The following is a 57,671-nucleotide window of genomic DNA, read 5'->3' as shown; positions in this document are numbered from 1 at the left end:
ACGAACTGGTAAATGGTGGTCAATTCAAAACTTTCCGGGACTTAAACCGGACTTAATGTCAGTAGGAAAGTCATTGGCATCAGGTTTGCCATTGAGTGCAGTTATCGGGAAGCAAAAAATCATTGATTCATTGGCAGCCCCAGCAAATGTCTATACAACTGCTGGCAATCCAGTTACGACAGCTGCTTCCTTGGCTACTTTGGATGTAATTGAAGATGGGCATTTATTACAACGAAGTCATGACCTAGGTATCAAAGCGCAGAAGTTTTTTGAAGAAATGCAGCAGCAATATGATTTTGTTGGCGATGTCAGAATGTATGGATTAGATGGTGGAATTGATATTATTAATCCAACTACTAAAAAGGCTGATACACAAATCGCAACTAAATTGATTTATCGGATGTTTGAACTAGGCGTCGTAATGATTACCGTTAGAGGGAATATTTTGCGCTTTCAACCACCATTGGTTATTACTGAAACAGAGTTACAAAAAGCATTTGAAGTAATTAAAAAGGCAATGCAAGATGAAGCTGATGGTAAAATTGCATTTAATGCTAAAATTGGTTGGAGTGCAGATTAGTTTCAAATAGTTTGTCTTGTGATAACCTAATAAATAACGAAAATAATTGGAGGTCTATTTATGGCTGATTCAAAATTAACTAAACAAGATTTTGATGCAATGCGTGAACAATATGCGAAATATCCACGCGCAAAAGTAATTCAAAGATCCATTATGCAAAATGGAATCAATAATACTGCAAAAGATAATACCGTTCCTGCAAAATTAAATCGTAGTTTTTCTGTTGAAATTGATACGGGTAAAGTATCCAATCAAAAACGCTCCGGTCGTTGTTGGTTATTTGCTTTACTAAATACGCTAAGACATGATTTTGCTAAACGTTATGATGTAAAAGATTTTGAATTATCACAAAGTTACCTATTCTTCTGGGATAAGATTGAACGTGCTAATATTTTCTTCGATAACATTATTGCGACTGCTGGCAAACCGGTTGATGATCGTGAAGTCCGTACCTATTTAGCTGGACCTGGTAGTGATGGTGGTGAATGGGCAATGGCTGTGGCTTTAGTGCAAAAATATGGAGTAATGCCTACCTATGCTTTTCCTGAAAGTAAAGTGACTGATGATACGTCTGATTTAAATGATGTATTGGACCTTACCATGCGTCGTGATGCTAAAATTTTGCGTGACATGGTTAATGGGGATGCATCTGATGATGAAATCAATGCTAAACGCGATGAATTATTGCGTGAAGTCTTTAAAATCGCAGGTTATGCTTGTGGTGTTCCACGTGAAACATTTAACTTAGAATACCGTGATGACAAGAAAAAATATCATTTAGATCAAGATATTACACCTAAAGAATTCTTTGATAAATATTTTGAAATTGATCTTGATGATTATGTTGTAATTGAAAATGCACCTAATAAGAAATTTAAACAAAATTATATTAATCCGGCATCTGATAATGTTGTAGGTGGCCGTCATGTGGGCTTCTTAAACATGCCAATGGATGTTTTGAAAAAGACCGCTATTAATCAATTAAAAGATGGTGAAACGGTTTGGTTTGCCAATACAGTTACTACGCAATCAGATCGTAAGGCTGGTATTTTAGACGCTGATTTATATCATTATGATCAATTGTTTGATATTGATATGGATATGACTAAAGGGCAAAAATATGAATATTTAGATAGTATTTCCAATCATGCGATGACCTTAACGGGAGTTGATTTGGTAGATAATAAACCTACTAAATGGAAAGTTGAAAACTCATGGGGTGAAAAAGTCGGTGAAAAAGGTTACTTTGTAATGGCTGATAATTGGATGGATGCCTATGTTGATGAAGTAATTGTAAACAAAAAATACTTAACTGATGAACAACGTCAATTGCTAGACCAACAACCAATCGTATTAAAACCTTGGGAATAATGATAGGAGTGTATCTAAATGAATGATTCAAAATTAAGTATTGAGTACTTAAATGACTTAAGAAAAGATTATGATAGTAATCCTGAAAATAAAATGTTAGAACGAGCAGTTACGCAAAATGGTATTAATAATGTTGCTCGTGATCCTGAAACTAAAATTAGAATGAATCCAGTTTTTTCAGTGGAAGCAGACACCGGAAAAGTATCTAATCAAAAACAATCTGGTCGTTGCTGGATGTTTGCGTTATTAAATACTTTAAAGCATGAATTTGGTAAAAAATACGGGGTTAAAGATTTTGAAATGTCTCAAAATTATTTATTTTTCTGGGACAAAATTGAACGTGCTAATATTTTCTATGACAATATTATTGCGACTGCTGGTAAACCGGTTGATGATCGTACCGTTGAGTTTTATTTAGCTGGACCTGGTACTGATGGAGGTCAATGGGCAATGGCAGTTTCATTAGTACAAAAATACGGGGTAATGCCAAAAAGTGCCTTCCCAGAATCTTCAGTTTCTGAGAACACTGGTGATTTAAATACAGTTTTAAATTATAAATTACGTCAAGATGCCATGAAATTAAGAAATATGGTTAATGATGATGTTAGCGATGAAGATATTAAAGCGGCTCGTAGCCAAATGCTATCAGAAGTTTACCGGATTACTGCTTATTCATTGGGTGTTCCACGTGAAACATTTGATTTTGAATACCGTGATGATAAGAAGAAGTACCATATTGATCGTGATTTAACACCGAAAGCATTCTTTGATAAATATTTCTCAGATATTGATTTAGATGATTATGTAGTGCTAAGTAATTCACCGGATAAAGATTATGAAAAAGTTTATAGCATGAGTGCTCAAGATAATGTTGTTGGTGGCCGTAACATTGAATTCTTAAACTTGCCAATGGAAGATTTAAAGAATGCATCAATTGCCCAATTGAAAGATGGTCAAGCAGTTTGGATTTCTAATGATATTGCTCAACAATCAGAAAGAAAAGCAGGGTATTTAGATTCTAATTTATATCGCTATGCCGACTTATTTAACATTGATTTATCAATGAGTAAAAAGGATCGCTTTGCATATCATGATGCTGAGGTTTCCCATGCAACGGCCTTAACTGGTGTTGATTTAGTCGATGATAAACCACGTCGTTGGAAGATGGAAAACTCTTGGGGTGCTAAGAATGGTTTTGATGGTTACTACACCATGGATGATAGTTGGATGAATGATTATGTCTATGAAGTTGTGGTTAATAAAAAATATCTATCAGATAAACAAAAAGCAATGTTGAATCAAGCTCCAATTGAATTGAAGCCTTGGGATTCATTGGAATAATTATATATAAAAAATAAGCTACCAAAAATGGTAGCTTATTTTTTATATATAATTTTGGTTTACTTGAATATTTTATTATGACTGTTATAATGGTATTTAATTAATGACTGGTTGACTTTTTTAGATTTTTTTACAAAAATAGTTTACATGAAAGGAGAGCTATATGGATATAACTCAAACGTCTTTAGAAAATATAGTTAAACTTAAAAATGCATTTGATCAAGATGTAAATAAGGATTTGAATGCTATAAAAAATAATAATTTTGACATAGGAACTTATAATTCTAGGTATTTTTTAGAATGGGATTTTCATTTTGACGATATTTCTAAGGTTTCAAATGATATCGGATTTTTACCTATTAATTTAAATAGAGGAATATGGAATTTAATAGCAACTATAAACCCTGAAACTAGAGAGTTATTTTTGTTTATGAAAGAAAAAAATATTAATTCTATTTTGAAAAATAATAAAAAAGAAAATCATTACTTAAATATCCTGTTACAAAAAAATGAACAATTATCAGTTCCATTACTTAATGATACTGATTTTACTGACAAAATTAGAAATATTATGGGCGATTATAGTAAAAAATTTGATAAAGTTTTAATATTTTCTAAACATAATTTGGGTTTTATGAATGAATCAACTCTTCAATACTACTCTTCTGAAGGAATTTTAATAAAATCAGAAAACATTCCATCAATTATTCCTGATAATACTAGTAATACTATTAAATTAACTAAAAATTCTGAAAACCACTTTGAAGTTAAAGCAAAAATTCATATTAAGAAAGACATCAAAAAGAAGGACTAACTAATTATGAGTGATTTTAATGGCCAAAGACTGAAAGAAGCACGTTATTTTAATTCTTTAACTATAACTGAGCTTGCAAATAAACTGAATGTAACAAAACAAATGGTATCTAAATATGAAAATAATAAGTCTAGACCCAGTAACTTAGTACTATTTAATTTAGTTAAAGTTCTAAAGTTTCCTAACGAATTTTTTTTCCAAAAAGATTCTTTTTCAGAAAACAGTTCTGGGACTTTTTACAGGTCTAAATTAACATCTACTCAAAAACAAAAATTACCATCACACATGATAGTAAAAAGTATATCTGTATACGCTGATTATTTAAGTAAGTACGTTGATTTTCCTAAATTAGACAGAATAAATGTTGATATAAATAATGATTATATTGATTATGAACATTTTAGTTTTATGTTAAGAAAACATTGGAAATTAAATCAGAATCCTATAAATAATTTTATGGATTTATTAGAAACACATGGATTTATTAATGCGGTTCTACCCAAAAGTATGGATAAAGTCGATGCATTTAGTAATTATGAAAATATTAATGATTATATATATTATATAATTGTTACTAAAAAATATACTTCATTTTATAGACAACAATTTTCTTTGGCTCATGAATTGGGTCATTGGTTACTTCATTCTGATGATACTGATCCTGAATCATTAGATAATGAAGAATATAGGGATAAAGAAAAACAAGCAAATAAATTTGCTTCTGCTTTTCTGCTTCCTAGGAATGGTTTTATAAATTCTGTTAAAGATCTAAAATATATAAATCTTGACAGTATTATAAGATTAAAAGCTTATTGGAATGTTTCCATGGCAGCAATAATTTATAGAATGTACTCATTGAATTTAATTAATACGAAAGACTATTTAAAGCTACAAAGATCAATGAGTTACAAAGGTTATAGAAAAATAGAACCTTTAGATAATGATAAACCTATTTCTAGTCCTACTTCTTTAAAATATGCTACTGAGTTACTTGTAGACAACAATATTTTAAATCCTATTCAAATACCATATGAGATAAAACAATTTTATAATTTTAGTCTTTTGCCATCTTTGTGGGAAAGATTAATTAATTTAAAAAAAGGATATTTAAGCAATGAAAGCAAAAATGTAATAACTATAAATGACAAATATAAAGGATGATTTAAAGATATGCTTATTTCGGATTTTTTAAATATAAAATCTTCTAATATTCCATTTATGAATATTTCACCTGAATGTGATAATAAATATTTTATTGATCCATCTAATTTGAAGAAACACAATATACCTAATTTTAATAATAAGTTATGTTTACAAAAAATAGAAAATTTTTTACAAACAATTCTTGGTTTATATAAAAGCGGAAATTTTAAGAAATTAAATGATATAATAAATAATATTCATGAATTAAATTCTACGCATATTGGTTATGGCTCTAAAAATATTACATCTATGGGTAGAGGACCATCATTTGATTCATTAAAAGAATCTTTAAATAATGTTAATGATATATATACAAAACTATCAAATAAAAAATTAATAGACATAGTTTCAATATTTTCACCTAATTTTGGTAAAGATTCTATTTCTGATCTTATAACTAATATTATTTATGAAGAATTAAGCAATTATACTCTAAAAATAGCAAAATTATATAATAAAGAAAAATATATTCATAATTTTAAAATTAAAACATGGAATGTTCAAAAACAAGATTGGATTATAAAAAATAATGGTACAAAATTTGTATTAAATGGATATGATACTATTTTAATTCCTAAAGATTTAATATCTAAAAGTAAAACTTATTTATTGTCAGCAAGTGGATTTGTATATTCCGTTTTAGGTTTAATTAAGCAAAAAAGAACTAATACAAACAAAACAAAAAACAAATTGACTAAAAATGATGCTTACAAACTAGTTAGACAACAACATAATAATGTAGATAATAAACAAATAGCTTTCAAAGAATCTATGAAAAACCCTTCTTTAATGGATAAATATATAAACTAAAAATACTTGCATTTCTCATAATATCGTTATATGATATTCAATAATCAAACAAGACGTTGAACAGGAATTCTAATTATCAGATATTTCACAGGAAGCTTAGGGTTGTGAGACTAAGTAGTATCTTAATTAGATCGTACCTGAGAGTCATTTTTTGAAATGAGTAGAAAAAATCGTTAGCTGCGTTAATGGCTGAAGTTTTATAACTTCTCGAGTTAGTATTTGTGAAAATACTAAAAATTGAGGTGGCACCACGATTTATTCGTCCTCTTGGAATTAATTTCCAAGAGGACTTTTTTTATCCAATTAAATATTTAAAAACATCGACAGAAATTTTATTAAACTTATTATTTACAGAGAATTTAGCAATTGATGAGAGCTAAAGATAACATTTAATAAATCGTATCTGTAAGCTTAACTTTGAAATGAGTAAAAGTTACGTTCGCAACGTTACTGCAGAAGTTACTATAACTTCGTGAGTTAGTGTCTGTGAAGATACTAAAAATTGAGGTGGCACCGCGAGCAATCGTCCTCTTGGATTAATTTCCAAGAGGACTTTTTTTATCTAGAAAAGAAGGGAGCAGTTTCACATGAAACATTTTAAGTTTATTGCAATTATGTTTATATTTTTCATTGGATTATTAGGAATATTTAGCACAACTAATGCTAATGCGGCAAACACTAATGATCACTATTTAGCCAACATCAAAAAGAAGGGTACTTTAGTAATGGGGACCTCCCCTGATTATCCACCTTATGAATTTTTAGGTAATAAAGATGGTCAAAATGAAATTGAAGGTGCCGATGTTCAATTAGGACAAAAAATAGCTAAGGACATGGGAGTTAAATTACAAGTTAAATCCATGGGATTTGATTCATTACTAGTCGGATTACAAACAAATAAAGTGGATATGGTAATTGCTGGTTTAAACAAAACTCCACAGAGAGCTAAGAGTGTTAGTTTTTCAAACAGCTATTATAAATCTGGTACTGGATTAATTATCAATAAAGACGATAAAAATAAAATAAAAGATTATCATGATTTGAAGGGTAAAGCAGTTGGAGCACAAGTTGGTTCGGTTCAATATGATTCAGTGAAAAAATTAGCTGGTGTTTCAACTAAGGGGATGGAAAATGCTAATGATTTAATTATGGCATTGAAATCCAATAAAATTTCTGCAGTTGCGATGGATCAATCAGTTGCGCAAGCCTATGCTAATCATAATAGTGGAATTGTGACAATTCCATCAGGACTTCACTCAGGTGATTCAGATAATAATATTGCCTTTTCAAAAGGGGCTAATTCATTAGTTCAATCAGCAAATAAGACAATTTCTAATATAAAAAAAGGTAATCAATACACTAATAAGTTTATTCCAACAGCAATCAATGAAATGCCTAATAATAAAAATCAATCAACTGCTAATTCAATGTGGCAATATAAAGATTTCTTTATTTCAGGAATTGAAAATACTATTTTAATCTCAGTTATTTCAGTTATTTTTGGTATTATTCTTGGTGTTATTTTTGCACTAATGAGATTAAGTCATAATTGGTTATTACATGTGGTTGCGGTTTGCTACATCGAATTTATTCGTGGGACCCCTCAATTAGTTCAAATTATGTTTGTATACTTTGGTTTAGGAGCCATCGTTAATGTACCAGCATTAACAGCTGGAATTGTTGCAATTTCAATTAATTCTGGTGCTTATGTAGCTGAAATTATTAGAAGTGGAATTACTTCAATTTCAGTTGGTCAAAATGAAGCGGCACTTTCATTAGGGCTATCTAGTAAACAATCAATGAGATATATAGTTTTACCGCAAGCTTTCAAAAATATTTGGCCAGCACTTGGTAATGAATTAGTTACTTTAATTAAAGACAGTTCATTAGCATCTACCATTGGAGTTGGCGAATTAATGTATCAAATGAGAGCGGTTCAAGCAGACACTTATAAAGGAGTTGCACCAATCGCAATTATTATGGTGATCTACTTTATCATCACATTTGCTATCTCTAGAATGATGAAATACTTTGAAGGGAAGTTTAACCATGGAACCAATGATTAAGATTGAAAATTTAACTAAAAAATTTAAAAATAATGTTATTTTTGAAAATTTAAATGCTGAAGTTAACAAAGGTGATGTTATTTCATTGCTAGGGCCTTCAGGTGCTGGGAAAAGTACTTTTCTACGTTGTATTAATATGTTAGGAGAACCTACCAGCGGTAAAATTTTATTGAATGGCAAAGACTTAGTATCTAGTTCTTCTAAAGAATTAATTCAATTAAGAACTAAGATTGGGATGGTTTTCCAAGGCTTTAATCTATTTGAAAATAAAAGTGTTTTAGATAATATTACTTTAGCACCAATCAAGGTTAAAGGGATGAGCAAAGAAGCTGCTGAAAATAAAGCTTATGAATTACTAAAAACAGTTGGCTTAGACAGTAAAGCTGATGTATTTCCAGCTAGCTTATCTGGTGGTCAAGCACAACGTGTGGCTATTGTTAGAGCTTTAGCGATGGACCCAGAAGTTATTTTATTTGATGAACCGACATCTGCATTGGATCCTGAAAAAGTTGGGGAAGTATTGAATGTTATGAAAGAACTTGCTAACCAAGATATGACGATGATTATTGTTACTCATGAAATGGAATTTGCGAAGAATGTTTCTGATCAAATTTGGTTTATGGATGAAGGTAAGTTACAAGAAAAACAAACTCCAGATGGTTTTTTCAATCATCCAGAAACAAAACAAGCCAAAAGATTTTTAAGTAAAATGATATAAGAAAAAAGGACTAAACATTATGTTTAGTCCTTTTTATATACAATATTTTATAACTTTTATTATATATTATTAATATACTTCAAATCTTTAGCAATTTAATGTATTTATTATCATTAATATGTTACCTGGTATTCTTTAGTTCACTTGTATGAAAATTACATATGTTTTAATTTTAAATAAATATCAAAGGAGGAATTTTATGAGTAAAGGAAAAAATATATTAACCATTTTGGGTTTGTTTTTTGGAGTATTTGTAACAGGAGCAGATTCTTTTATTATTTCACCAATATTACCAGAAATATCAAGCAGCTTTGATGAATCTATTAGTTTAACTGCATATGGTGTAACAATATATGCACTGTGTTTTGCGATTGGAGCACCTATTTTTGGACCATTAGGTGATAGATATGATAAAAAGAAATTATTAATCATAGGAATTTTAATATTTCTTTTAGGTACACTTTTTTGTGGATTTTCTAAAAATTTAAATGAGTTTTACATTTGTCGAGCAATTGCTGGTATTGGGGCTTCATTATTTGTTCCAAATGTTTGGGCATTTATTGGATCAAATTTTAAAGGTAATAAACTAAATAAAGTTATGGGAATTGTTATGTCTGCCTTATCTCTTTCAATTGCGTTCGGAGTTCCTTTAGGAACAATGCTTTCACAGCTAGAAAATTGGCATATGGCTTTTTGGGGTTCATCCTTATTAACAATATATTCATTTATTTTAATTTTATTAGTCCCTAAACAAAAAAAGCCATTAAATAATGATAGAATTTCATATCTGAAATCATTTAAAAATGTTTTTTTTACTCACAATGCAATCCCGGCATTAATGATTACTTTAACTTGGATGACAGGATTTTACAGCTTTTATACGTTTCTAGGAACTTATATTCAAAATAATTTTAATTTTAATGTGGCTATTACTGGATATATATTTATTTCATATGGCCTTTCTAACTTTGTAACTAGCTTTTTTGGTGGCAAGATAATGGATATATTAGGTAAAAAACGGTCAATAAATATTAATGCTTTTTTATCAATAATTTTCATTATATGTTTAAATATTTTTAAGAATAATATTGTTATGTTTGTAATAATGTTAATATTTTTGGCATTTGCTCAAGGAATAGGTGTTACATCACTAAACTCTTATATCGTTAATGTTGTTCCCTCAAACCGTTCAACTTTGATGTCTTTTAACAGTTCATTTCTTTATTTGGGACTTACTTTAGGCTCAGGAGCAGGTGGAATTGTCTATGAATTGTTTGGATTTTTAGGGATATGTTTATTATCATCAATAGGATTAATAATATCACTTATAGTTACCAACTCATTAAAATGAATTTTAGATTTTTTATCTAATTATTTTTTACCGTTTTTATATAATGTTCTCCCCATTTGTCCATTTCTTTAATTATAGGAACTAAAGTATTTCCTAATTCTGACAATGAGTAGATAATAGCTACTTTATCTTTATTTTTAACTATAACATTTTTATTTACTATGTCATCTTTAATTAATTTCTTTAACTGAATAGCTAACATTCTTTTAGAACAGTTGATAATACTGCGATTTAGTTCATTGAAGTGCAGATTCTTATTCATTAATCTGCATATAATTATTGACTTCCATTTTCCATTGAAGATTTCTATTGTTGTATCTAATGGACAAATTTCTTTATGTTTATAGCTACTTCTTAAAGCTTCATTCATAATTATTTTCATCTCTGTTTCTTTTTAATTACTACTTTTATAATATTTATATTGAAAAAAATCAAATTATAGCAAGCCAAAAAGTTTTAATCATCTTCACCTTTCTTTTCATAATGACGTTTTAACATTTTAGTTACTAATGAAAGTAAGTTTAAGAAAATTACGGCTAATAAGAAAGTCATTGTGACAGAAACTAATATAATGACGTCGTTTTCTCGGTATTTATGAAAACTTAGTTGTGGAAAATATTTGCGGTAACTCATTGTTGCAAGGCCAAATATTATCGGGATAATAAATGTTGCTATAGTTTTAGAATAACTTAGTCGATACAAAGTTTTGTTAACGATATTGCTTAGCAAAAAGATAGCAATAGGTAGATTTGATGAAATTAAAAAGAAAAGGATAACCTTTCTATCAGTAAAATTTTCATAAGAAGCAAATGATGCAATACTAAAAACAATGCCAAATAATACTAAACCAGTTGCAAAAATAAACCATAGTCGTAAATAATTATCTAGTTCAATTTTTCTATCTTGGCGTTTTTTATATGCTTGAATATCTTCTCGAATATCTTGATATAATTTAAAATTTAAGTAATCCTCAGCAACATATAAGGTCTGACTCTCATTTAATTCTTTATTTTTATACATTTTAAATAAATAATCTTGAAATTTCATTAATTCTAGGTCATCTATTTTTTCAATGCTATGACTTTTAAAATATTTGCTAATATATGGTTGAACTAACTGTTTGGCTTTAAATTCATCGTAGTTAATAATTTGCACCTCCTTATTTAATAATATATCAAAACAATTTATATTTACCAATTTAATGCTTTTTTGATTATTCACGTTTTATTATGTACAATAGATTTATAATTATGTAGTTATTGATGAATTCAAGGAGGCAGTTTTATTGTCTAAAAGATTTAAATTAGTTGAAGAATCATTTACAGGAGTTTCCATTTATATCGATCAACGTACAGGTGTTGAATATGGTGGATATGGTAGCACTCTAACCCCATTGCGTAACTCTGATGGTTCATTATTTGTTGATCAATCTGAAATTGATGATGATTATACACATGAATCTAAGTAGTTTATTTTAATTTAATGGGAGTGTTTAACTTATATGTATTTGTGGATTCATTTAATTTTTGCAATACTTTTAATAGTTTTAATATCGTTATCAGTATTTAAGAAAAAAGGCTTTATGCCTTATATGATGATTAGTCGAGTAACTTATTTAGTTTTTATTGTTACAGGCATAATTTTATTTTTTAAAGCATATGATCGAGACCCATTATTTGCAATTCTAAAAGTTTTAGCAGCGTTGATGTTCATTGCGCTTTTGGAAATGACTTTTGCTGAAAAAACAAAAGATCGTCTTACTAAGGGAATGATAATAAGTTTATATTGTGCACTAATTTTGCTATTTATTATTGGCTTTATTACTGCTGGTGGTCGTCCATTCGTTTAAAAATATTAAAAAATAAGAGCATCCAATTATTGGATGCTCTTTTAATTTATTCAAAATCTTGTAATGCTAATTCAGCATATGTTAGACGTGCGAAAGTGTCATCAGTTGATAAACCAGCATGAGTAAACATATTGGCGAATAAAACAAATTTAGGTGTTTCTCTATATTCACCACATAATTCAATTAGTCTTCTTAATTGATTAGTACGGTTTTCTAAATCATCAATGTGATTTAATTCAAGATCATTTTTAGCAGCATCATAAATAATTTTATATGCTTCAGTGTTTGTTAGTAAATCAAGTTTTTTAACTTGCTTCATGAAATCATCAAATTGTTCGTTAGATAGTTGTTCTCTAATAAAATCTAAGTCAACAATTTCATCACTATAATCTTGTGCCCATTCCATTAAAATAGGTCTTAGTTTTATGTCTGACATCTTTTTAAAATCCTCTCCTAAATCAAATAGCAATCATTAATTTATTATACAACATAATGATTCTTTTAGTTTTATTTTGAAGTGTCATAATATTAACTATTTATACCCTATAAATAGTATAAGGAATATTATCTCATATTTATTGATTAAAATGCAAAAGTAATAAATTCTTTTTAAATTTAATTAATTATTAAAAAGATTTGACAAAAATGAGAAAAGTATTAGAATTTTAATTGTTGGCAAATAAATATATCAAAAACGTTGAAATAGAAAGAGTAATTTTAACATGATTTTTTAGAGAGATTTCGTTTGGTGCAAGAAATCATTGATGGTTAAAATGAAAATCATCTATTAGTTGCTAGGCAAACTAAGTAGTCTAAGCTGGGAATTCCCATTATTGAATCTGCAAATCAACAGGTTTGTTTGAGTGATATCGTTTTGCCTATTTAAAATGCAATTAAGACGGTATAACAAAAGGTGGTACCGCGCATAAGCGTCCTTTATTTCGTGTATTCGAAATTAGGGCGCTTTTTTTATACATAAATTTAAGGGAGATGATTTTTATGAAACATGACATTGATACTGCGAATCGTAAGTAATGATTGTAATTATAAAAACAGACTTCCAATGAGAAAAAAGAACTTTTAAATTATTTTTCTTCATTGAAGTCCGAAAAGTCTATTGGGGGAACTTTAATTATGAAGAAAAAGAGTTTATCAGTATTAGCATTAACAGCATTGTCCACATTAGGTTTAGCTGCTTGTGGAAATAAAGCTAGTTCTTCATCATCTAAGAATGTTGTTAATATGTCAGAACCATCAAATTTATTAACATTAGATCAATCTAAGCTAGTTGATCAAGTTAGTGATGTCACTTTAAATAACTCTAATCAAGGATTATTAGTCATGACAAAAGACAGTAAAGTAGTTCCAGGAGTTGCCAAAAGCTATCAAGTTTCTAAAGACGGGAGAACATATACCTTTAACTTAAGACATTCCAAGTGGAGCAATGGCACTCCAGTGACAGCAAAAGATTTTGTTTATGGTTTTCAAAGAAGTGTGAATCCTAAGACAGCTGCTGCTTATCAATATTTATTTGATGATGTACATAATGCGCAAGCCGTTGATAAAGGAAAAATGCCGGTTTCTAGTTTAGGAGTGAAAGCAGAAGGTAATTATAAATTTGTAGTTCATTTAGATAAGCCGGAAACTTACTTTAAATATGTTGCAACCATGCCACCTACTTACCCACAAAGTGAAAATGAAGTAAATAAATATGGTAGTGGTTATGCTACTAACAGTGATAAGCAATTATATAATGGAGCATTTCAAGTTAAAGACTGGAATGGAACTAATGATAATTGGAAATTAGTTAAGAACCCATATTATTGGGATAAGAATAATACCAAATTATCAACTATGAACTTCAGTGTTGCTAAAGATCCACAAACTGCTTTAGATCAATATCAAAGTGGTAATTTAGATGAAATGCAATTGAGTGGTAAAAGCCAAGTATCCAGTTTTAAAGGCAATTCTGAATATCATGCTAGAAAAGAAGCTGGTACTTATTACTTAGAAATGAATCAAAAGAAAGTACCTGCTTTGAGGAATGTGAATGTTAGAAAAGCACTATCATTAGCAATCAATCGCAAAGAATTAACCAATAATGTTTTAGGTAATGGTTCGGTTCCCGCTGAAGGATTTGTGGCTTCAGATATGGCTAAATATAAAGGTAATGATTTTGCTGATGATGCTTATGTTTCATCAGCGGTTCAAAGTAATTTGAATCAAGCTAAAAAACTATTTGCTAAAGGAATGAAAGAAGTTGGTCAAAGTAAACTAAATCTTTCATTATTATCAGATGATAGTTCAGATGCTAAATCAATGACGGAATTCTTACAAAATGAATTACAAAAGTTACCGGGATTAAAAGTTAATGATGTTAATGTACCAGCCAAGGTTGCTACTACTAGAACCGAAAAAGGTGACTTTGATGTTACGGTTGATGCTTGGATTGCTGATTTTCCTGATCCAGTTAGTTTTATGAGCTTGATGACTACTAATAATGGCTATAATCATGGTGGTTGGAGTAACAAACAATATGATAATTTGATGCATCAAGCAACTAATAGTGATGCTAATAACTACAATAAACGTTGGTCAGACATGGTAAAAGCTCAAAAATTAATGTTAAATGACCAAGCAATTGTTCCTTTATACCAACTAGTTAGCCCCCAAGTTTTAAAAAATCGTGTTCAAGGCGTTAACTATTATCCAAGTGGTGGTAACTATGATTTTAGATATGTACACACAAATAACTAAGTGAGGCTTCTTATATGAATAATCGAGTTGAACAATTCCAACAATTAATGCAACAAAACAATGTTAATAACTTTATTATTACTAATCAATTTAATTTAATTTATTTAGCTAATTTTCATGGATTAGCTGGAGATGGTTGTATGGTTGTTTCCAATCAACATCCAGTTTTAATTACTGATTCTAGATATGAATTAGAAATGAAAGAAAAATTACCTGAAAATGTCGATTTGAAGATTACCCGTGATTATTACTCAACTGCTGCTCAAATTTTACAAGATAATAATGAAAATGTGGGATTTGAAAGTTCGATTAATTTTAAAACTTATAAAAAGTTAAACCAATTACTTCCCAATCGTTTGGTTGCAAAGGATGGCCTAATTGAAAATCTAAGGGATCGTAAAGATCGAGAAGAATTATCTATCTTAACTAAATCTACTAAGTTGGTTAGTGAAGCATATCAAGCCTTATTAGATTATGTTCATATTGGATTAACTGAAAAAGAAGTTTCGTTATGGCTATATAATTGGATGCTAAATCATGGTGCACAAAAGCCCAGTTTCGACACGATTGTCGCAAGTGGCTATCGATCAGCATTACCACATGGTGATGCTACTGATAAGAAATTAGAACAGGGTGATTTAGTAACTGTTGATTTTGGCTTTTACTATGATGATTATACTTCTGATATGACGAGAACTTTTGCTTTAGGTGATCCAGGTAATGAATTGAAAAGAGCATATCAAGTTGTTTTAGATGCCCAAAGTAAGATGATTCATGCAATGCATGATGGTGCAGATTGCAAACGAGTAGATGCAGCTGCTCGTGACTATATTACAGAACAAGGATTTGGTAAATACTTTGGCCATGGGAGTGGTCATAGTATTGGCTTGGATATTCATGAAACACCAATTCTTAATCCTAGTTGTAGCAATAAAATTTTTGAAAGTTATGTAATGACAGCTGAACCAGGAATTTATTTACCGGATAAGGGTGGTATTAGAATCGAAGATGATGTTTTAGTGCAAAAGAATGGACAAAAAGTTTTAACTACTGCACCTAAAGAATTGATTATTTTGTAAATTAACATTCATTAAAGGAGATGATTTTTATGAAGCATGACATTATTGGCATTCAAAATGCGAATCGTAATTATTTATAAGTTTCATAAAAATAGACTGCCAATGAAGATATTCGAATGATAAATGATTTCTTCATTGGACAGTCGCTACATAAAAGTAGGGGGATTATAAAATGAAGAAATCAGTATTGTCAGTTGTGGCCCTAACTGCCTTATCAAGTTTAGGGTTAGCTGCTTGTGGAAATCAAGCTAGTGGTAGTAATTTATCAAATGGTGCTAAAACAAAATCACTTAATTGGATGGAAAAAGGGAATCTTAGAACTTTAGATCCATCAACTATTGTTGAATCAACTAGTGCTGAAACATTAGCAAATGCAGATCAAGGATTATTAGTAAATCCTAAGAGTAATGAGTTAGATAGCGGAGTCGCTAAAAGTTATAAAGTTTCCAAAGATGGTAAAACTTATACATTTAAATTAAGACATTCTAAATGGAGCAATGGTGACCCTGTGACTGCTAAAGATTTTGTTTATGGCTTTCAAAGAAGTGCTGATCCGAAAACTGCATCTCAAGATTCATACATCTTGGATCACGTTGCTAACTACAGTGCTGTAAGTAAGGGAAAGACACCAGTGTCATCATTAGGTGTTTCATCGCCAGATGATTATACTTTTGTTGTTCATTTGAGCAAGCCTCAAACTTATTTTAAGTACTTAACCGCTGGTTCTGTTATGTATCCACAAAATAAAAAAGTAGTTGAAAAATATGGTAAAGGTTACGGAGCCAAATCCAGCAATCAAGTTTACAATGGACCTTATACCATTGAAGGTTGGAATGGAACCAATGATAGTTGGCATTTAAAGAAGAATGTTAATTACTGGGATGCAAAAAATGTGAAATTAAATAAAGTTAATTTTCATGTTGTTAAAGATGGCCAAACTGGGATGAATGAATATCAAACCGGAATGTTAGATCAATTAAGCTTAAATACAAAGCAACAAGTAAACAATTATAATAATTCACCTGAATTGCATAAATTAAACACTGCTGATTCTGATTATGTGGAATTAAATCAACAAAAAGTACCAGCCTTTAAGAATCTTAAGTTAAGACAAGCACTTTCCTATGCTTTAGATCGCAATCAATTAGTTAATGATGTTTTAGGTGATGGTTCCAAACCATTAAAGAGTTTTGTTGCTGGAGGATTGGCATCATATAAAGGAAACGATTTTTCGAATGTTGCGCAAGTCAAAAATTCTAGTGAATACAATCTAAATAAAGCAAAAGAGTTATGGAAGCAAGGATTAAAAGAAGTGGGTAAGAGTAACTTAGATTTTAAATTAACTGCTGACGATAGTGATACTGCTAAATCAGTTGGTGAATATATGCAAAGTCAATGGGAAAAATTACCTGGCTTAAAAGTAACCAATGTTAGTTTGCCCAGTCAGCAAAGAGTTTCTAGGTTACTTTCGCAAAACTTTGATATGTGTCTAACTGGATGGAATCCTGGAATCCCAGATCCATCAGCTACTTTAGATACTAGAGAATCTACCAATTCAATGAACTTTAGTAAATGGAAGAACAATAAATTTGATGCATTAATGAATGATGCTGAAAATACCCATTCTAATGATGAAGGCAGACGTTGGGATGATATGGTTAAAGCTGGTAAATTAGCAGATAAGGATGTTTCAGCTGTTAATTTATATCAAAATGCTCGTCCTACATTGTTAAAAACTAACGTACATGGATTAAGATACAATTCTACTGGTGACAGTTGGGACTTTGCTAAAGCATATGTAAGTGATAAATAAGTATTCTAGTCTGTCCTTCTTATAACATTAATTATTAAACTAATGTTAAAATAATATTGTTAGTTATTTTAAATTATAGATTGGAGCAATTAACATGCTGGATAATGTAATTTCAAAAGTAAAAAACATGATGAATAAAGATGAAGACAGTGAACAAACTGATGTTGATAAAGATGCAGTTAAAGCAGTTAGACAAAATAGAGCAATGACACAATATCGTCATCTTCAAGGCCATAATGAATTAAGATATGGTGAAAGAATGCATGATGATGTATATAGTGAACTCAATAAGAATAGAAGATATGGGATTATGATCAACCGTAATCGACCAAAGAGCATTAAACAGATCATTAGTTCACATAATAATTAGTTAAAAATAGCCCCACTTATTTTATTAATTAAGTGGGGCTATTTTTAACTAGAATCATTTTGATATAAATCTAAAAAAATAATTTATTGTATAAAAATTCTTAGTACATATAATTAAGAAATAAAAGACAATTATATGTTTAATTACATTTATAGTAAACTTTCTAAGTATAATTAAATTATATATATGGCTGTCTAAAAAAGGGAGAATGAATGTTCTTTTTAGATGTATTTATAATATCATTCTTAATTGTGATCGTTACAATTCCAATAACTAGACTTATAGCAATAAAAATAGGATTCATGGACTATCCGAGAGGAAGAAAAAAGCATAATAAACCTAAACCAATGTTGGCTAGTTTAAACATATATTTTTCAATAATAATATGTTTATTAATATTTTTTCATAACTCGAGCAGAACACTAACTTTTATTTTACTCTCAGGAATGATAGTTATAATAGGACTATTTGATGATTATAAAAAGACAAAGCATGATGATTTGTCTGCATTAACTAAAGGTAGCCTGCAAGTAATAGTAGCCGTATTGACATATTTTTCAGGAACTAAATTTAGTTTAATCATATTGCCTTTTAATATTGGAATAATTCATTTCAATCCATTGTTTAGTTTTTTATTTACAGTGATTTGGATTTTTGGCATTATAACTGTTATAAATTTTAGTGATGGTATTGATGGTTTAGCATCTACCATATCTACAATTTCTTCGATGACCTTTTTTATAATAATGATTATTAAAGGTAATTATTATATAGCTTATTTATGTATTATACTATCTGGTTGTTGTTTGAGTTATTTCTTTTATAATAAATATCCATCTAAAATATTTATGGGTGATAGTGGATCTGCTTTAATTGGATATACATTGGCTGTAATATCACTCGACGGATTATTGAAACAAGCAACATTTACAACTATATTATTACCTGTGATTTGTTTAGCCTTACCAATATTTGATAATATCTTGGTAATTTTTGAAAGGCTGAAAGAAAAACAGCCATTTTATATTGGGGATAGAAAGCAGCTACATTACAGATTAATTGACTATGGATTTTCAGTTAAAAAAACATGGTTACTGCTAACATCTTTATCAATAGTATTATCGCTAATTACAATCTTAATAACTATTTTGTAGAAACATTATAAGAGTAATTTATCTGTATTAATTATGGAGAATCTGCTCTTATTTTTGCTTACCTGAAAATGGTTCCATTCATTGGACTCATAATTTTTAAATGTTTAGGGATGTAAGCTTTAATTTCATTTTATATATTATAGATATTATCTATTTTTAATATCTTTTGAAAATAAGTAAGTAAAAATTTGTATGTAAAATAATTTGATCAAGATGTTTTTTATGCAATTTAGCAGGGTCTGTTATTTAAGTATGAAATTTGTTTATTCATTTATACAAAATTATCATGTCAAACCTTTTAAATTAATTTAAAACTTTAATTTGTCATATAAAAGAGACAATGAACTATGGATAGTAACTTGAAAGCAGTTATTGAATTAATGTAATATTAAAAATATTTGATTTTGTAATACTTATCAGCAATAGATAATATCTTATTGTAAAAATTGTATAAAAAATTATTTTTCAGTGTTTATTTATATTAATATATATTTTTTTTAGTGACAATTTCGTTCAAGATGTTTTATAATCATTGAAACACTCTCAAAAATGCTTATTTATTAAATTTAAATGTTTTATAGATTTATAAAACATTTTTAATTAATTAAATTGCTAGGGGGGGGCTTTTTATTTATAAAACTAAGAAAATTATATCCAATAATTTTTTAAAATTAATTTCCAAAAAACAACTTATTGAGATAACTAATAATGAAATAATCTACAAATCTAATGTTTCCAAATCAACATTTTATAATAATTTTAATGATAAATTGGATATAATACAATTTATATTTGAAGAAATTGATAAAGATATATTTATTCAATTTAAAAATATTGATTATGATATAGATGATTTAATTAATTATTTTTCTAACATTATTATTCCTATAATATATGAAAAAAGAGAACTTATTAAAGTTTTATATACTAGTTCTTTAAATGGATATTGGATTAATTTTTTAGAAAGAAGATATTCTGCAATTATTTATAAAAAAAAGTATTACAATTTAAAAAAAAGAATTTTTATCAAGTATATTATTTCAATAATAGAAGTATGGATTACAGATGATATACCTGATGTTCCCATAGAATTTAAAAAAGATTTTTTAAATTATTTAAATAGAAATATAATAGATATACAAAAGGAATCTAAATAATTTAGTGTTTTATAAAATTTTTAAATTTATATTAAATCCTCCTTTGTTGAAAAGATTTCTTTAGTTCTTTCATTATTGATATTTAACTTATTTGGATATTTTATAATATATAACATCACAAAATGATTAAATTATTATTACGCTTTTTTACATCATTGTACTAATGGTTCAATTTATAAACGTATAAGTAACAAAAAGCCCCTTTTTTATACCATATGTATAAAAAAGGGGCTTTTTGTTATTTGTCAATAGTTAATATAATATTATATATGTTAAAAATATTAATACAAAGGAGAGTAATTATGTTTAAAATCAGCAAAAAAATTATATTAAGTTTTTTAACTATTGCGACATTAGGTATAGGATTATCATCCATAGCTAATGCATCCCATGTTGGTGGAGGTAACTGGACACATGGTATAGGAAGTAAGTATGTTTGGTCAAACTATTCACATAATCATCGTTATCACAGTTCTGCAGTTTCTGGACAGTATTATGCAAGTAGTGGTAAAACTGTTCCTAGATATACGGCGAAAGCTTCTGCTCCTAAATCATGGTGGGGAAATAAGGCATATTATAATTATTGGTAGGATTATATAAATGAAAAAATTAGTTTATTCAAGAAATATAATATATATTATTTTAATTATATTTTCATGTTTTATGCCATTTCTAACTGCATATTTCATGTCTCATGATAGTTCTTATTTTTCTTCAAATACTAATTTTTCTATTAATTATAACGGCTCTAATCTATCAACTAAGCAAATAAATGATCGGTTGTTAGATTATTCAAAGAAAAATAATATAGCCATTGCTAAAAGGATATACAAAGAAAAAAATAATCGTTTTGAATCTAAGACGGTTATTTTTGGTAATATGCACTATATTAAGGGCCTTAATAAAGAAAAATTAAGATATACTAATGATAATAGTAACTTGTTAACAGGTTACGCTGTATTTAATGATGATAATCCCCAAAAATTATTTAATTACATGAACTCTATAGGATTACAAATTAATACTTGGAATCCTACAAGTATTAATTCTATTATTAACGATACAATTAGCATTATTAACAATTTTTACTTTAATTACTTGATACTTTTTCTAGTAATTATAATAATTTTATTAAATATATTTATACTTTTAAAAAAAAGAAAATATAATTATATAAAAAAGTTATTTAAAGGTTACAGTAATACAACCAGTTATATTGATCAACTATTTAATGAAACAAAACATCTGTTTATATCATCTATTATTATCGAAATATTACTCTATATTATAGTTAAAATTATTTCACCGGATTTAATAAGGTTAGCATTGATTGCATCAATATTATTGAACATATTGATAATGGTGACAATAATATTTTCAACAATCTTATTAATAGCGATATTTAATAAATTTTCTATTATAGAAATATTGAAGGGGAAAGGAAATTATAATTATATTTCTATAATATCTTTAGTAACAATAGGATTTATATTTTTTGAATTCGCTAATATAATAAAATCAAACATTGATAGTAATATTCAAATTACAAATCTATCAAAAGCAAATGATAGTTGGAATAAACTAAAAGCTTATAATCTCTTAGATTTTAATAATGTAAATCCAAGTGATAAGAGTCAGAAAATATTAAGTAATAGAATATTAAATAAATTTCCTGAACATAAATTATTATTGAGTATGGATTACAATTATTATCCTTCTGATAAACCACCATTAAATGCTTTAATGGTAAATGAAAATTATTTTAACTATCAAAGTATTAAATATAGTAATGGGCAACGAATTACTCCAGGCTCATTAAAACATTGTCCGATAACATTATTAACCTATAAAAAACTAACCAATAATTATATTAAAGCTAACTATGCAACAGCTCTAAATACTGCTTTAAAAAACATAAGGGTTATTAATATTCCTAAACAAAAGTATTACAAATATTTAACAATGGATGAAAATCAAGATCAATCATTTTCAACTCCAAATCAAGTAGTAGTGTTGAATTTACATGAGGCCAAAAAAATTAGTCCTATAGTAGAACAAAATATACTTGCATGGGCATCTCAAAGACAACTAATGTTTAAATCTAAGAACATTAATAATATCCTTAATTCTTTCTTAAATATTAAGAATATTGAAAGCACAAATATATTCAGAGCTAAGATTCAACATACGATTTATTTTAATCATTATATGTTAATGTTTAACTTGATATTATCAATTTTAGTTGTGCTTGTTTGTTGTTACTTTACAATATATATATTATTCTCATCAAAAAGAAAAAAATTATTCTTGATGAAAATAAATGGAAAAACATTTCTAAGAAGATATATATCAATTTATATTTCATTAATTGTTTCAATAACTCCGGGAATAGTATATTTGTTTATGAATAGTAATAATTTAGCATATGTTATTACAATAATAATTGTTTTGATTTTCACTTTACAAATCTGGATGAATGAACAAAATAATTATTCTATTTTGAAAGGAAAATTATAATGGACTTGACTTTAAATAACATATATAAAAAATATAAAGAAAAAGTAATTTTCGAAGATTTAAATTATAAATTTACATCCGGAAAAATATATGCATTAAAAGGGCCTTCAGGATCGGGAAAGTCTACAATTCTGAACATTATAGCTAGATTTGATAATAAATATAATGGAAAAATAATGTATAATAATAAAAACATTAAAAATATTAAGCAAAGTAAATATTTTGCTAATATAATGGGGTATCTTTTCCAAAATTATGCTTTATTGGATAATGATACCGTATCTGATAATCTTTCTATAGCGTTTCCATTAAAAAAAAAGAAAAATCACAATGATATAATGGTCAATGCATTAGAAAAAGTCAATTTAGATAAAAACTTTTTAAAAAGAAAGATTTATGAATTATCTGGTGGTGAACAGCAAAGGGTAGCGATAGCTAGGATGATTATTAAGAATCCTAATATACTATTAATAGATGAGCCCACTGCAGCGCTAGATATTAATAATTCTAAAGATATTTTAAAAAATATTATATATCCCATGAAAAAATTAAATAAAATAATTATTATAGCAACACATGATCCAATTGTATTTAATTTATCAGATGTTATCGTAAATATTGAAGGAATATCAAATAAAATATAAATTATTAGCCGCCTTACAAAAAGTTAAAAATAAAAACTAACTTTTGTAAGGCGGTTTTTGTAACAAATTTAAAAATAAAATGAATGACCTCGATTGAATATTCAAATCATTCCATAAATCATCCATTTAGTTTCATATAAATAAATAACTTTTGTAAATCACTCCAGTTTGAGTAGCTTTTTCATTTTTTATTACATATTGCAACAAAAAGTTGCGTGACTTTTCATGTATTTCAATATAATCTTGTTTATATTAAAGGAGTGATTATATGAAAATAGGTGAAAAAATTAAAATTGGTAGGAACAATATGAATCTTACTCAACAAGAATTAGCTGATAAATTGCATGTTACTAGGCAAGCATTATCTAAATGGGAGAATAATCAAAATTATCCAAACTTGGATGTTCTATTCAGTATTAGTAAAATTCTACATATTTCATTGGACGATTTATTAGATGAAGATGATCATGGAACCGTAAAGAATATTAGCAATGATGTGAGAAAAAAGAGAAGGTATGTAAAATATTTTATTGCTATTGGGATATTCTTATTAATGATTGGTTTATCATCAAGCATTTTTATATATGGCAGAATTAATCAGGTAGATCGAATCGATGTATTGAATCCATTTCTAAAAACGGAATATGGATATGCAGTTCTTCCAACTAAAACTAAAAGTGGGAAAATGGATGCACTTGTGAACTCAGATCCATTTAATAGTGGCGATTGGCTAAAATTTTCGACAGGTTTATATGACAAGAAACATCATTGGGCTTTAGTTAAGCATAAAGGATCATTCGTTTTTAACGCACGTCCAATTGCTAAAAATCATATACCAATAAATATAAGGGACATTATTGGTGATAGATATACTAAATATGAAAATTATGTTAATTCTGGTCCTAGAAGCAGTACATTTTTTAATAATTTCTAAAAAAGACTACTCATTTGAGTAGTCTTTTTACTATACATATTTTCGATTGATTACGGCACAATCAGCATCAACTGGCATATCTTCTTTAGAAAGAACAAATACCTCGCCAGCGAAGCCGATGGTTGTAATTGCTAAATCATTATAAAGTTTGTCATATTTATCTTCATTAATAAATAATGTATCAATTTGACCTGAAGTAGCATCATAAATAATTTCTTTTAAATCATCTGAAACAGCATTTTTAGCCTTAGCTTTACCGTAATTAAATTTATTATTTTTAATACCAGCCTTATAAAATTGTTGGTTAACCTTATCAATAATGTCATTTAGATTATTTTCATTAACATCATTTTCATAAATGATATCTTTTAACAACTTTGGTTGCTTAGCAATATCAGCATATAATTTATGATTTTGCTCATTAGCAATTAATACAGTTGGTAGATAATCATCATCTTTGAACATATCAGTAATGTATTCATCTACCAGTTGATAAAATTTATTTTGATCATTATCTATTAACACAGAAATAGGTTTATTTACCAGATTAATTGCATCAATCTTGCCATTATCAACACGGTATAATCTAAAACTATTTTTTTCTAAAATTAATAAACGATAATGTAATTCAGATTCTAGTTCTTTTATTAAAGGAATAATGTCCATAGTGTCAGCCATTACAACTTTAGTATCAGTGTTCTTAGTTAATGTAAATGAATGAATAGCCTTAACACTTACAAATAATACAAATCCAGTTCCATTATCAACATGCTTAGCACGATCAAAATTAAATTTTTTAAGCTTACGTTCATACTTAGACCATAAACTTTCATTATATTTGTTAATAAACTTTGTTTTTATATTTTGAATTAAATTTAAATATTCATTTTTGTTACTTATTTCTTTAAAGGTAACATAAAGTGAAATGAATGGACCCATTTCGTAGTCCAAAGTCAACATGTTTCTTAGTTCAGTAGTGGACGTCAATTTATAAACCCCCCTTTTTGATATATTAATAGTATATCACGATAGATAATGATAAAAATATAATATGCTATAATATCATTATAATTACATAAAAAAGAGGACTTTAAATGAGTATAATGGCTATTATTGATTTTATTATTTTAGCCAATGAAGTATTAGCGTTAATCACTGTTTTTAGGGAAGAACGAGAAATATCTGCCACTTGGGCATGGCTATTAGTTTTATCTTTCTTACCAGTAATCGGTTTTATAATCTATGCCTTCGTTGGTAGAAAATTGCCTAAAAAAAGATTATTCCGTTTTCAAGATAAAGATAATGACAGAATCCATCAAGTGTTAGAAGAACAACTTAGACTACATAGTAATCCCAAAAGTATTAAAGCGGATGAAGTTGCCTATTCAGCTAGAAACCTAGTTAAACTTTTTAAGAACTCTGATATTTCAGATTTATCCAGACGTAACCATATCAAGATATTTATTGAGGGTAATGACTTGTTTAGCAAGATGATTAGAGATTTAAATAAAGCAAAATCTTCAATCAACATTGAATTTTATACGTTTTATAATGATGAAATTGGGAACCAAGTTTTAAATGTGTTGGTCAAAAAAGCTAAACAGGGCATGAAAGTACATGTTATATATGATAGTTTTGGTTCTTTAGGAACAACTCGTCGTTTTTTTAAGCCATTAATAAAAGCAGGTGGGATGGCAGAACCATTTTTACATACCCATTCTGCAATCACTGACTTTCGTATTAACTTTAGAGATCACCGTAAAATTGTCGTTATTGATGGAAAAATAGGATATATTGGTGGATTCAATATTGGTAATCAATATTTAAACCGTAAAAAGAAATTTGGTAATTGGCGTGACACCCATTTGAGAATAATTGGTAGCGCCGTTTATAATTTACAAGCACAGTTTATTTTAGATTGGAATGTTACTGACATTCATCGTCAGATTGATGAGGTTAATAATAAAGATTTTTATTTTCCGCCTACCTATCAGGATGGAAGTACTAACGTCCAGATTGTATCTAGTGGTCCTGATACTAGTTTGCAACAAATTAAGTTGGGGTATATTAAATTAATTCAAACTGCGAAAAATTATTGTTGGATTCAAACGCCATACTTAATTCCTGATGATAGTACTACTGATGCCATTAAGAGTGCTGCCATGTCGGGCGTAGATATTAGAATTATGGTTCCTTGTAAACCTGATCATCCTTTTGTTTATCGCGCAACTCAATATTATGCTAAACAATTGGCTAAATATGGTGTAAAAATTTACTTTTACAGAAAGGGATTTTTGCATGCTAAAACAATTGTAGTTGATGGGAAAGTTGCTTCTGTAGGATCAGCTAATTTTGATTTTCGTAGTTTTAAATTAAATTTTGAAATTAATGCTTTTCTATATGATGAGTCTATTAGTAATCAATTACGTTCAATTTATATTAAAGATATGCGTGATAGTACTTTAGAAACTATTGAAAGTATGAATAGACAACCAAAATGGTTGAAATTCAAGCAAGTTTTTAGCAGATTATTCTCACCAATATTATAATAAGATGTATATCAAAATGTTTGGAGGTATATTTATGAATAAAAAAAGACTTGGTTTAAACACATTTACTGGTTTTTTAAATATAGTTGGCTGTCTAGTTTCGATTGCTCTAATATTTATTGCTTCAGCTGCAATTATAAATAAAACACCAGTACCTAGCTATGTCCATATTATTAATTATGTGATTATTATTATTTTATTGGTATTTAATATATGGTCGATGACTAAAAGTAAAAGTAATAATATTTCAATTATTGGTCATATTTTGGGAATTGCAGGTTCATTAGTTTTGTTAATTAATTTATCTATAGGAATTATTTTGTTAATAGTATCTGCAATATTTCTTTTTATTCAGAAAAATCATAAATAGGATTAAAAAAAACAGATTTTCTAAAATTTATTTCATTTAGAAAACCTGTTTTTTATTTCCAATTCCATGGATCTTGATGCCATGCTTTTAATGAATCAGAATCTTCTTTAGAAATTAGACTATCTATTTTTGCTTGTTCAATAATTGTAGGATAGTCAGTTAATGTATCAAATTTAATCTCAGCTTTTTTGAAATTAACAACACTATCAGGTAATCCATAAGTAAAAATAGCGGCGACACCTAAAACATTAATATTATGATTAATGAGATATTTAGCAGAATTTAATACGCTATTACCAGTCGATAGTAAGTCATCAATTAGTACAACTTTAGCATTTTTATCAACGAAGCCTTCCATTTGTTTACCTTGTCCATGATCTTTAGGCTTTGAACGTACATAAATCATTGGTAAATTTAATTTTTCAGCAACTAGAGCAGCATGAGGAATCCCAGCAGTAGCAACCCCACCAATTACATTTACTTCTGGAAACTTATTTTGGATTAAATTAGCTAATTCTTCAGCAATATCATTTCTAACTGTTGGGTAACTAATAGTAATACGATTATCAGTATAAATAGGGGATTTAATGCCTGATGACCAATTATATGGTTTATGGGGTGATAATGACACAGCTTTAACATTTAATAAATCTTTGGCAATTTTAGAACTAATAGATTGATTCATATTGTTTACCTCCGTTAATTTGTGAAAAAATCATTTTATAGGTTTCAACTGGATTATATGCTTGGGTAATGCTGCGCCCCACAACAATGCCATCACTACCTAATTGTCTTGCCTTGGTAGGGGTAACCACTCTTTTTTGATCATCATTATCATTGTCATTTAATCTAATTCCAGGATTGATACATAACAGATCTTTTTTCACTTCTTCATGAATAAATTTATCTTCTAATGCTGAAGAAATAACACCATCAGCACCACTTTGATAAGCAATATTTGCTAAATGAGCAACTGATTCTGTCATACTAACATTTATTTGTTCCTCAACGTTTAATTGTTCAGCAGAAGTAGATGTTAATTGGGTAACAGCTAATAATTTAGGTAATTTATTATGATAATTTTTACTACCGTTAGTTAATCCATCTTTAGCTGCTCGAATCATTTTGCCGCCACCAAGTGCATGGATAGTTGTATATTGAACATCCAACTTAGCTAATTGAAAAGCTGCCTTTTCAACAGTATGTGGAATATCATGCAGTTTTAAATCTAAGAAAACATTGATATTATTGTGTCTTAATTTTTTAATAATTTCGGGTCCTTCACGATAAAATAATTCCATGCCTACTTTCACAAAAAGATTTTTAATTCCTAAAAAAGGTTTCAAAAATTCAAAAGTCTTTGCTGCTGTCGGAAAATCCAATGCAATAAAAACTGGTTTCATTAATTACCCTCCCAATAAAAAAATCGTCTAGTCAAAGAGACTAGACGACGAGTGTAGGGTACATTTATTTCGTTCATCGATTTGCTAGTCTCTCTGGACTAATTTAAAATCATTAATTACTTTAACTATACATTAATTTTTATTTTATGCAAATTTAAAATTAAACTTGCAATCTAAAAAAATATAGCGCATAATTTTTGAAGAATAAAATATCTGATTCATAGATATTGCAAAAAAATAATGAATGTCTGCGAGCATTCGTTTTGGAGGAATTGAATATGGAAAACACGCGAAAAAGCCACGCTTTAACGTCGAAAAACCAAAAATGGGTGATTGCATCAACTTCGATTGGTCAAATGTTAGAAAGTATGGATATATCATTTATCTCTTTTACTTTGACTTCAATTATTGCAAGTTTACACATTTCTTCAGCAGCCGCTGGAATGTTGTCAACAATCACTACATTTGGGACGTTATTGGGTGGTATTTTATTTGGTCTTTTAGCTGATCGCTATGGTCGAGTTAAAATCTTAACTTATACCATTTTCATTTTTGCTTTTGCCACTGCAGGAGTCGTCTTTGCTAAAGACTTTACAACCTTATTAATTTTAAGATTCTTAGTTGGCTTAGGTGCTGGTGGTGAGTATGGAGCCGGCGTAGCAATGATTTGTGAAAGTTTCCAAAAGAAACAATTAGGTAAATCAGTTTCTATCTCAATAATTGGTGGTCAATTAGGTTCAATTGTTGCAGCTCTATTGGCAGCTTTTATGGTGCCAATGTTTGGCTGGCGAGCATTATTCTTAGTTGGCATTATTCCAATCTTCTTTGCATTTATAATCAGAAGACATTTAAAAGAAAGTCCAGATTTCATAGCAGCAATGTCGAATACTAAGAGACGTCCTAAAGTTTCAATTAAGAAGTTATTTTCGACACCTAAAATTACTTATCAAACCTTGGCACTAAGTACAATGGTTATTGTGCAAATTGCTGGTTACTATGGTTTAATCAATTGGTTGCCATCAATTATGCAAAAGCAACTTGGATTAAGTGTTTCAGGATCATCATTATGGATGATTGTTACGATTACTGGAATGAGTGCTGGAATGTTAACCTTTGGCATCATCTTAGATAAGCTAGGGCCACGTAAAGCTTTTGGAATCTTCTTGTTGATTGCTGCTTTTGCGGTATATGGACTTACAATTGCAGTTAATGGTTTTACATTATTGTTAGCAGCTACAGTTGTCGGTTTCTTTTCTAACGGGATGTATGGTGGCTATGGAGCAATTATTAGTCGACTATACCCAACAGAAATTAGATCAACTGCCAATAACTTTATTATGGGAATTGGGCGTGCAATTGGTGGTTTTTCACCATTCGTGATTGGATTATTAATGGAAAGCCATTCATTATTTATGATTATGGGAATGCTATCATGTTTATATATCTTTAGCTTTATTGTCATGATGTCCATTTCATCTTTAAAGAACTTATCTAAAAACTAATATCAAATAAATAACCACTTAGGTATAAGACCTAGGTGGTTATTTTTATTCATTAAAGTATTTATTAATTGATTTTCCAACTTGATTAGCAACAGTTTCTTGATAAGAATCGCTTCTAATGTATTGCAAATCATGATTACTATCCATAAATCCCATTTCTAGTAAAATAGCAGGTTGTTTATTTTCACGTAAAACATAATAGTCACCCATTGAAACGCCACGACTATGTAATGGCAAGTCAAAGCCTTCATTTACTTTATTGGCAACGCCATCAGCATTAGGATGGTATTTATATACACCAAAACCACTGGCGTTACCATCACCATTTGCAGAATCAAAATGGAAGCTAACAAATAGATCAGCTTTTACATAATTAGACAATCGAGTCCTTTGTCCTAAGCTAACGTATTTATCTGAATCTCGAGTCATAATTACATTGGCATTCATTTTTTTAAGGCGGCTGACAACTTTATTAGCCATTTTTAAAGTATAAGTCTTTTCCATATATTGTTGATTTGCGGATAAAGTTCCAGAATCAGAGCCACCATGTCCAGGATCAATTACAATGGTAGCTTCATCAATTTTGTTACTGTTTTTCGAATTATAATCTTTTTTATCTAATAACCATGATGCAATCCAACCTTTATGATTATTGTACTTTACATACCACCAATTATTTTCACTACTTTTGATTATTTTTAAGTGTTGACCATACGGAACTTGCTCAATGATTTTTGATTGATCATTTGGTGCATTTCTCAAGTTCAAGCTTTCAGCTTCTACTTTTGGAGAGGATATCAATCTAGCTAATTCAATGATTAACATTATTAATAAAATCACTGATATGATTCCTCTGATTAGCCAAATTCTGAACGGGGCATTTTTAAAATCTATCCAAATTTGTTTAATCATTTAATTTACCTCGAATACTATTTAAATCTAATGCTTCATTAGAATAATTGTAATATATATATGTTAAAATTATGTATCAATTATGTGTAATTATCAATTAATTATATCTGGAATTATAAGGAGTATCTAACTTTGAAAAGTATTCGGAACTTATTTTATGTTGCGATGATGGTATTTTTTATGAGCATCATTTTAGTTGGATGTGGTAATAGTAACTTCGCTCACTCTAATAAAATGAAAATTGTCACCTCAACTGATATATATGGACAAGCAGCTAGCGCAGTTGCTGGAAGCAAGGCCCAAGTTACATCAATTATAAATAATCCTAATGTTGATCCACATGATTATCAACCAACAATTAAAGTTGCTGAGAATATTTCGAATGCGAATTTAGTCGTATATAATGGATTAGGTTATGATTTATGGATCGAACCGTTAACCCAGAATACAAAGCATCACACTAAATTATTAAATGTTGGTGCCGATTTACTCAATAAAAAAACTGGTGATAATCCGCATGTTTGGTATTTTAGTCAAACTATGATTAAGTTAACCAATAAAATTGCCCAAACTTTGAGCAACAAGGATCCAGTTAATAGAGAATATTATTTGAATAATGCACGAAAATACATTAAAACTTTTGTTCCTATTCAAAATAAAATTGCACAATTAAAAGCTAATAAGGGAAAAAAATTAGTCGATGTTTCAGAACCGGTTTTTGATTATTCATTAAATGAAATGGGTTATCAAATTAAAGATAATGGCTATTCCAAGGCAGTAGAAAACGGAACTGATCCGACTCCTGGTGAAATCAGATCAGTACAACTCGATATTATTCATCATAAAATTGCTTTTTTTGTTGAAAATACCCAAGCTAGTGATTCCATCGTTGATAATTTAGTTCAATTAGCAAAAAAACATAAAGTGCCAGTTGTTAAAGTTACTGAAACAATGCCAAGTAATACAACTTATCAGCATTGGATGCTGTCACAATACCAACAAGTAGAAAGGATACAAGATGAAAGAAAATAATCAACCGCTTTTGTCGGTTAACAATTTAAACGTTGCAGTTAAAAATCGTACCTTGATTAATAATTTATCATTTCAAATTTTACCAGCTACTTTAACCTGTGTTACAGGAGAAAATGGAGTTGGTAAAACAACCATGGTTAAAGCTATTTTAAAAAATTTTAATAAGCATAATACCGTCAAAGCTAATGTTAAACGCAGTCAGTTGAAGTATGTGCCACAATTTAGGAACATTGATAATGATTATCCTTTAACAGTAAAAGATTTTATTAGTTTAGGTTTACAACATTCAATGCTTCCTTGGTTAGGTAAAAATGAAAAAGCGTTAGTCAAAAAAGTTATTAAAATGACTAATTTGGAAGCTTTGGCTAAAACACCACTAGGTAATTGTTCCGGTGGTGAACAACAGAGAGTTTTCTTAGCACAAGCATTAGTTTCAGAACCAAAATTACTTATTTTAGATGAAAGTACCGCGAGCTTAGACAAAGAAGCAAAATTTTTATTGCTAGATGTGGTTAAACAAGTTATTAAAAAAACTAACACTGCAGTTATGTTTATTACCCACGATCCAGTTTTGGTGCAAACTTATGGTGACTATGATTTAAATATTTATAATCATCAAGGAACCATTTCCAAAATAAAGGGGGTAAAATAATGTTAGATATGTTTAGCTATCCATTTATGCAATATGCATTTATTGCTAGTTTTTTCATATCCATTTTATGTGGATTAATAGGAGTATTCGTTGTTGCTAGAAGAACAGCATTTTTTACTCATACACTATCTGAAATAAGTTTTTCTGGAGCTTCTTTTGGAGTGTTTTTAGGAACTAATCCCATTATTGGGATGTTAATATTCACCATTTTAAGTTCCTTGATGATTGGAACGGTGGGCTCGAAAGTCAGCCGTCGGGAATCATCAATAAGTGTGTTTTCAGTTTTATTTATTGGTTTAGGAATCTTATTCTTATCACTAGCTAATAGTCAATCTAGTTATGCTACTAATATCTTATTTGGTAGTATTGTGGGAATAAGTTTGGATAATGTAACAACTTTAGTTGCATTAAGTATTTTAATTATTTTAGTAATTATTTTGATTTATCGTAAATTAAAATACAATTCATTTGATGACATTGGAGCTAGTTTTAATTCTAGAGCTAATACTTTTGTTTCAATTGTATTTTTGATATTGTTGGCATGTACAGTTAGTGTCACAGCACAAATAGTGGGATCTTTATTGATCTTTGCTTTATTAACGATTCCAGCATCATCAGCTAAATATTTTGCCCATAGTATTTGGGGGATGATGTTATTATCCTTTATATTTTCATTAATTGGCACTTGGGTAGGTTTATACCTAAGTTTTATTACCAATTTACCAGTCAGTTTCTTTATTGCTTTAATTGAAACAATTATTTATATTATTGCAGTTCTTTACGATAAAGTAACAAGAATTTAACCTAAACTTTAAACAAATTGACTTGCACATTTGTTATACTGAATTTATAAATAGTTTTACAAGGAGATGCTCAATTTATATGAAAGCATGGAAGAAAATTGTACCTGCAATTGCCATTCTAGGCTTAGTTTTAACTGCCTGTGGTCAAGGTAACTCAGATAAATCATCAAAGAGTAGTGACTCACAAGAATCTAGTTCAAGCATGAAATCATCTAATTCTAGCTCAAGTGATTCAAGCTCTAGCAAATCATCTTCAGCTAATAGTTCTAGTAATACTACTAGTTCAAGCCATAATGATAGTAAATTAGGAAACGAAAAATTACCAAGACAAAATTCAGCTCAATCTAAAATTAGTGGTGACAAGGCTAACTATAATGTTAGATATTCAACGGATGGCTCAACATTAAATAAGAAGACCTATAGTAATACCAATGCTGCTAGTCAACAAGTAGGCTACCAAAGCAGCGACAGTACTAAGGGATTACCTTCAGTAGACTTAGGTTACAATGTTAAAGGTCATGAAGATCGTGGTGCTGGTCAAGCTTATGTAAGCACTAACTTTGGTAATTGGTCATTAGTATCACATGCTAATGTTGAAAATGGCGGTAACAAAGCAGTAGATAATGCTAAAGCAGCTGTTAAGTTTGTTCAAAGCAATTCATTACCTATTCCTCAAAGTAAAGGTAATATCCAAATTGAAAGTGATACTGAAAGCTCAGTTACTTGGCAAGAAGGAAATTCTGTTTACACAGTTAAGGCTCCTAATGCTACAGCTGCATTAAAGATGGCAGCTTCAATTAAATAATAATATCTATAATAGTCTATGACTCTTAGTGGTTTTTAGACTATTTTTTTGTTATACTTTCTTACCAATAATACTAAAAGGGACGTTGTGAATAATTATGGATAAAAATAATAAGATCTTAGCTTGTATTTCAACTGTATTTTTATGTATGCTTTTATTTGTATTTTTTGGTAAAACGAATGTAAACGCTAGTAGCCAGAATTATTCACCAGTAGCTTATGACATATCACAGTATCAAGGTTATTTAACTGATAATCAGTCTAAGAATCTCAAAAAAGAAGTTAAATTTGTTATTTTAAGAGTACAAGATGGTAGTTACAAGGATACCCAATTTGAACATAATGTTAAGTTAATGGATCGTTATAATATAAAGTATGGGGTTTATGGATATAGTGAATATAATAACCCATATCAAGCAAGGCAAGAAGCTCGTAGACTTTATACTTTAGCTAAGGGTGCATTGTTTTATGCAAATGATTTTGAAACTGGATTTAAAAACAATACTGATGCTTCAACTTTAGCTTGGGCTAGTGAGATGCGCGCTGTGAACGATGGCAAACCAATTGTATTATATGGATCTAAAAGTACATTAGATTTATTCAATAAAAATACTTTAAATGCATATAATAATATTTGGCTAGCTTCTTATTCTAAGTACATGCCTAATCCATCGTATAAATATGACCTATGGCAATATACTAATGTTTATCCTAGTGTATCATTGAGCCAAAAGGTTGATGGGAATACCATTCCATATGGCGGTAGAATAAATGATTTACTATATAGAAAAAACAACAAAAAACTTAATTTAAATCTTTATTATCATGTTAAAAATATGAGCTATATGAAGGTTATAAATAAAAATGGTGTTGATTTATATATTAATGGTAAAGTGCTTCGTAAAGCTAAGTATGGTGAAATTTTACCTATTAAATCATTTAAAGTTAAAAATGATCGGGTCATGGCAAAAGGGAATTTAGCAACATACACTGCTAATAAAAAATCAGTATCTATATATAAATAAAAGGGAAGTCTTTTAATGAATAACAATATTTATTTTAAATTATTATTAAGTGGAGTGATTATGGGATCATTAATTTTATCTGGTAATCAGTTAGCATTTGCTGCCAACAAAAATCATGTTGAAAGTAATCATCAACAAAAAGTAATGCATACAACGCATACTTATCATAGAACTATTAAGTTGGGCAATGAAAAAGTTTCATTGAATGATAAAGGATATTTAACAACTAATAAACATAAAAAAATATCCTTAAAAAAAATCATTGTTAACAATCCATCAAATTATAGTGCGCAGGTATCTAAGAAACATATGGATACTAAGTTTTATAAAGTAACTAAACATCAGAAACGTCGCTTTAGTCAATCTATTTCTTATTATGTAAGTATTTATGGCAAGGGTTTTAGCACAAAAGGTTGGATCTCAAGCAAATATGTTCATTTCAATCAAAAAGATTCAATTAAAAATAATAAAAAAACACCTTTATATGCAACACATCCATAAACACAAAAAAATAGCCTCCCAAATGGGAAGCTATTTTTTTCTATCAAATATTATTTAATGATTTGGCAGAATTCAATTTTTTCATGGTTAGGACCTTGAATATTGAAGAAACGAATACCATTGTCCCAGAAAGTAGGGATTGATTGGATTTCGTCATCTAAAACATTGAAACCTTGTTCTTTAGCAGCTTCGAATGCTTTATCAACATCAGTACAGTTCATAGAAAGATGGTTAATAGCACCATTTTCCATAGCAACTGGATCGCCTTCCCATGTTTCAATGGTTAAGTTACCATATCTCATGAATGCACAACGGTTTTCACCATTATGGAATGCGCCAGCTTGGTCAAAGCCTAATGCTTTGTAGAATTCAATTGTCTTATCTAAATCTTTTGAAGGGATTCCAACGTGTTGTAATCCATCAAAGTAATCGTTTAAAGCCATAATTTTATCCTCCAAATAATTAGTCAGAAACCTTAACTACACATTTACCTTTAAGGTCTGAAGTACCGTTTAGAACGCCTTCAACATCTTCTAGGCTGATAACATTATCAATAATGTCAGCAACATCTACACCCTTGCTTTGTAGTAATGCGATAGCATCTTCAAATGAATTAGGGTTAATGAATGCACCTTGGATAGTTAATTGTTTTTGGAATACTTCGTAAGTGTTCATTTCGAATTTTTGGTCAGGAGCACCAACACCGAACATTAATACTTGAGCACCCTTAACAGTTGCTTCAACAGCTTGTTCTTGAGTAGCAGGTTGACCAACAGCTTCGATAACAACATCGTATTCTGAAGGAATCTTTTCTTTAGTAGTGTTGATAACTTTGTCAGCACCAGTCTTTTCTTTTTCAGTAGCTAATTTGTCATCATGACGACCAGTTAAAGTAACTGATTTAACACCGTATGATTTTAGTAATTGAGCAAAGATTAGACCCATGAAACCATCACCAATAACTAGAGCGTTTTGGTAAGGTTTAATGCTTAATAAGTCCATACCGTGAACAGCACATGAAATTGGTTCACATGTAGCAGCTGATTTTAAATCAACACTTTCAGGTAATTTGTATACAACTTGTGTAGGAGCAGTGAAGTATTCTTCTAGGCCACCGTTTCTAGTAACACCAACGGCTGATAGGTTTTCACATAATTCAGGACGGCCAGTACGACAGTACTTACATTTACCACAGTAGATATTAGGGTCAACAGTTACACGGTCACCAACTTTGTAATCAGTAACGTCTGATCCAACAGCTGAGATAACACCTGAGTTTTCATGTCCTAAAACGATTGGAGGAACAGCTGGAGCTGAACCAGGAAGTCCATTATACAATGCGTAATCAGTACCACAGATACCAGCGTACTTAGCGTTTACAACAACTTCGTTAGCCTTTGGTTCAGGTTTTTCAGTATTTTGAATTTCTAATTGTTTCTTACCAGTTAAAACTAATGCTTTCATAATTCAAGATCCTTTCATATTGAATTTCAAGTTTATTAATTTCTTATGCAAAATAATTAATTAATCATTTCACAATCTTACAACTATTATGATAACTCATTTTTCAAAAAAAGAAAGCATTTTGTGGAAAATTTCTTGAAAAATAATCGATAAAAAATAAGCACATTAAGTAAATCTTTGCTATGAAAGGGTTTACAAGTTGTGCTTATTTTTAATTATTTATATATTTTTTTGTTAAAAATTACATTGTGCATAAATGCACTTAGTTTTTATCTATTAATGATGATGCTAATGCAAAATTACCATAAGTTGCGGAACCATTATCATCAATCAAAGGCATAATGATGTAATCATCAACATTATCAATCGTAATATAACCATTTAGTAGTTTTTCAAATTCGGCTCTTACTTTTTTAAGAAAAGTTTCACTGACTACTCCACCACCAAAAATAATCTTTGCTGGACGAAAAGTTAGTGTCATTTGAACTGCAGCCTGGGCAACGTAATATGCCATGATGTCCCAAACGTGATTAGTTAATGGAACATCTTGTCCTTTTTTACCGACCCTTTTTTCAAAAGTAGGACCAGAAACTAATCCTTCTAGACAATCCTTATGATAGGGGCAAATACCGCCAAAATTAAGGTCATCAGGATGACGTTTTAATTTTACGTGACCTAATTCTGGATGACCCATGTCGCCAATAAATTTTCCATTGATAATGATTCCAGCACCAACGCCAGTTCCAATTGTATAATAAACAATTGAGTCTAAATCTTTACCTTGTTTTTGAAAATTAATATATTCACCATACACAGATCCATTAACATCAGTAGTCCAATATATTGGAACATTAAAATTGTCCTTAATGATTCCTAAAAAGTTAACATTAGACCAACCTTCTTTAGGGGTATCAGTAATATATCCGTATTTTGATGATTTTTTTCTAATTTCAATAGGGCCAAAAGACGAAATACTTAAAGCCGCTAAATCTTTATATTTTTTAAAAAAATTAATTGTTTTTTCAAATGTTTCTTCAGGCGTTGTTGTTTTTATTATTGTACTATCAACAATTTGATAATCGTTATTACCAACAGCACAAACAAATTTAGTGCCGCCCGCCTCAATGCTGCCAAGTAGCATATATGAGTACTCCTTATGTGGTTTTTAATAATTTAATAATATTTTTTTAATTGTATTAATCTCTACCTTAATAATGATAGTTATTGCAAAGATAAATGTCAAAAGAAAAATGTGAATTGGTATAGTATGAAATACACAATGTTTTGTGGTATGTTATAAAATATTATTATATTTTGAATGAAAGAAGTGCGATTTGATTATGCGTAAAGTTATTTATATCTTTATTTTTGGCTTTATTGGCGGCATCTTGCGTGGCTATTTTACTTTAATATCTGGTAATAGTCATTTTATTGCGATAATTATTATAAACATCATTGGATCTTTTTTACTAGCTTTGATAACAGGAATATTGACCAAAATAATTGAACTTTCTGAAGCGCTTATTAGTGGAATTAGTATGGGACTAATTGGTGGATTTACAACTTTTTCAACTTTTTCATTTGATAGTGTTAACTTATTAATTAATCATGAAATTGGTCTAGGTATTATATATATATTAGTAAGTTTATTAGGCGGTTTAATATTTGCTAATTTGGGCAATTCATTAGGCAACTTGATTATAACTAGAGGTGAAAGTAAATGATACTTAACGTTTTGACGGTAGGGTTGGGTGCTTCAATTGGCTCTGTACTTCGATTTATAACAACTAAGTTTTTTAAGGATACTTTTAAAAGTATCTCTTTTCCAATAGCCACTATATTTATTAACATTTCAGGATCGTTTTTATTAGGATTGATTAATGGGCAATTACCTAAAACCAGTTTCTGGACAGCTTTTTTTATCGCAATTATTGGTGGATATACAACTTTTTCTACATATATGAATGAAACTGTTCAGATGAATCTTAAAAATAAAATGATGGCAATCCTTTATTACTTTATAACAGCATTGCTAGGAATATTGGCTGCTTTCATGGGATATATACTTTTCTAATTCATTATTTTAGATTAGATTTTTACAAATTCTAATCTTTTTTAATTTAAATGTGTTGACACGGTGTCACTATCGACATAGAATATAAAATGTAAATTAAGTGACACAGTGTCACATTAGGAGATGGCAAAATGCCTACTAAAACTTTTGAGAATTTAAATGAAGAAAAAAAGAAGCAAATTTTTAATTCATTATTAAATGAATTTTCAGAATACAAATTATCGAAAGCACAGGTTGCAAGAATTATAAAAAGTTGTGGTATTGCTAGAGGCTCTTTTTATAAATATTTTAATGATATTAATGACAGTTATCATTATGTTTTAGAAACGGTTTTGCATGAAGTGCATTTTGATGTTTTCGAACAAATCAAAAAAGAAAATGATAATACTTTAAATGCATTTTATGAAGCCACATTAAAATTTATAAATAAAATTGATAATTCTAAATATAGAAATTTTTACAAAATATATATTGAATACAACCAATATGATCTTAAGCAAAGCAATTATGATTATCACAAATTAAGTAAGAATAATTTAATTTTATTAGTTGATGGTCAAAATATAAGTGATACTAGTAAAATTATTACTATTTATAAATTTGTCACAATGGCTGCGCATGCAACTATTAAAGAGATTTTGATGGATGCAGATAAAGAGCAAGTTTTATCCGATTTTAAAATATATTTACGAGTAATTAAGAATGGTTTAATTGATTAAGGAGTTGTTAAATTATGTTCTTATCTATTAAGGAAATGAAGAAGAATAAATTAAGATATGGATTAATTGGATCAGTAATTATCTTAATTGCATACTTAATTTTTGTACTAACAGCTTTGGCTAATGGTTTGAGCAGTTCTAACCGCCAAGCCATTGATACTTGGAATGCTAGTAATATTGTTTTAAATGCGGATGCAAATGGTTCATTAACGCAATCTACTCTTACCAATAGGCAGTCTAAATCAATTAAAGCTGGTAAAAATAGAGCAAATATTACTCAATTATCAGCAAATGTTCAAAACCTTAAAAAAGGTGATAAAACAGGCGTACAAATTTTAGGAATCAATAAACAACAATATATATACAATGATTTAAATATTGTAAAAGGGCGTAAATTTAAAAATGCCAAAGAAGTAGTAGTTGATCAAAACTTGATTAATGAAAATCATTATCATCTAGGACAACTAATTACTATGGGTAATAATTCACCTAAATTTAAAATTGTGGGTGTTACTAAAAACGCCAAATTAAATGTCGCTCCAGTAATTTATGGAGCTGAAAATGATATTCAAGCGTTTAAATTTGGCAATAATAAAATTAAAAATATTAGTGCAATCGTAACCAAAGATAAAGTTACAAATGTAGCAAGTGGGACACAAGTTTTATCGATTAATGATTTTATTCAAAAATTACCTGGATATAGTGCACAAAATAATACCTTTACCTTTATGATTGTTTTCTTGCTATTAATTACATTATTTATTATTGCAATTTTCTTATATGTATTAACGATGCAAAAGATTCCGTTCTTTGCTGTGATGAAAATCCAAGGAATTGCAAACAGCTATCTAATTAAGAACATTATTAGTCAAGCAGTTATCATATCTGTTATTGGGGTAGCAATTAGTGGTGGTTTAACACTTATCACAGCGTTATTAATGCCAGCAGCAGTGCCAATGACATTTAATATGATGTTAATTTTAGGAACGGCATTACTATTGGTTGTGATGGCAATTATTGGATCAATTATTCCAATGCGTACAGTAACCAAAATTGATCCGGCAACAGTGATTGGAGGTTAATGAAGATGAAAATGATTGAATTAAACCAAATTAATAAAATTTATGGCACTAAGTTAAGCAAAACAACCGCTTTATCTGGTATAACTTTTAGTGCTGATCAGGGTGAAATGATAACAGTTACTGGTCCTTCAGGGTCAGGTAAAAGTACTTTTATTAAAATTTTAGGTGGTATTTTATCACCAACTTCAGGATCAGTTAAAATTAATGGACAAGATTATGAATCATTATCTAAAAAAGCACAAAGTAACTTTAGGTTAAACAATATTAGTTTTGTGCTTCAATCATATAATTTGCTTCCATATCTTAAAGTTAAAGATCAATTTGAACTAGCTAATCGTGTAAAAGAACATAATAATATTACTAAATCTTCATTTGATGGTTTAATTGACGAGTTAGGCTTGAAAGATTTATTAAATCACTATCCAGATGAATTATCAGGTGGACAACAACAAAGGGTAGCGATTGCACGAGCAGTTTATACTAATCCGAAAATTATTTTGGCTGATGAACCTACGGCTGCTTTGGATGGTAAAAGGGCAATTGAAGTTATGGAACAATTTAGAAAGTTAGCACATGACCAAAACAAATTAATTATCTTAATTACACACGATGATAGATTAATTAAATATGCTGATAAAAATTATCAAATTGTTGATGGAAAAGGTCAATTTATCAGTGTTGACGAAAAGAGCTTAGTTTAAAAATGATTTATTTAATGTAAAAAATAGAACTTTCAATGTTAATTGAAAGCTCTATTTTTGTTTTTATATTCTATTTTCTAATAGTTGCTCCTAATGAATTTTTAAAATGATTTAAAGAAAATTCCTGTGCAGCTTCACTAGTGGCAGCGACACCATTTTCATGAATTACGATATTATAGTTTAAATTATATGCATCAATTGCAGTGTGTAAAACACAAATATCAGTACATACACCAACTAAATGTATAGTTTTAATGTTTCGTTCGCGTAATCTTAAATCTAGGTCAGTTCCGGCAAAAGCACTGTATCTAGTTTTGTCATACATATAAACTTGGGCATCATCTTTATGTTGATCATACCATGTCTGAAGCTTGCCATAGAATTCATGTCCCCAAGTATTAGCTAGGTTATGTGGGGGAAATAATTTAGTTTCGGGATGATAGGGATTATCTTTTTTATGCAAATCGGTGGGTAAAATAACCCAATTATCTTTTTCAACAAATTGATTAGCTAAGTTAATAATGTAATCTTCTAATTTTTGTCCAGGTTTACCCACTGTTAAGGCACCTTTGTCATCTACAAAATCATTAGTGTAATCAATAATTAATAGGGCTTCTTTATACATAATATTTTCTCCTTAATTAATCAATTGTGAGTCTCTCAATTAGATTTTTTAAACTAGGATGTTGTTTTATTAATTCTTTTTTTCTTAATAAAATGAAATCATTATAGCTGAATCCAGGTGAAACCATACAACTTACAAGGCAAAAACTATCTTCATTTATTTCAGATGCAAAAATTGTATTCTTAGGTACTTTAAATTGTAGTACTTGACCATTCATAATATCTTTCCCTAATTGGACTTTATAATATTTTCCTTGAGGTGAAATACAATGAATAGTGATTGTATTGCCATCATGATAGTACCAAAGTTCGTCATGATTTAATTTATGAAAATGAGATGGACTATTTTTATCTAGTAAAAAGTAAATTGAAGTGTAGAAGTACCGCTGATCCTTGCTATCATCGTCAAAAAAATTGTTTTCACTATGATATGTTTCCTTGTACCAACCACCTTCTGGATGAGGGCCTAAACATAACTTATCAATATATTCTTGTTTTTTATTCATAAAAATAAACTCCTATAAAATTATATAAAAAATACCCTTTATTGGGTATTTTTTATATATTATTCACTTAATAACCAGAAAAAGATAATGAAGATAATTGCTAATGAATACATAAACGCATTAACTTCTTTACCACGTTTAGCAGCAATCATAGATAATGGATAAGTAATAAATCCTAAAGCAATTCCATCTGAGATACTGTATGAAAGAGGCATCCCCAAAACAATTAAGAATGAAGGGGCCGCCAATTCAAATTTTTCCCAATGAATATCTTTTAATGAACTAGCCATTAAAACACCAATAATGATTAGTGCTGGTGCGGTCACTTGATCAGTGATGACACCTAATAATGGAGAGAAGAAAGTTCCTAGAATAAACATAATTCCAGTAATAATAACTGTAAATCCTGAACGACCACCAACGGCAATTCCGGCAGATGATTCAACGAAAGCCCCCATAGGAGAAGTTCCTAATAATGAACCACCTAACATAGTAGTAGAATCAGCAGCTAGTGCACGGCCAATTCTTGGAATCTTGTTGTCTTTAATGAAACCAGCTTGTTGTGCTAAACCAACTAAAGTACCAGCAGTATCGAAAAATGATACTAGTAAGAAGGTAAATACAACAATCCATAATTTAACAGTATTAATATCACCAATGTGTGAGATACAAGCTAAGAAAACTGGTTTAATACTTGGAATGCTTGAAACAATTTGATGAGGCATTGCGATTAATCCAGTTATCATACCTAAAATGGCAGTTGCAACCATGCCAATAAAAATGGCTCCAGGAACACGAGCACTCATTAAAACAATTACTAAGATAAGCCCAAATATTGTAAGCCAAGTAGTGCCTGTATGAAATGAGCCTAGTGTCACAAGAGTACTTTTATCAGCAACAATCATGCCACCTTGATTTAATCCTAGAAAAGCAATGAATAAACCAATTCCACCAGCAATTGCACTTTTTAGATCGGTAGGAATGGCATCAATGATTTTTTCTCTTAATTTAAATGCAGTTAAAATAATGAAAATAACAGCGGCGATGAATGTACCCGCTAAAGCAGTTGGCCATGGAACTTTCATCCCCACACAAACTGAATATGCAAAGAATGCATTCATTCCTAAGCTAGTAGATAAAGCAATTGGATAATTAGCAATAATTCCCATTAAGAAACAACCAAGGGCAGTTGCCAAAGCAGTTGATGTAAATACTGCTCCTTTATCCATTCCAGCAGCTCCTAAAACATTAGGATTTAGGAAGATGATATATACCATTGAAACAAAAGTGGTAATACCTGCTAATGTTTCCTTTTTGTAATTGGTACCTAATTCATTAAAATGAAAAAAGTCAGCAATTTTGTTAATCATTATGTAATCTCTCCTTTTATAGTTCGCCTTTTAGGTAAATTATATGATAATTTTACCATATAAATATCAATAATTCATTATTTACGAACTATATATGGAAATAATTAATAATTATTACTAAAATAAGTATTCGCTTTCTTAAAAGAATTAATTTTAGACAATTTTATTAAAATTAAATAGGCGATAATTGATCCTGAAATAGCACCACCAAAAAATTTAGGGGTAAACAAAAACCAGAAAATTTGGTTACTATTGCCAGTGTATATTACCATAATCGGGTAAGAAGCAAGAGATCCAATTAATCCAGTCCCAATAATTTCACCAACGATTGCTAAAATAGTTTTTTGACTGTATTTATAAAAAATACCCGCTAGGAGTCCGCCAAAAACAGCACCAGTAAATGCTAATGGTGGAATCCCTAAAAACAGCATCCGCATTAATGCGCAAGCAATTGCCATAATAACAGTATATGTGGGCCCCATTAAAACAGCTGCAATGACATTCATGACACTAGATATAGGAGTCATGCCCTCAATTCTAAAAATTGGTGATAATACAAAATCTAATGCAATCATCGTAGCTAGTACGACTAATCTTTGAACAGTATATTTTTCTTTATGCATAATTTATCCTCCATTTGGAGGGCAATTAACTGTAATATTAAATAAAAAAGCACTACCAAAAAAGATAGCGCTGCCAGTAACATTTTATTGTCCTTTCGCCAGCATTACCTGGATCAAGTTTCTGGGTATAATCTCAGCCAAAAGCACCCCATATAATTATTAGTATAAATAAACAGTATATAATTATTATATTAAAGTCAAAGAAAACAACTTTATTTTTTTAAAGTAGTTCTTTGAACTATAAAATCAATGGATAATATTTTTTATTAGTCATCATTATGTATGCGGCTTTTACCATTTCTGCTAAATCATTAATTTGAATGCCGGTGATTTTTTCTAAAGTTTTTATATCTGGTAATAATATATTCATATATTTCGCCCCTTTTTGCTTTTTATTTATCTAATAAATCTATCATTGTAATTAGATATTTCTACTAAATTTTTATCAGGATCTCTCAAATAAATCGATGTAATCGATCCCATAGCTCCATGCTTATTTTCAGGACCTTCGATAATCTTAATTTTTTTATCATTTAATTCTTGAATGACCTTTTTAATGGGAGTTTCTGAAATTAAACATAAATCTTCTGATCCAGGTGTTGGTAAGTCAGCTTTCGGATTAAATTCATTATTTATCTCATGTAAATTGATTTTCATGTTACCAAATTTTAGTGCATATCTTTTTCTATTATCTGTTTCAAATATTTCTTTTTGCATATTAAGACCATTTACATAAAAACATAAACTTTTTTTAATATCTTTTACAGTTAAAACTATATGATCAATTGATTTAATTTTCATAAATAATCCTCCTTATACAAATTTTAATATATTATGTATAATTACTAAAATAATTGAATTTTAGAGGGAAATCTTTATTAATAAATTTCATTTTAAATAATATTCAAATTGAAAAAATTGATGATAATATTTATAAATTAAACTTGGGATGAAAGGGTGCAATTACATTATGAAAGAATTATATAAATACAGATATTGGATATTGTTTACGATTATTCTTTCTTTAGGCTTCTTTTTGGGCATTGTTGTGGGATTAAATGCAGTTAATAATTAAAAAATTTATTAAATTAGGAGTATCAATTCATGAAATTAAAACTATATTTATTTCGAATTACTTACTTATTATCTTTTTTTACTTTAGTATTGTTTACTTTCGTAAAAGATAACCATTTAATTGCAAGCATATTTGGTATCATATTCTTTTTTAATGGTTTTTATCTCTTTTATTTAGAAAAGTTAATTGAGAAAAAAGATATCAACTATAATAAAACATTATCATGTACAATTTGGCGACTATTATTGTTTCCGTGATTTATTATAATGTAATCTCTGCTTTCATTATTATATAAAAGAAAAAAATTATTATGAAATGACCCCCTAAAGTTATTTTCAAACAACTTTAGGGGGTCATTTTAGTAAGGTATCTTTTTTAATACTTTTATTATTTTTTAATAAATTTATAGTTCCTGGAATCAATATCTGTTTTTGTTAGTGATTCAATTTTCATCGTTAAATCATATTTTTCTCTTAATTTAGATATTTTTGTCATCATATTAGATTTATGATGATTATTTAAAGCATTTTGATTTTTCCATTCATCAATTAACAAAATGGTATTTTTATCATCTAATGATTGATAATATTTATAGCTTAAATTACCATTTTCTTTTCTAATAAGATTTGCTGTTCCTGAACTTTCCATTTCATTAGCAAATTTTTGTGCATCATCATTTTTACCAGTATAGAATAAATGAATAACGATACTCATTTAAATAGCCTCCTTATAATAAATTTGATTTATAGAATAGTAATAAGCATATTAAAAACAAGATTATACACAGAATGCGGTTTGTAAATAAAACCAGCTTTAGTTAATCCTTCCTTCTGTTTATCTGTAACTGAAGAAAAAGGATAAATTCCATATAAAAAAGGAAAGAAAGCATAATTTATATTTTCAATTTGATCTTTTGAAAGATTGGGAAAGAATTTTTTTAAACAATTATCATAGGTAGCTAAAAAATTCCCATAACTTTTTTTAAATTTAATTAAATATGTCATCCTACTTTTTTCTTGTAAGTCCGTTAAATTATTTGAAATTAATTTCAGCATTAAATGATGTTGATCAAAAATACGTGCCATTTTATCAGCAAAAGTGTTTTTAGTCATTTTTATATCTGTATTTTTTAATTGTTGAATCTCAGCAATGATTTTATTATATTCTTCAGTTAAAATATAGATGAAAATTTCTTCTTTATTGTGAAAATAATAGTATATTGAAGCTCTGCTAAAACTTGTATACTCATCTATTTTTTGAATATTTATGTCTTTATATTCTAATTTATTGGCTAGTTCTTTGGTTGCCGATACAATGGCATTAAATTTATTACTATACATAATTAGTTACCTTTATATTCAGTTATATTGTCTGCAATTGCTTTAGGTTCGAATTGATGAATTATATATTCAGCTTTATCTGGATAAAATGCATCGTTTTTAATAATATCTTTTAATGGCTCTTTATTTGACTCTTTTGCAAAAATATAACCAGTTTTATCTTCATCTTTTGCAGGACCAATCATTAAAAAATTCCCTTTTTTAAACTCATTGCCAAACCATTGTCTATGTTCAGCAAATAATTTTTCATTTTCTGATTCTGATAATTGATTATCCTTAATTTTAATTTTTAATAAGTACATATTAAATAACCTCCTTTATTCATAGTCTCCTAGTATTTCATGATTATTTGATTTTACATATTCAACGTATTTTTTAGCTTTACTATTAATTTCATCGTCGGTTAAACTACTTGCACCAGTTGTAATAAAAGGCTTAATAAATTTAGTGCCGATTAAATTGCTAGTAGCTTGAAATGGGCGTAATAAATCAGTTACTTTATATTTAAAATTTTTATTGTGCACATAGTTATCTCCACTAGCTCCTGGTGAAACTGCTAAAATCAATTCCTTATTTTTTAAAGCATCACCGTTGCTACCGTAAGCCCATCCATGTTCTAGAACAACATCTTCCCATTTCTTGAGTAGTGATGGTGAACTATACCAAAACATTGGAAATTGTATAACAATCTTATCGGTTTTTTCTAAAATTCTTTTTTCTTCATTAACATCGATATCATTATTAGAATAAATATCATACATATTTCTAACTTCAATATCCGCATCTTTTGCAGCATTAGCTAATGAATAGTTTACTTTGGATCCATTATTCAAATATGGATGGAATACAAAAATAGTTGTTTTCATAATTAATGCTCCTTTAACATTTTTTGACAATTTGTCAAATCGTCAAATATATTATAGCAAAAACTGACATAGTGTCAAAAAAACTCTTAAAAAAAACATCCCCATAAAATTTTGTGAGGATGTTTTTCATATATTAATTTACTCATTAAATTTATTATTTTTAAATAGATCACTATAAAAAGTAATTTTCTTCATTGCTGTTTCCAATTTTTGCATTGTGCGTTCTTTAGTAGGGGCATCTGATTTGATTGTTCCATCGCTATTAAACTTCTTTTGCACATTTCCTACTGAAACAATTTGTGGTAATAAGAAAGCATTTAAACGCGTTAAGACATCATTTAGTGCCAGCCCGCCAAATTGACCACCACGACCATTGTTGGAATAACTCATTGTTAAAACAGCTTTATCACTAATTTGATCTGCCAAATAGTCAACTGCATTTTTTAAAACGGCAGGCATTGAATGATTATATTCAGGAGTTAAGAAGATATATCCATCGGCATCCTGCATATCATCTAGCCATTGTTGTTGATTAGCTGGCACAACTCGTTGTTTATTTTCCAATGGTGGAATCTCTTCATAGAAGAAGGTAATTCATACTGACTAATTTCAATAAAATTAAATGTGGCGTTAGTCAATTTTTCATAATATGATTTATTAGTTTTTAGATAATTAAACAAGTTTTTACCTAAAGCAGTCTTTCTAGAACTGCCTAAAATTACATTGATTTGTAACATTCAATAATTCTCCTTTTAGAAAAATGCTTTGATGAATAAGTATATTGATAGAAAAATAGCGAAAATTCCAACACCGTTTTTCATAATTTTAGTTGGAATATATCTAACAATCTTTGGTCCAATAAATCCACCGATAAATAATCCGATTGCTAAAATAATAATTTCTTTCCAGTATAAATTAGCGACTAAAATAAAAATAATGGATGCAACTAAATTCGATGCTAAAGTAGCAACGTTGCGAGTAGCATTATAAACGTTATATGGACTTTTACTAATTCTTGATAAGACAGCAATCATGATTACACCTGCACCGGCACCAAAGTAACCAACATAAATTCCGACAAGACCCAAAATTAAGTATTCAAAAAATAATCCGTTACTTTTTTTATTTTGCTCTAGCTTTGGTTTTTTGGGTATTAAGATTGAGAATGCGGCAAAGAAAATCAAAAAGGGGATAATTTTAGAAAAAGCAGCATTCGAACTGTGTAATAATAAAACTGATCCAATCAATCCACCAATTGCATTTAACAAAATGACCGGAGTCACTTGTTTCCAATGGTCCTTTAATTCTCTTAAAGATGACAAGGTTGAACTAACACCACTGGAGATTAAAGCAACAGTATTAGAAGCATTGGCTAAAACTGGCGGAATGCCGACTGAAATTAGGGCAGGGTATGAAATTAAGGATGCCATGCCAATTATACTGTTGATAATCCCAGAAATAATGCCAATCAGAATTAGAAATATAATTGTACTAAATGAGATAATCATCACTTCCATTTTATAAAAAAGCCAGATTCCGTTCTAGAATCTGACTTCGTATTATTTTTTATAAAAATTATAGGTTCTTAAATTTTTCATCAATTTCTTGATAGTCAGCATCACCAATAGTTGTGTTTAAAGCCTTAGCGTTGCTTTGAACTTGTTCTGGTTTCTTAGCACCAGGGATTACAACTGTAATGTCTGGGTTCTTAATGTACCATGCAAGAATTAATTCTGCCATAGTGACACCATGTTTATCAGCTAATGGTTTTAAGCTATCAACTGTATCAACGATTTTTTCAAAACGTGAGCCTTCAAAATCAGGGTTACCATGTCTGATATCATCTTCTGGGAAAGTAACTTCCTTAGAATATTTACCAGTTAGTAATCCAGATGCTAGAGGGAAGAATGGCACGAATGAAATATTATTTGCTCTTAAGTAAGGGAATAATTCTTGTTCAGCATCGCGGTGTAATAAACTGTATTGATCCTCAACAACATCAACTAAACCGTCTTTGTTAGCTTCTTTAATTTGATCTAGTGAGAAGTTTGAAACTCCAATTGCTTTGATTTTACCTTCTTTTTTCATTTCATTTAAAGCAGCAACAGCTTCATTTTTAGGAGTGTTGTCATCTGGAAAATGAATATAGAAAATATCAATGTAGTCAGTTTGAAGACGTTTCAAAGCATCATTAACCGCTTGTTTTAAGAATTCAGGACTATTATTAATAGTAACTTCACTACCAGAAGTATCTTGAGCAGCTTTAGTAGCAATTACAAACTTGCTACGATTATAGCCTTGGATGGCCTTACCAATTAATTCTTCTGAATGACCCATCCCATATGCAAAAGCTGTATCTAATAAGGTAATGCCAGAGTCTAAAGCAGTTTTAACAATTTGAATACCAGTATCATCTTTTAAGTTTGGGAATAGATTATTTCCACCAACTGCATTAGTACCTAAACCGAGTGCAGTAGATTCAACTGATGATTTACCAATTTTAACCATAAAATTACCTCCTTAATTTTATTAACATGACAATTATGAACTAAAAATAAGTAATTTTAAAGTATTTTGTAATTCACTACCTTAATAATGTTTGTTACACTTAAGTTGTGAAAATTGGGGTGGTAAATATGAAGAAAATTTTAGTATTAGGTGGCAATAATCCAGTTGCCAAGAAAATGATTTCAATGTTTTATGATAATGCATCATACGATATGAAAGTTCTTAGTGATGTTGACTTTGATAATGAAGGTTCATATATAGATGAAGTCAAAGATGTTAATATTATTTATTCATTTTTAGGACCAATGGATGTTGACTTAAATTTTGAAGCATTGTTTTCTGCTTTAGATGAAGTAAAACCACCGTTAGAACAATTTATCATGCTATCAGTTGCAGGTATTGATAATGAGTTGAACGAAAAAGTTACATATAATAATGTTGATAATGTCAAAGAATATCTAAATGAACAAAGATACGCAGTTAAATTGGTTGATGAATATGAAGTTCCATACACAATTTTAAGGCCGGTTGCAATGACACAACAAAACAATGGTAAATTAAAAATCATTGATGAAGGAGAATCTATGGATTATGGTAAAGTTTCTTTTGATAACGTTGCGAATGTAGCTTACAATGTGGTTGTGAAGAAAGAATTTATCAATCAATCCATTGGATTAATTGAAGAAAAATAAATATTAGAGGTGTAGATTATGGCATTACAATTAAGTAAAGAACAATTATCCCAGATTAAACAACAACTATCTGCAACTAGAGAACAATCACATTTGGTTATTTTCAAAAGTGTTGCTAAGCAAGGTGGATATATGCATATGATCACCGATTATAATACCTTTGAACAGTTAAAGCATTCTCGTCCCAATATTGAAATGGAAATTGTTAGAGATATCATCCCAGTAACTGATAATTTAGCATATTGGGCAGTTGCTCAAGATACTGCTGGCCATATGGATCCTAAAGATCAAAATATGCAACAAGTTGCAATGGATATCGAACAATATACTAATAAAGTATTGAAAGAAAACAAGTTACCAGAAAATAAATTACCAGAAGCATAATTGGTTATTTCAAGCGTTGTATTTTAAAAATGTTTCATGTGAAACATTTTTAAAATATGGCGTTTTCTTTTTGCAAAATTTTTTAAAAGTTAGTTCGTATTATATAATAATAGATACTATTTAACGAAAGAGAAGGGATGATTTAATGGCACTGCAATTTATTCTAGGAACCGCTAGTTACGACCATGAGGCTGTTATTATTGAACAACTTAAACAATCACTAAATGATAATCCCAACGATCAGTATTTTTATCTAGTGCCTAACCATATCAAGTTTGAATCTGAAGTTCAGGCATTAAAAAAGCTAAACTTTAATGATGAAACAATTTATGCAGAAAGTAAATTTCAAACTTTCTCAATTACACGTTTAGTTTGGTATTACATGAAAAATAATCCTGAATATCAACGTACGCGTTTAAGTGAGTCTGGAATTAATATGTTGATTTATCAAATTATTTTAGATCATCAAGATGAATTAACTGTCTTTCGTGGTGAAAGTGGGCAACCAGGTTTTATAAAAAAAATCTCACAACAAATCGCTGAAATGCAATCAGGACAAATTTCTGCAGATGATTTAAGTAATATTTACACAAATAATGAAAATCTAAAATCTAGTTTGCACGATAAGATGCATGATTTTATTATTATTTATCGTGCATTTGAGGAACAAACTAGTGGTCAATATTTATATAAATCTGATGTCATTAATTTATTTTGCAATTATTTGTTGGAGGGCAACTTAGATTTATCCCACAGTCATTTTTACTTTAATGGCTTTAATCAATTTACTGCTCAAGAACGGCGTTTAGTTGAAATCTTAATTCAACACGCAAAAAGTGTGACAATTTCTTTGAATTTAGATCGCAAATATTCTAATCAATTACCGGAAAGTCCCAATCTTTTTTATCAATCAGCAAAATTGTACAATCACTTTTATAATTTTGCTCGTGATAATGATACACATATTTTAATGGATCAAATGGCTAAACAGCAACGAGTTAGTGATGACCTAAGAACTTTTGATAAGTACTGGCAGCAATCGACTAAACTAGGTGTAATTGATAAAAAGCCATTGCAAAATAATGAATCCATCCAAGTATTTCGTGCTGATAGTCCATTTTCAGAAGTAGAACATATTGCGACTAAGATTCGCCAAATGGTGGCGACACAAAACTATCATTATTCAGATTTTCTAGTGATGACTCGGCACTTAGATCGTTACCAAAATGTTTTAGCACCGATTTTTGATTTAGAAGATATTCCTTCATTTAATGATGTCAATCGTTCAATGGAAGACCATCCACTAGTTGAACTCATTAATTCATTATTTAATATTGACCAATTGAACAGTAAACGTAGTTATCAATACGCTGATGTGATGCGTCTACTTAAGACTGAACTTTTTATTCCTAAAGATGCAAATGGTGAATATATTTCGATCGAAGATTATCGTAGAGCCGTTGCTTTAACTGAAAATTTAGTTTTGAAAAATGGTTATGAAGGTAATCGTTGGCTACAAGATGCTGATTGGCAATATGCATGGTTTTCCGATGATGATTTTGGCGTAAAAGCAGATAAATTTGTAAAGATTGACCAACAAATTAATATGATTCGTCATTTTATTAAGGATAATTTACCACCATTTTTTAAACGGATTAAAAGAGCCAAAACTGGAACCGAAGCAGCACAAATTTTATATGAATTCTTAATTAACATGGGCGTTGCTGACCAATTAAAGGCATGGCGTAAACAATCTATTGATGATGGTAAATTAGTTGAAGCTGCTCAACCAGAACAGGTCTGGCAAACATTTTGTAACTTACTAGATGACTTTGTTTCCATTTTAGGTGAACGTGAATTTAAACTAGATGACTTTCTATTATTGCTACAAAGTGGTTTTGAAGGTGCGAATTATTCACAAATTCCATCAACATTAGACCAAGTCGCAATTTCTGAAAGTGGAATTGTGCAAATGGATAATCGTAAGGTTGTCTTTATGATGGGATCTACCGATGATGTGATGCCCGATAAGGTCACCAATGAAGCCTTATTTAGTGATGCTGATCGTGATGACTTAGAAGATAGTTTTGATGATGGTCAATATTTACGTGAAACATCAGAAAACCAAATGGCGAATGATCCATTCTTAAATTATTTAGCATTTTTAGCCGGCAGTGATAAATTAATTTTTTCCTACACTTTAAGTGAAGACGATGATAGTTCTATCAATATTTCACCATATGTAGCACGGATTGTAGAACATTTTAATTTAGATGTTGAACATCTAAAGAGTTTACCTAAGGCCAATGAACCAATTATTAGACAATTTATTGGAACTAAGCGTGCAACTTTAAGGCATTTAGTGCAAGCTAGTCAAAATAGTAAAGCTACTAATACTAAGCTGGCACCTGTTTGGCATTATGTTTATAACCAACTAGTTAAAGATAATAATTTATCAATGCTAACTGATAAATTACTTGGTGGTTTAGATTATAATAATACGCCTACTAAATTAACTGGTGATATTATCACGGGACTTTATGGTGATCAGATTAATACCTCAATTTCTAAATTAGAACAATTTTACAGTAATCCATATGAATATTTCTTGAAGTATGGATTGAATTTAAAAGAACGAGATGTTTTTGATTTGTCACCAGCCAGTACTGGTCAGTTCTACCATGAAGCCTTAGACAAATTGATGCGCGTAGTGAATGAAGATCATGTGGATTTATCATCACTAGATAAACAAGCAATGAATGAATTAGTGGATACAGTGACTGCTAAAATGTTGGAAGACCCTAACGATATGCAATACACCATTCTACAAAGCTCTAGTCGGATGAACTACATTAAATCGCAATTAATAAAAACTATTAAACATACGATTGAAACGATGCAAAAGCAAAGTCAATTTACACCAATGCGTCCTCGTAAAACGGAAATATCATTCGGTCAAGTCGGCCATAAAAATGATTTAAAACCATTGAAGTTTGATATTCCAGAAGATGAAGATATTCAAACGCCTAAATTAATTAATGTGCGTGGTCGAATTGATCGTATTGACTACATGAATGTTGACGGACACGATTACTTAGGCATTGTCGACTACAAATCTAGTGAACGTAAAATGGACTTTGGTCGGGTTTATGATGGAACTTCGATGCAAATGATGACTTACATTGATGTGTTAGCACATAATCTTGGAATCTTTGATGAAGCAGGTAAGGCTGAATTAGCTGGTGCTGTTTATATGCATATCTTTAATCCAAAATATTCAAAGAGTGATTTAAAAAAGACTTTTGAAGATGCGATTTTAAGTAAGCAAAAATATCAAGGTATCTTGGTGAACAATGGTGACTTACTGCAAAAAATTGATGCAACCATTGCGGGTGACAAGTATGGTAGCTCCAAGGTATTTCCAATTAGAAAGAAAAAAGATGGTAGTTACTATAAGAGTAGTCCGATTGTACAACCTGATGATTTAGACTTGTTATTAAAGCACAATGAAAAATTAATTACTAAGGCGGGCCATGATATTTTCTCTGGAAACATTGATATGAAGCCCGCTCGTTGGAGTCAAAATCAAGATGCAATGCAATACACACCTTATCGTTCCATCATGCAATTTGATCCATTATTAAATGAAAATAATTACCGTGATGTAGAAAACTATAATTTACCAAGTATTCTAAAGAAGTTACGAGGTGACAATCAATAATGCAATATACAAAACCACAAGAAAAAGCAGTTTTTAATCATTTTGATAAAAATGTTTTAGTTTCAGCATCAGCGGGTTCTGGTAAAACACGGGTATTAGTTGATCGAGTTATAAATAAATTATTGAATGAACATATTGATATTGATGAAATGCTGATTTTAACTTTCACTAAAGCGGCAGCGAAAGAAATGCGTGACCGGATTCAAATTGCACTTCGTGAACAATTAAACCAGACGAAAGATAATGATACAAAAGTGTTTTTAGTAAAACAATTACGGCGCTTGCCAGTCGCTGATATTTCAACTTTGGATGCTTTTTGTCAAAAAATTGTCCAAAATTACTACTATATTATTAACTTGGATCCTAATTTTCGCTTATTAGCCGACCAAACTGAAAGCCAAATGTTAAAAGAACAAGTCTGGGAAAATGTTAGAGAAGATTTATACGCTAATGATAAAGATGGTACTTTTGCACAACTAACTGAAAACTTTTCCGATGATCGTTCTGATGATGGATTAACTAACTTAGTTTTTAAAACTTATGACTATGCAAATGTTAATCAAGACCCAATTGAATGGTTAAAACAAACGCCTAATATCTATGATATTGATTCGGGTTCGATTACTGATAGTGATTTTTATCAAAGGCATTTGTTACCTATTATTGAAAATGAAGTGGCACAACAAAAGCTATCTTTTGAATCGGCTAAAACAGTTGCTGAAGACAATGGATTAGAAAAAGAAGCTGCTTGTGTGCAATTAGACATTGAAGCAATGCAACAACTTTTAGATTCATTGCAGCAAAATAAGTGGGATGATTTGAAGAAAGCATTTAGTGAAATTAAATTTAAGAGTTTTCCTCGAACTAATAAAACTTATGATGATATTGCTAAGATGACGCATGACCGAATTAAAGACATTCGTGATGGTGCTAAAAAAGCTTTTCAAAAGTTACCTGATAAATATTTTGCATTAAATGAAATTGATAATTTAGAAATTATGCAGGCATCAAAACAATTAGTAGATAAATTAGTACGCGTAGTTTTAACTTTTAGTGACAGTTACCAGCAAGCTAAATTAAAACGCCATGCCCTTGAATTTATTGATGTTGAACATTATGCCTATGATATTTTGAGCGGTGATAATGCTAAGTCAAAAGGTATTCGTGAAATTCTCCAAGCACAGTACAACGAAATTATGATTGATGAATATCAAGATAATAATCGTTTGCAAGATGCCATCGTTTCAACAGTCGCTAAACAAGATACTAGCAATATGTTTATGGTGGGGGATGTTAAGCAATCGATTTATCGTTTTCGTTTAGCGGATCCTTCAATGTTTATTGACCGCATGGATAATCCTAACGATGAAACAATTGTGTTGCCGGATAACTTTCGTTCTGCTAAAAATATTGATGAATTTATTAATTTAATTTTCACTCAGATTATGGATAAACAAATTGGGGATATTGATTATACTGATGATGCGAAATTAAAAGCGGGGGCTAAATATCCGGAGAGCTTAACATCAAATGTGGATTTATTAATGTATGAAAGTAAAGACGATGATGAAGAAGCTGTTGATGCGCAATTTCAAATTCAAGATAGTGCCCATGGGCAAATTGAAATTGTGGCACAAAAAATCGATGAAATGATTAATAAACAAATGTCAGTTTATGATCGTAAAAAGCAAATAATGCGTCCAATTGAATATTCTGATATTGCCATTATATCTTCAACTAGAAATAATAATTTAGTATTATCAGATATTTTTGGAAGTCATAATATTCCATTGATTGTAAATGGAGCGCAAAGCTATTTTAAAACAACTGAAATTCAAATC

General features: G+C 29.3%; 63 protein-coding genes, 1 riboswitch and 2 other annotated features (2 of these 66 running past the window's edge). Of the genes, 39 read left to right on the top strand and 24 right to left on the bottom strand.

The annotated features are described in order from the left end of the window. The 9 genes from C7N44_RS05295 to C7N44_RS05255 form a co-directional block, all read left to right on the top strand. Positions 1 to 580: the end of an aspartate aminotransferase family protein gene (locus tag C7N44_RS05295; RefSeq protein WP_105956871.1), read on the top strand. It extends 758 nt beyond the left edge of the window; only the last 580 of its 1,338 coding nucleotides appear in the window; its start codon lies beyond the left edge, outside the window; it ends in the stop codon at positions 578 to 580. Between the two features lie 60 nt (positions 581 to 640). After that, entirely contained in the window at positions 641 to 1,951 is a 1,311-nt protein-coding gene (locus C7N44_RS05290) for a C1 family peptidase (protein WP_105956870.1), read from the top strand. Between the two features lie 18 nt (positions 1,952 to 1,969). Beyond that, positions 1,970 to 3,292 (top strand): C1 family peptidase, encoded by a 1,323-nt coding sequence (locus C7N44_RS05285; RefSeq protein WP_105956869.1) that lies wholly within the window; start codon positions 1,970 to 1,972, stop codon positions 3,290 to 3,292. 163 nt (positions 3,293 to 3,455) lie between these two features. Then, positions 3,456 to 4,106 carry a DUF5986 family protein gene (locus C7N44_RS05280; RefSeq protein ID WP_105956868.1) on the top strand — a complete coding sequence of 217 codons (651 nt, stop codon included), beginning with the start codon at positions 3,456 to 3,458 and terminating at the stop codon, positions 4,104 to 4,106. 6 nt (positions 4,107 to 4,112) lie between these two features. Continuing rightward, entirely contained in the window at positions 4,113 to 5,267 is a 1,155-nt protein-coding gene (locus tag C7N44_RS05275; RefSeq protein WP_105956867.1) for an XRE family transcriptional regulator, read from the top strand. Between the two features lie 9 nt (positions 5,268 to 5,276). Further along, positions 5,277 to 6,119: a hypothetical protein gene (locus C7N44_RS05270; RefSeq protein ID WP_105956866.1), complete on the top strand. Its 843-nt coding sequence runs from the start codon at positions 5,277 to 5,279 to the stop codon at positions 6,117 to 6,119. A 47-nt stretch (positions 6,120 to 6,166) separates the two neighbouring features. Beyond that, positions 6,167 to 6,389 (top strand) — a binding site (T-box leader). A 317-nt stretch (positions 6,390 to 6,706) separates the two neighbouring features. Beyond that, on the top strand, positions 6,707 to 8,185 hold the full coding sequence (locus C7N44_RS05265) for an ABC transporter substrate-binding protein/permease (RefSeq protein WP_105956865.1): 1,479 nt from the start codon (positions 6,707 to 6,709) through the stop codon (positions 8,183 to 8,185). Then, positions 8,169 to 8,903 carry an amino acid ABC transporter ATP-binding protein gene (locus C7N44_RS05260; RefSeq protein ID WP_105956864.1) on the top strand — a complete coding sequence of 245 codons (735 nt, stop codon included), beginning with the start codon at positions 8,169 to 8,171 and terminating at the stop codon, positions 8,901 to 8,903. Before C7N44_RS05265 ends, C7N44_RS05260 begins: the two co-directional genes overlap by 17 nt. A 199-nt stretch (positions 8,904 to 9,102) precedes the next feature. Further along, entirely contained in the window at positions 9,103 to 10,254 is a 1,152-nt protein-coding gene (locus C7N44_RS05255; protein WP_105956863.1) for an MFS transporter, read from the top strand. 16 nt (positions 10,255 to 10,270) lie between these two features. Here C7N44_RS05255 and C7N44_RS05250 read toward each other — a convergent pair whose 3' ends face one another. Together C7N44_RS05250 and C7N44_RS05245 are read right to left on the bottom strand one after the other, a co-directional pair. After that, positions 10,271 to 10,624 (bottom strand): winged helix-turn-helix transcriptional regulator, encoded by a 354-nt coding sequence (locus tag C7N44_RS05250; protein ID WP_225362949.1) that lies wholly within the window; start codon positions 10,622 to 10,624, stop codon positions 10,271 to 10,273. A gap of 86 nt (positions 10,625 to 10,710) precedes the next feature. Further along, complete coding sequence (locus tag C7N44_RS05245; protein ID WP_105956861.1) at positions 10,711 to 11,451, bottom strand: hypothetical protein; 741 nt, start codon at positions 11,449 to 11,451, stop codon at positions 10,711 to 10,713. Between the two features lie 88 nt (positions 11,452 to 11,539). Between C7N44_RS05245 and C7N44_RS05240 the strand changes: the two genes are divergently transcribed. Together C7N44_RS05240 and C7N44_RS05235 are read left to right on the top strand one after the other, a co-directional pair. After that, positions 11,540 to 11,722 carry a DUF6440 family protein gene (locus C7N44_RS05240; protein WP_105956860.1) on the top strand — a complete coding sequence of 61 codons (183 nt, stop codon included), beginning with the start codon at positions 11,540 to 11,542 and terminating at the stop codon, positions 11,720 to 11,722. A 33-nt stretch (positions 11,723 to 11,755) separates the two neighbouring features. Beyond that, entirely contained in the window at positions 11,756 to 12,103 is a 348-nt protein-coding gene (locus C7N44_RS05235) for a DUF1516 family protein (RefSeq protein ID WP_105956859.1), read from the top strand. Positions 12,104 to 12,149: 46 nt separating this feature from the next. Here the strand turns inward: C7N44_RS05235 and C7N44_RS05230 are convergent, their stop codons facing one another. Continuing rightward, positions 12,150 to 12,539: a hypothetical protein gene (locus tag C7N44_RS05230; protein ID WP_105956858.1), complete on the bottom strand. Its 390-nt coding sequence runs from the start codon at positions 12,537 to 12,539 to the stop codon at positions 12,150 to 12,152. 252 nt (positions 12,540 to 12,791) lie between these two features. Beyond that, positions 12,792 to 13,043: a binding site (T-box leader), on the top strand. Between the two features lie 194 nt (positions 13,044 to 13,237). Between C7N44_RS05230 and C7N44_RS05225 the strand changes: the two genes are divergently transcribed. The 10 genes from C7N44_RS05225 (at position 13,238) to C7N44_RS05180 (ending at position 24,528) form a co-directional block, all read left to right on the top strand. Next, positions 13,238 to 14,860 carry a peptide ABC transporter substrate-binding protein gene (locus C7N44_RS05225; protein WP_105956857.1) on the top strand — a complete coding sequence of 541 codons (1,623 nt, stop codon included), beginning with the start codon at positions 13,238 to 13,240 and terminating at the stop codon, positions 14,858 to 14,860. 14 nt (positions 14,861 to 14,874) lie between these two features. Beyond that, a complete protein-coding gene (locus C7N44_RS05220; protein WP_105956856.1) occupies positions 14,875 to 15,939 on the top strand; it encodes a M24 family metallopeptidase in 1,065 nt (354 codons plus the stop codon). Positions 15,940 to 16,111: 172 nt separating this feature from the next. Beyond that, positions 16,112 to 17,752 carry a peptide ABC transporter substrate-binding protein gene (locus C7N44_RS05215; protein ID WP_105956855.1) on the top strand — a complete coding sequence of 547 codons (1,641 nt, stop codon included), beginning with the start codon at positions 16,112 to 16,114 and terminating at the stop codon, positions 17,750 to 17,752. A gap of 94 nt (positions 17,753 to 17,846) precedes the next feature. Further along, positions 17,847 to 18,122: a hypothetical protein gene (locus C7N44_RS05210; protein ID WP_105956854.1), complete on the top strand. Its 276-nt coding sequence runs from the start codon at positions 17,847 to 17,849 to the stop codon at positions 18,120 to 18,122. 212 nt (positions 18,123 to 18,334) lie between these two features. After that, entirely contained in the window at positions 18,335 to 19,276 is a 942-nt protein-coding gene (locus C7N44_RS05205) for an MraY family glycosyltransferase (RefSeq protein WP_105956853.1), read from the top strand. A gap of 770 nt (positions 19,277 to 20,046) precedes the next feature. Continuing rightward, positions 20,047 to 20,433: a hypothetical protein gene (locus C7N44_RS05200; RefSeq protein ID WP_105956852.1), complete on the top strand. Its 387-nt coding sequence runs from the start codon at positions 20,047 to 20,049 to the stop codon at positions 20,431 to 20,433. 302 nt (positions 20,434 to 20,735) lie between these two features. Further along, positions 20,736 to 21,023, top strand: coding sequence for a lactococcin 972 family bacteriocin (locus C7N44_RS05195; protein WP_105956851.1), 288 nt, complete (start codon positions 20,736 to 20,738; stop codon positions 21,021 to 21,023). A gap of 10 nt (positions 21,024 to 21,033) precedes the next feature. Continuing rightward, positions 21,034 to 22,950, top strand: coding sequence for a hypothetical protein (locus tag C7N44_RS05190; RefSeq protein ID WP_105956850.1), 1,917 nt, complete (start codon positions 21,034 to 21,036; stop codon positions 22,948 to 22,950). Next, the gene (locus C7N44_RS05185) at positions 22,950 to 23,594 is read left to right on the top strand and encodes an ATP-binding cassette domain-containing protein (RefSeq protein WP_105956849.1); all 645 of its coding nucleotides are present in this window, start codon (positions 22,950 to 22,952) and stop codon (positions 23,592 to 23,594) included. Before C7N44_RS05190 ends, C7N44_RS05185 begins: the two co-directional genes overlap by 1 nt. 268 nt (positions 23,595 to 23,862) lie before the next feature. Continuing rightward, positions 23,863 to 24,528, top strand: coding sequence for a helix-turn-helix transcriptional regulator (locus C7N44_RS05180; protein ID WP_105956848.1), 666 nt, complete (start codon positions 23,863 to 23,865; stop codon positions 24,526 to 24,528). A 30-nt stretch (positions 24,529 to 24,558) separates the two neighbouring features. Here C7N44_RS05180 and C7N44_RS05175 read toward each other — a convergent pair whose 3' ends face one another. Beyond that, complete coding sequence (locus C7N44_RS05175; protein WP_105956847.1) at positions 24,559 to 25,515, bottom strand: baeRF3 domain-containing protein; 957 nt, start codon at positions 25,513 to 25,515, stop codon at positions 24,559 to 24,561. A gap of 107 nt (positions 25,516 to 25,622) precedes the next feature. Here C7N44_RS05175 and cls point away from each other — a divergent pair, with 107 nt between their 5' ends. Further along, a complete protein-coding gene (gene cls, locus C7N44_RS05170; RefSeq protein WP_105956846.1) occupies positions 25,623 to 27,077 on the top strand; it encodes a cardiolipin synthase in 1,455 nt (484 codons plus the stop codon). A 34-nt stretch (positions 27,078 to 27,111) separates the two neighbouring features. Next, positions 27,112 to 27,447: a hypothetical protein gene (locus C7N44_RS05165; protein WP_105956845.1), complete on the top strand. Its 336-nt coding sequence runs from the start codon at positions 27,112 to 27,114 to the stop codon at positions 27,445 to 27,447. A gap of 52 nt (positions 27,448 to 27,499) precedes the next feature. On the opposite strand, the gene pyrE is transcribed toward C7N44_RS05165, so the two are convergent. Both pyrE and pyrF read right to left on the bottom strand, forming a co-directional pair. Further along, positions 27,500 to 28,132, bottom strand: a complete 633-nt coding sequence (pyrE, locus tag C7N44_RS05160; protein WP_105956844.1) for an orotate phosphoribosyltransferase — start codon at positions 28,130 to 28,132, stop codon at positions 27,500 to 27,502. Further along, on the bottom strand, positions 28,116 to 28,850 hold the full coding sequence (pyrF, locus tag C7N44_RS05155) for an orotidine-5'-phosphate decarboxylase (protein WP_105956843.1): 735 nt from the start codon (positions 28,848 to 28,850) through the stop codon (positions 28,116 to 28,118). Before pyrF ends, pyrE begins: the two co-directional genes overlap by 17 nt. A 278-nt stretch (positions 28,851 to 29,128) precedes the next feature. Between pyrF and C7N44_RS05150 the strand changes: the two genes are divergently transcribed. Beyond that, positions 29,129 to 30,352: an MFS transporter gene (locus C7N44_RS05150; protein ID WP_105956842.1), complete on the top strand. Its 1,224-nt coding sequence runs from the start codon at positions 29,129 to 29,131 to the stop codon at positions 30,350 to 30,352. Positions 30,353 to 30,397: 45 nt separating this feature from the next. On the opposite strand, the gene C7N44_RS05145 is transcribed toward C7N44_RS05150, so the two are convergent. Then, positions 30,398 to 31,264 (bottom strand): N-acetylmuramoyl-L-alanine amidase, encoded by an 867-nt coding sequence (locus C7N44_RS05145; RefSeq protein ID WP_105956841.1) that lies wholly within the window; start codon positions 31,262 to 31,264, stop codon positions 30,398 to 30,400. A 132-nt stretch (positions 31,265 to 31,396) separates the two neighbouring features. On the opposite strand from C7N44_RS05145, the gene C7N44_RS05140 reads away from it, so the two are divergent. The 6 genes from C7N44_RS05140 (at position 31,397) to C7N44_RS05115 (ending at position 36,081) form a co-directional block, all read left to right on the top strand. Beyond that, positions 31,397 to 32,296, top strand: coding sequence for a metal ABC transporter solute-binding protein, Zn/Mn family (locus C7N44_RS05140; RefSeq protein WP_225362948.1), 900 nt, complete (start codon positions 31,397 to 31,399; stop codon positions 32,294 to 32,296). Continuing rightward, a complete protein-coding gene (locus tag C7N44_RS05135; protein ID WP_105956840.1) occupies positions 32,283 to 32,948 on the top strand; it encodes a metal ABC transporter ATP-binding protein in 666 nt (221 codons plus the stop codon). The genes C7N44_RS05140 and C7N44_RS05135 overlap by 14 nt, the downstream gene beginning before the upstream one ends. 8 nt (positions 32,949 to 32,956) lie before the next feature. Further along, complete coding sequence (locus tag C7N44_RS05130) at positions 32,957 to 33,751, top strand: metal ABC transporter permease (protein ID WP_105957000.1); 795 nt, start codon at positions 32,957 to 32,959, stop codon at positions 33,749 to 33,751. A gap of 79 nt (positions 33,752 to 33,830) precedes the next feature. After that, positions 33,831 to 34,556: a hypothetical protein gene (locus C7N44_RS05125; RefSeq protein ID WP_105956839.1), complete on the top strand. Its 726-nt coding sequence runs from the start codon at positions 33,831 to 33,833 to the stop codon at positions 34,554 to 34,556. 97 nt (positions 34,557 to 34,653) lie between these two features. Next, on the top strand, positions 34,654 to 35,580 hold the full coding sequence (locus tag C7N44_RS05120; RefSeq protein ID WP_105956838.1) for a GH25 family lysozyme: 927 nt from the start codon (positions 34,654 to 34,656) through the stop codon (positions 35,578 to 35,580). 15 nt (positions 35,581 to 35,595) lie between these two features. Then, on the top strand, positions 35,596 to 36,081 hold the full coding sequence (locus tag C7N44_RS05115; protein ID WP_105956837.1) for a hypothetical protein: 486 nt from the start codon (positions 35,596 to 35,598) through the stop codon (positions 36,079 to 36,081). A gap of 50 nt (positions 36,082 to 36,131) precedes the next feature. On the opposite strand, the gene C7N44_RS05110 is transcribed toward C7N44_RS05115, so the two are convergent. The 3 genes from C7N44_RS05110 to scrK all read right to left on the bottom strand — a co-directional run bounded on the left by C7N44_RS05110 (position 36,132) and on the right by scrK (position 38,686). After that, positions 36,132 to 36,524 (bottom strand): VOC family protein, encoded by a 393-nt coding sequence (locus C7N44_RS05110; RefSeq protein ID WP_105956836.1) that lies wholly within the window; start codon positions 36,522 to 36,524, stop codon positions 36,132 to 36,134. Between the two features lie 19 nt (positions 36,525 to 36,543). Further along, the gene (locus C7N44_RS05105) at positions 36,544 to 37,545 is read right to left on the bottom strand and encodes a zinc-dependent alcohol dehydrogenase family protein (protein WP_105956835.1); all 1,002 of its coding nucleotides are present in this window, start codon (positions 37,543 to 37,545) and stop codon (positions 36,544 to 36,546) included. Positions 37,546 to 37,807: 262 nt separating this feature from the next. Then, positions 37,808 to 38,686: a fructokinase ScrK gene (gene scrK, locus C7N44_RS05100; protein ID WP_105956834.1), complete on the bottom strand. Its 879-nt coding sequence runs from the start codon at positions 38,684 to 38,686 to the stop codon at positions 37,808 to 37,810. Positions 38,687 to 38,885: 199 nt separating this feature from the next. Here scrK and C7N44_RS05095 point away from each other — a divergent pair, with 199 nt between their 5' ends. The 5 genes from C7N44_RS05095 to C7N44_RS05075 all read left to right on the top strand — a co-directional run bounded on the left by C7N44_RS05095 (position 38,886) and on the right by C7N44_RS05075 (position 42,121). Beyond that, positions 38,886 to 39,269 carry a fluoride efflux transporter FluC gene (locus C7N44_RS05095; protein WP_105956833.1) on the top strand — a complete coding sequence of 128 codons (384 nt, stop codon included), beginning with the start codon at positions 38,886 to 38,888 and terminating at the stop codon, positions 39,267 to 39,269. Further along, on the top strand, positions 39,266 to 39,619 hold the full coding sequence (locus tag C7N44_RS05090) for a fluoride efflux transporter FluC (protein ID WP_105956832.1): 354 nt from the start codon (positions 39,266 to 39,268) through the stop codon (positions 39,617 to 39,619). Before C7N44_RS05095 ends, C7N44_RS05090 begins: the two co-directional genes overlap by 4 nt. A 131-nt stretch (positions 39,620 to 39,750) precedes the next feature. After that, positions 39,751 to 40,338, top strand: a complete 588-nt coding sequence (locus C7N44_RS05085; protein WP_105956831.1) for a TetR/AcrR family transcriptional regulator — start codon at positions 39,751 to 39,753, stop codon at positions 40,336 to 40,338. Between the two features lie 14 nt (positions 40,339 to 40,352). Next, a complete protein-coding gene (locus C7N44_RS05080) occupies positions 40,353 to 41,420 on the top strand; it encodes an ABC transporter permease (protein WP_105956830.1) in 1,068 nt (355 codons plus the stop codon). A 5-nt stretch (positions 41,421 to 41,425) separates the two neighbouring features. After that, a complete protein-coding gene (locus C7N44_RS05075) occupies positions 41,426 to 42,121 on the top strand; it encodes an ABC transporter ATP-binding protein (protein WP_105956829.1) in 696 nt (231 codons plus the stop codon). Between the two features lie 70 nt (positions 42,122 to 42,191). Here C7N44_RS05075 and C7N44_RS05070 read toward each other — a convergent pair whose 3' ends face one another. The 14 genes from C7N44_RS05070 to C7N44_RS05010 form a co-directional block, all read right to left on the bottom strand. Beyond that, positions 42,192 to 42,746, bottom strand: a complete 555-nt coding sequence (locus C7N44_RS05070) for a cysteine hydrolase family protein (RefSeq protein WP_105956828.1) — start codon at positions 42,744 to 42,746, stop codon at positions 42,192 to 42,194. Between the two features lie 16 nt (positions 42,747 to 42,762). Beyond that, positions 42,763 to 43,251 carry a cupin domain-containing protein gene (locus C7N44_RS05065; RefSeq protein ID WP_105956827.1) on the bottom strand — a complete coding sequence of 163 codons (489 nt, stop codon included), beginning with the start codon at positions 43,249 to 43,251 and terminating at the stop codon, positions 42,763 to 42,765. A gap of 59 nt (positions 43,252 to 43,310) precedes the next feature. Then, a complete protein-coding gene (locus C7N44_RS05060) occupies positions 43,311 to 44,621 on the bottom strand; it encodes an NCS2 family permease (RefSeq protein ID WP_105956826.1) in 1,311 nt (436 codons plus the stop codon). Between the two features lie 104 nt (positions 44,622 to 44,725). Next, positions 44,726 to 45,244 (bottom strand): energy coupling factor transporter S component ThiW, encoded by a 519-nt coding sequence (thiW, locus tag C7N44_RS05055; protein WP_105956825.1) that lies wholly within the window; start codon positions 45,242 to 45,244, stop codon positions 44,726 to 44,728. 72 nt (positions 45,245 to 45,316) lie between these two features. Then, positions 45,317 to 45,405: riboswitch (TPP riboswitch) on the bottom strand. Positions 45,406 to 45,482: 77 nt separating this feature from the next. Continuing rightward, the gene (locus C7N44_RS08145) at positions 45,483 to 45,614 is read right to left on the bottom strand and encodes a hypothetical protein (protein WP_263851161.1); all 132 of its coding nucleotides are present in this window, start codon (positions 45,612 to 45,614) and stop codon (positions 45,483 to 45,485) included. A gap of 26 nt (positions 45,615 to 45,640) precedes the next feature. Further along, complete coding sequence (locus C7N44_RS05050) at positions 45,641 to 46,045, bottom strand: VOC family protein (protein WP_105956824.1); 405 nt, start codon at positions 46,043 to 46,045, stop codon at positions 45,641 to 45,643. Between the two features lie 661 nt (positions 46,046 to 46,706). Further along, on the bottom strand, positions 46,707 to 47,033 hold the full coding sequence (locus C7N44_RS05040; RefSeq protein ID WP_105956822.1) for a putative quinol monooxygenase: 327 nt from the start codon (positions 47,031 to 47,033) through the stop codon (positions 46,707 to 46,709). Between the two features lie 29 nt (positions 47,034 to 47,062). Then, positions 47,063 to 47,659, bottom strand: a complete 597-nt coding sequence (locus C7N44_RS05035) for a TetR family transcriptional regulator (protein WP_105956821.1) — start codon at positions 47,657 to 47,659, stop codon at positions 47,063 to 47,065. A gap of 2 nt (positions 47,660 to 47,661) precedes the next feature. Continuing rightward, positions 47,662 to 47,961, bottom strand: coding sequence for a YciI family protein (locus C7N44_RS05030; RefSeq protein ID WP_105956820.1), 300 nt, complete (start codon positions 47,959 to 47,961; stop codon positions 47,662 to 47,664). 15 nt (positions 47,962 to 47,976) lie between these two features. Beyond that, complete coding sequence (locus C7N44_RS05025) at positions 47,977 to 48,525, bottom strand: NAD(P)H-dependent oxidoreductase (RefSeq protein ID WP_105956819.1); 549 nt, start codon at positions 48,523 to 48,525, stop codon at positions 47,977 to 47,979. A 138-nt stretch (positions 48,526 to 48,663) separates the two neighbouring features. Then, complete coding sequence (locus tag C7N44_RS05020) at positions 48,664 to 49,089, bottom strand: NADPH-dependent FMN reductase (protein ID WP_105956818.1); 426 nt, start codon at positions 49,087 to 49,089, stop codon at positions 48,664 to 48,666. Further along, the gene (locus C7N44_RS08015) at positions 49,041 to 49,262 is read right to left on the bottom strand and encodes a hypothetical protein (RefSeq protein WP_157945050.1); all 222 of its coding nucleotides are present in this window, start codon (positions 49,260 to 49,262) and stop codon (positions 49,041 to 49,043) included. The genes C7N44_RS05020 and C7N44_RS08015 overlap by 49 nt, the downstream gene beginning before the upstream one ends. Before the next feature lie 15 nt (positions 49,263 to 49,277). After that, positions 49,278 to 50,033, bottom strand: coding sequence for a sulfite exporter TauE/SafE family protein (locus C7N44_RS05015; protein WP_225362957.1), 756 nt, complete (start codon positions 50,031 to 50,033; stop codon positions 49,278 to 49,280). Between the two features lie 67 nt (positions 50,034 to 50,100). Next, a complete protein-coding gene (locus tag C7N44_RS05010) occupies positions 50,101 to 51,033 on the bottom strand; it encodes an aldo/keto reductase (RefSeq protein ID WP_105956817.1) in 933 nt (310 codons plus the stop codon). 128 nt (positions 51,034 to 51,161) lie between these two features. On the opposite strand from C7N44_RS05010, the gene C7N44_RS05005 reads away from it, so the two are divergent. The 4 genes from C7N44_RS05005 to addA all read left to right on the top strand — a co-directional run. Further along, positions 51,162 to 51,725, top strand: a complete 564-nt coding sequence (locus C7N44_RS05005) for an NAD(P)H-binding protein (RefSeq protein WP_105956816.1) — start codon at positions 51,162 to 51,164, stop codon at positions 51,723 to 51,725. 18 nt (positions 51,726 to 51,743) lie between these two features. Further along, entirely contained in the window at positions 51,744 to 52,109 is a 366-nt protein-coding gene (locus tag C7N44_RS05000) for a hypothetical protein (protein WP_105956815.1), read from the top strand. 145 nt (positions 52,110 to 52,254) lie between these two features. Further along, a complete protein-coding gene (locus tag C7N44_RS04995; protein WP_105956814.1) occupies positions 52,255 to 55,830 on the top strand; it encodes a PD-(D/E)XK nuclease family protein in 3,576 nt (1,191 codons plus the stop codon). Next, a protein-coding gene (gene addA, locus C7N44_RS04990) for a helicase-exonuclease AddAB subunit AddA (RefSeq protein ID WP_105956813.1) crosses the window boundary here: on the top strand, positions 55,830 to 57,671 show its start. The gene runs 1,881 nt beyond the window's last position; 1,842 of the gene's 3,723 nt are visible here — the first part of the coding sequence; it begins with the start codon at positions 55,830 to 55,832; the stop codon falls past the right edge of the window. Before C7N44_RS04995 ends, addA begins: the two co-directional genes overlap by 1 nt.

The sequence above is a fragment of the Apilactobacillus quenuiae genome (assembly GCF_002994005.1).
Lineage (GTDB): Bacteria > Bacillota > Bacilli > Lactobacillales > Lactobacillaceae > Apilactobacillus > Apilactobacillus quenuiae.
This window is presented reverse-complemented; position numbering and strand designations above follow the sequence as displayed.

Excerpts from the sequence above, each read along its gene's own strand:
- C7N44_RS05065 (WP_105956827.1), bottom strand. The coding sequence starts at position 43,251 with ATGAATAAAAAACAAGAATATATTGATAAGTTATGTTTAGGCCCTCAT.
- C7N44_RS05000 (WP_105956815.1), top strand. The coding sequence starts at position 51,744 with ATGGCATTACAATTAAGTAAAGAACAATTATCCCAGATTAAACAACAA.
- C7N44_RS05235 (WP_105956859.1), top strand. The coding sequence starts at position 11,756 with ATGTATTTGTGGATTCATTTAATTTTTGCAATACTTTTAATAGTTTTA.
- C7N44_RS05260 (WP_105956864.1), top strand. The coding sequence starts at position 8,169 with ATGGAACCAATGATTAAGATTGAAAATTTAACTAAAAAATTTAAAAAT.
- C7N44_RS05075 (WP_105956829.1), top strand. The coding sequence starts at position 41,426 with ATGAAAATGATTGAATTAAACCAAATTAATAAAATTTATGGCACTAAG.
- C7N44_RS08145 (WP_263851161.1), bottom strand. The coding sequence starts at position 45,614 with ATGAATATATTATTACCAGATATAAAAACTTTAGAAAAAATCACCGGC.
- C7N44_RS04995 (WP_105956814.1), top strand. The coding sequence starts at position 52,255 with ATGGCACTGCAATTTATTCTAGGAACCGCTAGTTACGACCATGAGGCT.
- C7N44_RS05015 (WP_225362957.1), bottom strand. The coding sequence starts at position 50,033 with ATGATTATCTCATTTAGTACAATTATATTTCTAATTCTGATTGGCATT.
- C7N44_RS05220 (WP_105956856.1), top strand. The coding sequence starts at position 14,875 with ATGAATAATCGAGTTGAACAATTCCAACAATTAATGCAACAAAACAAT.
- C7N44_RS05060 (WP_105956826.1), bottom strand. The coding sequence starts at position 44,621 with ATGATTAACAAAATTGCTGACTTTTTTCATTTTAATGAATTAGGTACC.
- C7N44_RS05115 (WP_105956837.1), top strand. The coding sequence starts at position 35,596 with ATGAATAACAATATTTATTTTAAATTATTATTAAGTGGAGTGATTATG.
- C7N44_RS05095 (WP_105956833.1), top strand. The coding sequence starts at position 38,886 with ATGCGTAAAGTTATTTATATCTTTATTTTTGGCTTTATTGGCGGCATC.
- scrK (WP_105956834.1), bottom strand. The coding sequence starts at position 38,686 with ATGCTACTTGGCAGCATTGAGGCGGGCGGCACTAAATTTGTTTGTGCT.
- C7N44_RS05010 (WP_105956817.1), bottom strand. The coding sequence starts at position 51,033 with ATGGTTAAAATTGGTAAATCATCAGTTGAATCTACTGCACTCGGTTTA.
- C7N44_RS05135 (WP_105956840.1), top strand. The coding sequence starts at position 32,283 with ATGAAAGAAAATAATCAACCGCTTTTGTCGGTTAACAATTTAAACGTT.
- C7N44_RS05130 (WP_105957000.1), top strand. The coding sequence starts at position 32,957 with ATGTTTAGCTATCCATTTATGCAATATGCATTTATTGCTAGTTTTTTC.
- C7N44_RS05165 (WP_105956845.1), top strand. The coding sequence starts at position 27,112 with ATGAATAAAAAAAGACTTGGTTTAAACACATTTACTGGTTTTTTAAAT.
- C7N44_RS05205 (WP_105956853.1), top strand. The coding sequence starts at position 18,335 with ATGTTCTTTTTAGATGTATTTATAATATCATTCTTAATTGTGATCGTT.
- cls (WP_105956846.1), top strand. The coding sequence starts at position 25,623 with ATGAGTATAATGGCTATTATTGATTTTATTATTTTAGCCAATGAAGTA.
- C7N44_RS05210 (WP_105956854.1), top strand. The coding sequence starts at position 17,847 with ATGCTGGATAATGTAATTTCAAAAGTAAAAAACATGATGAATAAAGAT.
- C7N44_RS05090 (WP_105956832.1), top strand. The coding sequence starts at position 39,266 with ATGATACTTAACGTTTTGACGGTAGGGTTGGGTGCTTCAATTGGCTCT.
- C7N44_RS05180 (WP_105956848.1), top strand. The coding sequence starts at position 23,863 with ATGAAAATAGGTGAAAAAATTAAAATTGGTAGGAACAATATGAATCTT.
- C7N44_RS05125 (WP_105956839.1), top strand. The coding sequence starts at position 33,831 with ATGAAAGCATGGAAGAAAATTGTACCTGCAATTGCCATTCTAGGCTTA.
- C7N44_RS08015 (WP_157945050.1), bottom strand. The coding sequence starts at position 49,262 with ATGTTACAAATCAATGTAATTTTAGGCAGTTCTAGAAAGACTGCTTTA.
- C7N44_RS05265 (WP_105956865.1), top strand. The coding sequence starts at position 6,707 with ATGAAACATTTTAAGTTTATTGCAATTATGTTTATATTTTTCATTGGA.
- C7N44_RS05275 (WP_105956867.1), top strand. The coding sequence starts at position 4,113 with ATGAGTGATTTTAATGGCCAAAGACTGAAAGAAGCACGTTATTTTAAT.
- C7N44_RS05145 (WP_105956841.1), bottom strand. The coding sequence starts at position 31,264 with ATGATTAAACAAATTTGGATAGATTTTAAAAATGCCCCGTTCAGAATT.
- C7N44_RS05120 (WP_105956838.1), top strand. The coding sequence starts at position 34,654 with ATGGATAAAAATAATAAGATCTTAGCTTGTATTTCAACTGTATTTTTA.
- C7N44_RS05005 (WP_105956816.1), top strand. The coding sequence starts at position 51,162 with ATGAAGAAAATTTTAGTATTAGGTGGCAATAATCCAGTTGCCAAGAAA.
- C7N44_RS05025 (WP_105956819.1), bottom strand. The coding sequence starts at position 48,525 with ATGAAAACAACTATTTTTGTATTCCATCCATATTTGAATAATGGATCC.
- C7N44_RS05105 (WP_105956835.1), bottom strand. The coding sequence starts at position 37,545 with ATGAAAGCATTAGTTTTAACTGGTAAGAAACAATTAGAAATTCAAAAT.
- C7N44_RS05085 (WP_105956831.1), top strand. The coding sequence starts at position 39,751 with ATGCCTACTAAAACTTTTGAGAATTTAAATGAAGAAAAAAAGAAGCAA.
- C7N44_RS05225 (WP_105956857.1), top strand. The coding sequence starts at position 13,238 with ATGAAGAAAAAGAGTTTATCAGTATTAGCATTAACAGCATTGTCCACA.
- C7N44_RS05270 (WP_105956866.1), top strand. The coding sequence starts at position 5,277 with ATGCTTATTTCGGATTTTTTAAATATAAAATCTTCTAATATTCCATTT.
- C7N44_RS05290 (WP_105956870.1), top strand. The coding sequence starts at position 641 with ATGGCTGATTCAAAATTAACTAAACAAGATTTTGATGCAATGCGTGAA.
- C7N44_RS05110 (WP_105956836.1), bottom strand. The coding sequence starts at position 36,524 with ATGGCTTTAAACGATTACTTTGATGGATTACAACACGTTGGAATCCCT.
- C7N44_RS05185 (WP_105956849.1), top strand. The coding sequence starts at position 22,950 with ATGGACTTGACTTTAAATAACATATATAAAAAATATAAAGAAAAAGTA.
- C7N44_RS05285 (WP_105956869.1), top strand. The coding sequence starts at position 1,970 with ATGAATGATTCAAAATTAAGTATTGAGTACTTAAATGACTTAAGAAAA.
- C7N44_RS05040 (WP_105956822.1), bottom strand. The coding sequence starts at position 47,033 with ATGAGTATCGTTATTCATTTATTCTATACTGGTAAAAATGATGATGCA.
- C7N44_RS05230 (WP_105956858.1), bottom strand. The coding sequence starts at position 12,539 with ATGTCAGACATAAAACTAAGACCTATTTTAATGGAATGGGCACAAGAT.
- C7N44_RS05250 (WP_225362949.1), bottom strand. The coding sequence starts at position 10,624 with ATGAATGAAGCTTTAAGAAGTAGCTATAAACATAAAGAAATTTGTCCA.
- C7N44_RS05190 (WP_105956850.1), top strand. The coding sequence starts at position 21,034 with ATGAAAAAATTAGTTTATTCAAGAAATATAATATATATTATTTTAATT.
- C7N44_RS05150 (WP_105956842.1), top strand. The coding sequence starts at position 29,129 with ATGGAAAACACGCGAAAAAGCCACGCTTTAACGTCGAAAAACCAAAAA.
- C7N44_RS05080 (WP_105956830.1), top strand. The coding sequence starts at position 40,353 with ATGTTCTTATCTATTAAGGAAATGAAGAAGAATAAATTAAGATATGGA.
- C7N44_RS05050 (WP_105956824.1), bottom strand. The coding sequence starts at position 46,045 with ATGAAAATTAAATCAATTGATCATATAGTTTTAACTGTAAAAGATATT.
- C7N44_RS05070 (WP_105956828.1), bottom strand. The coding sequence starts at position 42,746 with ATGTATAAAGAAGCCCTATTAATTATTGATTACACTAATGATTTTGTA.
- C7N44_RS05215 (WP_105956855.1), top strand. The coding sequence starts at position 16,112 with ATGAAGAAATCAGTATTGTCAGTTGTGGCCCTAACTGCCTTATCAAGT.
- thiW (WP_105956825.1), bottom strand. The coding sequence starts at position 45,244 with ATGCATAAAGAAAAATATACTGTTCAAAGATTAGTCGTACTAGCTACG.
- C7N44_RS05195 (WP_105956851.1), top strand. The coding sequence starts at position 20,736 with ATGTTTAAAATCAGCAAAAAAATTATATTAAGTTTTTTAACTATTGCG.
- pyrE (WP_105956844.1), bottom strand. The coding sequence starts at position 28,132 with ATGAATCAATCTATTAGTTCTAAAATTGCCAAAGATTTATTAAATGTT.
- pyrF (WP_105956843.1), bottom strand. The coding sequence starts at position 28,850 with ATGAAACCAGTTTTTATTGCATTGGATTTTCCGACAGCAGCAAAGACT.
- C7N44_RS05255 (WP_105956863.1), top strand. The coding sequence starts at position 9,103 with ATGAGTAAAGGAAAAAATATATTAACCATTTTGGGTTTGTTTTTTGGA.
- C7N44_RS05280 (WP_105956868.1), top strand. The coding sequence starts at position 3,456 with ATGGATATAACTCAAACGTCTTTAGAAAATATAGTTAAACTTAAAAAT.
- C7N44_RS05030 (WP_105956820.1), bottom strand. The coding sequence starts at position 47,961 with ATGTACTTATTAAAAATTAAAATTAAGGATAATCAATTATCAGAATCA.
- C7N44_RS05035 (WP_105956821.1), bottom strand. The coding sequence starts at position 47,659 with ATGTATAGTAATAAATTTAATGCCATTGTATCGGCAACCAAAGAACTA.